We start from the raw sequence: 57,384 nt of genomic DNA, 5'->3' as shown, positions 1-57,384 counted from the left end.
ATAAGGTTTAGAAAAGGTGATTATCTCATAAAAACCAATCAACCTTCGTTTAGGTATATTATTGAAACCCTAGAGCCACAAGCACCAGATTCGTTTTTTAGTTGGAATTTTTTCGACACCATTTTACAACAAAAAGAAGGTTTTTCGCCCTATGTTTGGGAAGACAAAGCGCAAGAATTATTAAGTAATAATGAACCATTAAAAATGGCTTTTGAAACTAAAAAACAAAACGACAAAGCCTTTGCAAATAATTGGTACGCCCAATTGGATTGGTTGCACAAACAAAGCGAAAACTACGAAAAAGCACATTTGCAGTATCCGGTTTATCGAATAAATTGATTACCTTAATCATAACATTTTAATAATGAAGTTTAAGAATTACATAAACGTTCTGGTGTTAATTTTTGTTTTGATTGGTTGCAAACAAAAAGAAAAAAACCATGCGGTAGCAAACAAAGACTGTATTGAAAAAATTATTAAAACCGATGATTCTTTAGGGACAATACGCAACTATGAATGCGAAAAGATTTCACTGAGCCAAACTATTTCCAATTATGCGAATTCATTAAACAATCTCGATTTTACGGGTTGTCCCGAGCAATTTAAAACAGCATTTAAAAATCACGAACAAGCGTGGCGAAACATGATGGTATTAACTAATAATTATCCTGAACTTCGGGGTGAAATGCACGATTTATTCGATACGATAAAAACAGGCAAAGACTCTGCTGCTTTTAATCCTTTACTAAAAAACATTTGGGATACTTGGGCTATTATTGAAAAAGAAATTAAATAATTAAACCAACAACTTAATATTGGCATAGCTATTCTCCAACGCTTCCTTGGTTTGCGTTTTGTTAAGCCATTCTACTTTGGTAATCCCTTCATTTTCCTGAGGGTAAAGATTCCCGGAAAAACTGGTTTTCATTTCAAACCAATACGTAATTTTAATTTTATACCGTCCGTTGCGCTTAAAAATATGGTAGGTGGTTTCTAAAGGTTTTGTAATTTCAAGTCCGTTTACACCGGTTTCTTCGGTAACTTCTCTAATGGCAGTTTTCTCTATGGTTTCCTTTCCTTCGGTTTTTCCTTTAGGCAAATCCCATTTATCATTTCTATAAATAAACAAAATTTCACCGTTATCATTGTACACCTTTCCGCCGCCGGCAATTACATTGGGTAACTTTTTAAGAAATTTTTTAAGTAGGTTTTTTTCTTTTTTCCCTATAAGCCTGACCTCTTTAAGTTTCGTTCTGTTAAGCTTTCTAATAACCTTACCCATATTTACCGTTTTAAGCAAATAATTTTTAAAGCCGTCTTCTTTTTCAACTTTAGTTGTTAAAACTATAGGTTTATCGTTAACAAAAATTTTGTGCATACAGGTTGTGCTTGATTTCGTTTTGGTAAAAATATCATTTTTAAGGCCATTTTAACAAATGTTAAAAAAAATAATTTTATTCATCAATGTTCGGCCAAATAAAAATAAATTTATGTGTAATTTTGCCTTTATGATTTTTAACAAGAACACCGCCAAAAAAACCGCCGAAGTTTTATTACAAGTCAATGCGATAAAACTTAGCCCGCAAGAACCGTTTACTTGGGCTTCTGGGTGGAAATCGCCAATTTATTGCGACAACAGAATTATTTTGTCTTTCCCTCCAATTCGCAACTACATTCGCGAAATAATGGGCAAACAAATTGAAAAGCATTACGGCAAACCCGACGTTATTGCTGGCGTTGCAACAGGCGCCATTGGCATTGGGGTTTTGGTTGCAGAGTATTTGGGCTTACCTTTTATTTACGTGAGGCCAGACGCCAAGGGCCACGGACGTAAAAACCAAATTGAAGGTTTTGTGGAAAGCGGTCAGAATGTGGTGGTGGTTGAAGATTTAATTAGCACAGGCAAAAGCAGCTTAAATGCCGTAAAAGCTTTAAAGGAAGCCAATATTAACGTAAAAGGTATGGTTGCCATTTTTACTTATGGCTTTGATGTGGCGGTCGAAAACTTTAAAAAAGAAAATATAAACCTGCACACCTTAAGTAATTACGAAAGTTTACTTGAACAGGCTTTGGAAACCAATTACATATCTCAAAAAGAATTGGAAACCTTGTCTGAATGGAACAGCAACCCGAGCGAATGGAACGCTAATTGATATACCAACGTCAGTTGTTTGGGTCGTTAAGGCATTTAGTCGAAAAAACGATTTCAATCAGCTTAACAACTTAACGACAAACAAATTACAACAAAATGAATTTAGAATCACCAAAAATTAGCGTTAGCAAATCACCTCAGGAAGTTTTTGATTTTTTATCGGATGTTAAAAATTTTGAAGCTTTAATGCCAGAAAACATAAGCAAATTTGAAGTTTTGGATAACGACAAGTTCCTTTTTGCATTAAAAGGTATGCCCGAAATAATACTTAAAAAGAAAGAAGCCATAGCGCCAAACAAAATTGTTTTGGGCGCCGCGGGCGGTAAATTGGATTTTTCGCTAATTGGCAATATTGTTGAAACAGGACATGACATGAGCAACGTACAATTGCAATTTACCGGCGATTTTAACCCCATGATGGCGATGATGATTAAAGGCCCAATAAGCAAATTTATTGAAACCTTGGCAACCAGCATTCCTAAAGCCATTTAGTACATTAAAGTAATTTCTTTTAAATCGAACTTTTTAACAATTTCGTCTTCTAAAAGCACTTGTAGCTTACCGTATTTGGTAACGCCTATTATAAAACCCGAAAACAAATCACCTTTAGCGTTTTTAAATGTTGAAGGTTTGTTTTTTCTAAACAAATTGGCTTCATATTCATTTTTAACTGCATTGTATTTACCATCTTGCAAAAGTTTGGAATAGGCTTTGGTATGTTTTACAATGCGATGCAAAATTTCATCTAAATTATAATGCACGCCAGTAATGTTTTTTAACGACGAGGCCTGGGGAAGATTGTCAAACTCGGTTTGGTTTACATTAATCCCAATTCCGATGATGGTGGAGTTGAGCTTGTTTTTTATGACATTTTCGATTAAAATCCCACATATTTTCTTATCTGCTGACAAAATGTCGTTAGGCCATTTAATACTCACTTGGGGTATATTTAAGGCTTTTAAAGCTTTTAAAATAGCCAACGAAACAGCCATACTAATATAAAAAGGGAACTCGACCACATGGATGCTTAAGTCCTTAAACATACTAAACATAAGGTTCTTGCCCCTTTCAGAATCCCAAGTTGTACCCATTTGCCCGCGCCCGTTGGTTTGGTGTTCGGTAACCACAATAGTATAATCGGCAATGGCTTCAGTATAAATCATTTCCTTTAAAAATGAATTTGTCGAGTCGATGGCATCAAGTTTGATTATACGCATTTACAAGTTGTTTTAAACCTTTAAAATCTTATGATTATTTTAAAGTATAAAGAACTAAAAAAATAATAACTTTGCATAAATTAAATAAAATTAATGGCGAAAGAAAATATAAGCCCAGATCAGTTAATATCTGTAATAATAAGTGGCATTGAAGATGTTAAAGGTAAAGAGATAAACATTTTAGATTTAAGAGCTATTGAAAATACGGTTTGCGACTACTTTATAATTTGTGAAGGTTCTTCAAACACACAAGTAAACGCCATAGTCAATTCAATACAAAAAAAGGTAAGTAAAGAACTTAAAGATAACCCTTGGCATACTGAAGGTTTAGATAATGCCGAATGGGTGTTAATAGACTATGTTAATATTGTTGTACACGTGTTTCAAAAACATATTCGAGAATATTATGATATTGAGAGTCTTTGGGGAGATGCAAAAACAACAGTAATAGAAACTAGTTACTAAACACACACATGGCAAACGATAAAAAAAACATAAAAGAGAAAAAACCTAAGTTTAGCCCGTATTGGATTTACGGCATTGTACTAGCGATTTTTTTAGGATTTCAATTATTTAGTAGTGGCAGTTATCAAGATGGTAATTCAACCACACCATCAGAGTTTTTTAAGTACTTGGAAGATGGTGATGTTGAAAAAGTAGACATTATAAAAAACACCCGGGTTGCCAAAGTGTATTTAACAGCCGAGGCAATGGCTAAAGAAGTTCATAAAAACTCGAAACCCCAAACGTTTATCCCTTCGGCAACAAAATTGCCAAACTATAAATTTGAATTTGGCGATCTTCAGAATTTTGAAAACAGGTTAAATGATATCACTCAAGATTTACCAAACAAGCCGGTTATTAAGTTTGATACCGAAACCAGTAATTTAAGCGATTTTTTAATAGGCATCCTACCATTTGTTTTACTAATTGGTGTTTGGATATTTATTATGCGCCGGATGTCTGGCGGTGCTGGCGGTGGTGCTGGCGGACAGATTTTTAACATCGGAAAGTCGAAAGCAAAACTATTCGATCAAAACACCGAGGTTAAAACCAGCTTTAAAGATGTAGCGGGATTAGAAGGTGCCAAAGAAGAAGTACAGGAAATAGTAGACTTCCTTAAATTCCCTGAAAAATATACCACCTTAGGAGGTAAAATACCCAAAGGCGCATTACTTGTTGGCCCTCCAGGTACAGGAAAAACCCTTTTGGCAAAAGCCGTGGCCGGTGAGGCTAAGGTGCCATTCTTCTCATTATCGGGTTCAGATTTTGTGGAGATGTTTGTTGGTGTTGGTGCATCGCGTGTGCGCGATTTGTTTAAACAAGCCAAGGAAAAATCACCTTCCATTATATTTATTGACGAAATTGATGCCATTGGTCGAGCTAGAGGTAAAAACGCCATGTCGGGCAGTAACGACGAGCGCGAAAACACCTTAAACCAATTACTAACCGAAATGGATGGTTTTGGCACAAACACAAACGTTATTGTGCTAGCCGCTACCAACAGAGCTGATATTTTAGATAAAGCCCTTATGCGTGCCGGACGATTTGATAGACAGATTTTTGTCGATTTACCAGATGTTCGCGAACGCAAGGAAATTTTCGAGGTGCATTTACGTCCGCTTAAAAAAGCCAAAGATTTAGATATCGATTTTTTATCAAAACAAACACCTGGTTTTTCAGGGGCCGATATTGCCAACGTTTGTAATGAAGCTGCATTAATTGCTGCCAGAAACGGTAAAAAAGCAGTTGACAAACAAGATTTCTTAGATGCTGTCGACAGAATTATTGGCGGTTTGGAAAAGAAAAATAAAATCATTACCCCTAGCGAGAAAAAAGCCGTGGCATACCACGAAGCTGGTCACGCTGTGGTAAGCTGGATGCTTGAGCACGCGTCGCCTTTGGTTAAAGTAACCATTGTGCCTCGTGGTCGTTCATTAGGCGCCGCATGGTATTTACCCGAAGAGCGCTTAATTGTTCACCCAGAGCAAATGCTAGACGAAATGTGTGCTGCCCTTGGTGGTCGTGCTGCAGAAAAAGTTATTTTCAATAAAATTTCTACGGGCGCATTAAGCGATTTGGAAAAAGTGACCAAACAAGCCAGAGCCATGGTAACCGTTTACGGGCTTAGCGAAAAAGTTGGCAATTTAACATATTATGATTCCTCGGGGCAAAACGAGTACGGTTTTACAAAACCTTACAGTGAACAAACCGCTGAATTAATTGACCAAGAAATCTCTGCAATTATTGAAGAACAGTACCAAAGAGCTGTAAAATTGCTTGAAGAAAACAAAGATAAATTAACAGAACTTGCAGAAGTACTTTTAGAAAAAGAAGTTATTTTTAAAGACAATTTAGAGAAAATATTCGGTAAGCGTCCTTTTGAAAAAGAAAGCCCAATTGAAGCTAAAAAAGAAGAAACCATGGAAGATAAAGAATAATTTTGTAACAAATTATGTTAAGCTTTTAGTAAAAATCTTAAATTAAGCCTATGGTTAATTTAAGATTTTTTATATTTGATAAACCCCTGAAAAATGGAGTTAATAGCAACAGCCTAAATGAGTCTTTTTAGAAAAATTTTTGGTTCAAAATCTGACAGTTCACCAGAAGAGCTAAAATCCAATGATAGAGGCAAATATATGCCCGAAGTAAAACTACCAATAGACGAAAGGTTTACCATAAACTTTAAAGCTAATGGTGGCAAGTTTTTGTATTGTGAAGATTTAAATGAAGTCTTTCAAAACTTAGAAAGCATCATTGATGAAAACGAGTGGAACACAAAAAAAACACTTGTGTTAGACAAAAACCTAAAAGACAAGTTCAAAAATTGCAATTTACAAACCACGGCATTAATTAGCGACGCTACCTTTTTTCTAACCACTTGCGAAAACCTAATAGCAAACGATGGGTCTTTATTGATTTCTTCAAAACAGATTTTCGAAAAAAAACTGCCCGAACTCCCTATCAACTTTGTTGTTTTTGCAACCACAAGCCAAATTGTTGAAAATATAGGCGAAGGTTTGCGCGGGATAAAATCTAAAAACCGACAAAAAATTCCAACAAACATCACCACCATAAAGCATTTTAAATCGAACGACGACAAAGATTTTTTAAGTTATGGTAGCAGTGCTAAAAACCTATATCTACTCCTTTTAGAAGATTTATAAACAGATGAAAGAAACTTTAATACGAGCCTTATCCGGTTTGATTTACGTTTTATTGTTAATAGGCTGTTTATTTAATGAGCATGCGTTAATTATTCTCTTTTTTGTTTTTGGTTTAATATGTATGGGTGAGTTTAAAAAACTTATTCAGCTAAAAAGCATCGTTCCTTACTTTATATTTACAGCGCTTTATCTGGTTTTTGGCTATTGGCAACTCGTTTTAAACACCAATACAGGTTTAGACGAGGCCACTCAAATATTAATGGTAATTACCATTTTTGTACAATTGTTTTTAATAAAGGATTTGTTTTCCGAAAAAACTATTCCGTTGTTTAGTTCCAAACGATATCTTCTTACCACGTTTTATATTTCAAGTGCTTTTGTGTTCTTGATTTTAATTGCAAATTACCATCACACGTACAATCCCAACATATTACTAGGGGCTTTTATTTTAGTTTGGGTTAACGACTCGTTTGCCTATCTGGTTGGTAAAAATTTTGGAAAACAAAAGCTATTCGAAAAAATTTCACCCAAAAAAACCGTTGAAGGCTTCATGGGCGGTTTGTTTTTTTCCTGTATTGCAAGCTATTTTATTGCTACCTTTACAGAAACGTTAAACTTTACACATTGGCTAATTTTAAGTATTATTATTAGTGTTTTTGGAACTTTAGGCGATTTAATTGAATCGAAGTTTAAACGACAAGCCAACGTTAAAGATAGTGGCATTATTATGCCCGGACATGGCGGATTGCTAGATAGATTGGATAGTATTATTTTTGCAGCACCTTTTATATATTTATTTTTAAGAATTTTACAATATGTTTCATAAAGAAGGACATAAAATTATATTTGTAACACTTGTTATTATTGTTGCAGCGTTTTTATTAATTGATAGCTTAATTACGATAACATGGTTACGTACACTTGTTTTAATTATACTGCTGGCTTTCTTTATTTTGATTCTACAGTTTTTTAGAAACCCTAAACGGCATACCGGTATTAACGATAATCAGGTGGTCTCCCCCGTTGATGGCAAAGTGGTGGTTATTGAAGAAGTTTTTGAAAACGAATACTTTAAAGAAAAGCGTTTACAAGTTAGTGTCTTTATGTCGCCAATAAATGTTCACGTAACGCGTTATCCTATTGGTGGGCATGTTATTTTTAGCAAATACCACAAAGGCAAATATTTAGTGGCATGGCACCCAAAAGCGAGCGAAGAGAACGAACGCACAACGGTTGTACTAGAAAACGAAACTTACGGAAAAGTGCTTTACAGACAAATTGCCGGTGCTTTGGCAAAACGTATTGTTAATTATGCAAAACAAAACGATAAGGTTATTCAAGGTGCGGATTCTGGATTTATAAAATTTGGATCTAGGGTTGATTTATTTTTACCTTTAAATACCAATATAAAAGTACAGCTCAACCAAAAAGTACGCGGTGGCGAAAGTATTATTGCAGAAGTTAATGAGTAATGATGAATTAGACATAGAATTTAAAGACGCGGTTAAACGAGTAAATGCGCATGCAGAACCTTTTCCTGCCGATACGCTTTTGAAGCTATATGCTTACTACAAAAGAGCGACTAACGACTATGGTAAGCCTCGAAGCAAAAAACCGATAATTAATGCTTTTAAGACCAATGCGTTGTTTCAGACGGAAAACATTTCGGAAGACGAAGCGAAACAGGAATATATAAATTTGGTTAACAATTACTTTTTGTATCGCAAATAGTTTTTGCACGCTATCCCCAAAATAAAAAACAACACACTTCACAACGAAATATAATGCATTAAAAACTACAATGCCCTTCTGTTGATGAACCTCTCCAAAAAATAAACTAACGTTTGATTTATTAAACCCAATCCCGCAAGTATGTGCGTTAGGGATTGATGCCCTTCGACAAGCTCAGGATAAACTCATCCTTTTTTGGAAACAAGAAAACCCTCTTTGATTTAGAGTTAAAATTTAACAGATTGCCAAACTTCGACTATGCTCAGCACAGGCTAGCTCACTCCTCGCAATGACGCAAAAAAAGATATAGCGGAAAGCCCGACCACTTGACTTGGGCGCAGTAGAAGGGTTGTGGTAACGCCCAAAACCATAAATTATAAAACAAAAAAAATCCAGCTAAAAAACTGGATTTTTTTTATAAATAACCTTGCAGGTTTTAAAAAATTATGCGTTTTGCTTCTTAATCAAATTAAGTGCCGAACCGTGATTGTACCACTCGATTTGAGCATCGTTATAAGTGTGGTTCAATTTGATGCTATCTTTAGAACCATCGGCATGAACGGCTTCCAATGTTAATTGTTTTCCCGGAGCAAATTCGTTTAAATCGGTGAAGTTGAATGTATCATCTTCTTTAATTAAATCGTAATCGCCTTCGTTGGCAAAAGTTAAGCCCAACATACCTTGTTTTTTAAGGTTTGTTTCGTGTATACGGGCAAACGATTTTACAATTACGGCAGCAACGCCTAAATGTCTTGGTTGCATGGCAGCGTGCTCTCTGGACGATCCTTCGCCATAGTTATGGTCGCCAACTACAATGGTTTTGATACCTGCTTTTTTGTACTCGCGCTGTACATCTGGTACGCCACCATAATCGCCCGTTAATTGGTTTTTAACAAAGTTTGTTTTTTTGTTGAAAGCATTTACGGCTCCTATTAATGTGTTGTTTGCAATATTATCTAAATGCCCTCTGAAACGCAACCATGGTCCTGCCATAGAAATGTGGTCGGTGGTACATTTACCAAAGGCTTTAATTAATAATTTGGCACCTGTGATGGTGTTTCCGATAGGCTCAAAAGGCGTTAACAATTGTAAGCGCTCTGAGTCGTCCTTAACCGATACCTGTACGTGGCTTCCGTCTGCTTCTGGAGCTAAATAGCCATTGTCTTTTACATCGAAACCTTTTGGTGGTAATTCCCATCCTGTTGGCTCTTCGAACATAACTTCTTCGCCATTTTCGTTAATCAACTTGTCGGTTAGCGGATTAAAATCCAATCGACCCGCAATAGCGATAGCAGCTGTAATCTCAGGTGAAGCTACAAAAGCATGGGTGTTTGGATTCCCATCGGCACGTTTTGCGAAGTTTCTATTAAACGAATGCACGATACTGTTTTTTGGTGCGTTTTTAGGGTCTGAGTATCTTGCCCATTGCCCAATACATGGCCCGCATGCATTGGTGAAAATTTTAGCGTCGAGATTTTCGAACACCGCCAAAATACCGTCGCGTTCTGCAGTGTAACGTACTTGCTCGGAACCTGGGTTGATTCCCAATTCCGATTTCATTTTCAAGCCTTTGTCCAAAGCTTGTTGCGCAATGGATGAGGCTCGCGATAAATCTTCGTATGACGAGTTGGTACAAGACCCAATCAATCCCCATTCAACAGCAATTGGCCAATCGTTGGCTTTCGCCTTTTCGGTCATTTCACTGCCTACGGTTGTTGATAAATCCGGCGTAAAAGGACCGTTCAATAAAGGCCCCAATTCAGATAAATTAATATCGATAACTTGATCAAAATAGTTTTCTGGGTTTGCATATACTTCAGCATCGGCCGTTAAATGCTCTCTTACAGCGTTTGCAGCATCGGCAACATCGGCTCTATCGGTGGCACGCAAATAACGCTCCATCGAATCGTCGTATCCAAATGTAGACGTAGTTGCGCCTATTTCAGCACCCATGTTACAAATGGTGCCTTTTCCTGTACATGACATTGCAGTAGCTCCGGGTCCGAAGTATTCAACAATAGCGCCAGTTCCTCCTTTTACGGTAAGAATTTCTGCTACTTTTAAAATCACATCTTTTGGCGCCGTCCAACCAGATAATTTTCCGGTTAATCTTACACCTATCAGTTTCGGGAATTTAAGTTCCCAAGCCATACCAGCCATAACATCCACAGCATCTGCCCCACCAACACCAATGGCTACCATTCCCAATCCACCGGCATTTACGGTGTGCGAATCGGTACCAATCATCATACCTCCTGGGAATGCGTAGTTTTCCAATACTACTTGGTGAATAATTCCAGCACCAGGTTTCCAGAAACCAATGCCGTATTTATTTGAAACGGATTCCAAAAAATTAAAAACCTCGCTACTTACGTTATTGGCATGTTTTAAATCGGGTGCAGCGCCTTCCTTGGCCTGAATTAAATGGTCGCAATGCACCGTTGTAGGTACAGCCACCTTGGTTTTTCCAGCTTGCATAAACTGCAAAAGCGCCATTTGAGCCGTTGCATCTTGACATGCGATTCTATCTGGTGCAAAATCCACATAATCCTTTCCTCTTGTAAACGCTTTTGTAGGGTTTCCGTCCCACAAATGAGAATACAATATCTTTTCAGAAAGCGTTAATGGTTTACCCACAACCTCGCGAGCTTTATTCACACGTTCTGCCATTTTGGTGTATACACCTTTTATCATGTCGATGTCAAATGCCATATTTTATATGTTTTAAATTTGTTCTGTTTTGAAAGTCTTGCAAAAATACAAATAATAGGATGTTTTAAAAAATTCTAACCAAATCTATTATAATTTTGAATAATTCTTAATAACTATAGATAATCCGACTTATAATATAATGAATCTGTAAAATATATACTTTATAATTTTCAAATTAACAATAAATCAAGATTTTAATCCTCGTATTCCCACATTGAAAAAAACAATATCGGAATAATAACAGTCTATTTATATACTTAATAATCTTAAGTTTGTAACAAACAACAACGGCATGCTTCTCATTTTTTTAAGTTGGATTTACATTTTTATTACCGCTAAAAACCTTGGCATCCTATTTACAAAAATTCTTAAAATTAATCGCTGTAACCCTGTTATTCTTCAGGTTTTAGGGCTGTTTTTCTATGCGGTAATTTCGAGTTTCTTTGCTTTTTTTATTAGAATACATATTGAATATTACGTCTTCATTTTATGCTTGAATATTTTGCTTACCTATAGTTACAGAGAAACGATTAAAACTTATTGGTACATCGTTTTACACGCCTTTAAACACTTAAAAATTCCCTATAAAATTCTTTATTTGTTTTTATTTGTTATCATTTTAGCACAAAGCAGCACCATGCCCTATTTAATTGATAATGAGACTTATTACATTCAAACCATAAAATGGATTAACGAGTTTGGCTATGTAAAAGGATTGGCAAATGTGCATATGTTTTTGGGTCAGAATTCGTCGTGGCACATGCTGCAAGCTGGATTTAATTTTCCTTTTTTATCCGATTTTTATAATGATTTGAATGGTTTTTTGTTTGTCATCTTTAGCTTTTTGGCCATTGAAAAATTGAGCCATTACAGCAACCGGGAAAACATTCAAGATTTTGGTTTGGGATTGATACTCTTGTTTTCGCTATTTTTCATGCAGTTTATCAATGCGCCGTCACCCGATTTAATTGTCTTTTTAATAACGCCCTATATATTTTATCTGTTCATTACAAAGTATAAAAACATCAGCGCAAACGATTTTAAAATCATTTTAAGTTTAATGCTTTTTTTGTGTTTAGTTAAAGTGACTATGGTGCTTTTATCGGTTTTAGTTTTAATACTTTTTATAAAGAATTATACCATTTTAAAAAAAGATATGTGGCCATATTCGTTTTTGAGCATAACTGTTTTAGGACTATTCATTGCTAAAAACACTATTATTTCCGGTTATGTATTGTACCCGATTTCGCAAATAGATATGGTTGATTTTGATTGGAAAGCCCCCAAAGAACTGTTAGAATTTTACAAACTTGGCACTTACTTAGAAGGCATGAGCAATATGGATGTGTCGCAATTGGATTTTTTTGAAAAAGTAAAGGTTTGGCTAACCTTACCAAAATTAGACGGTTTGTTTAACAAGGTCTTTGTAGTTTTATTAATTATTTTTCCTTGGATCGCCTATAAAAACAAAGATAAATCGAGCTTATTTATCATCTATATTTTGGCCATTTTACAACTGGTTTTATTGTGGTTTACTTCGCCTCAATATCGATTCTTTTTCGTATTTGTTGCCTTTTTAGCCATTCAAGTGATTGTAACGTTTATAAAAAACAAAAAAGTAGGATTGTATTTGGTGTCTATGGCAATCGTTTTAAGTGCCATTCCAGTTTTTATAACGATTAATTTGAATGCTTTTACAAACAACAATTTCGCTATGGCATTAAATACATTTCAATTGAAAAACATCATTATTCCAGAAAAAAACACAAAAACAGAAACCACATATACCAAACATATTATTGATGATTTTGAGTTTTATTCACCAAGCGAAGATGCATTTTTTTGGGTGACCGGGAATGGTGATTTGCCTTGTGTAAACAAAAAACAGATAGATTATATAAAGTATTATTACAATTTTGTTCCGCAAAAGCGAACGGATGACTTAAAAGATGGTTTTAAATCTATTTTGGTTGAAAAAATACCTTAGATGAAAATGAGATTTCGACAGCGCTCAGTGTGACACGCTCAACCTGACAATAGAACTCAAAAAATCAGAGATTGAAGAAAACTAAAACAAACTTTTAATAACCTCATCTTCAGTGATACCTTCAGCTTCGGCCTTGTAGTTTTTAATAATACGGTGTCTTAGAATACTATGGGCTACGGCTTGAACATTCTCAATATCGGGAGAAAACTTGCCGAGAATCGCGGCATGCGTTTTAGCGGCCAAAATTAAATTTTGAGACGCTCGTGGGCCCGCGCCCCAATCGATGTAATTTTTAACCAAATCGTTTGCAACATCGGTATTTGGTCTTGTTTTTCCAACCATGGTTACGGCGTACTCAACAACGTTATCGGCTACCGGCATACGGCGAATAAGCTGTTGAAAATCGATAATTTCCTGTGCCGAAAACAAAGCGTTTACCTGTATTTGCTTATCAGTTGTGGTTGCTTTTACAATCTCAACTTCTTCTTTAAAAGATGGGTAGTCCAAATTAATTGCAAACATAAAACGGTCTAATTGCGCTTCCGGTAACGGATAGGTGCCTTCTTGTTCAATAGGGTTTTGGGTGGCCAATACAAAATAGGGTAAACTTAATTTATAATGATGCCCCGCAACGGTAACAGCGCGTTCTTGCATGGCTTCTAATAAAGCGGCTTGGGTTTTTGGTGGTGTACGGTTAATCTCGTCGGCTAAAATAATATTGGCGAAAATGGGCCCTTTTATGAATTTAAAATGACGGTCTTCGTCCAAAATTTCACTGCCTAAAATATCACTGGGCATTAAATCCGGTGTGAATTGAATGCGTTTAAAATCCAGCCCCAAAGCTTGTGCAATGGTATTTACCATTAAGGTTTTTGCTAAACCCGGAACCCCGATAAGCAAAGAGTGACCACCAGAAAATATTGAAATTAAAATTTGATTTACTACCTCATCTTGTCCAACAATGACTTTGGCTATTTCGGTTTTTAAATCTTTATATCGCTTTACAAATTGTTCTACGGCAGCTACATCCGACATATTTTATTGTTTTAACCAGTTACTAGAAAATTCGCAATCTCTATGTTTTCCGCTAATTTTAATATACGTATCCAATATTTTTTCCTGTTGCCACTTTTCAATCGCAATAACTCGCTTTTCGTTTAAAGCTTGCTCCTTTATTTTTAGATAATCGCGTGCATAATCTGCTTCGTGCTCATCTATTCTATCCGTAACGGTTAAAATTTTAAATTTAATTTTGCCTCTTCTGTCCTCTTCTCTTAACACCAAACTAATCTCATTATCCTTTAAGTTTTGTATTTGAGCGTATAATTCAGGGTCCATTCTGGTCAATTCGAAATTGTAGTCTTGTGTTTGCGGATTAATCAATTGGCCACCATCAAATTTGGTTTCTTTTTCGTCACTCGATTCCCGTGCTGCATCGGCAAAAGTAATATCGCCAGCAACAATTTTTTCCCTTACTTTTTCCAAACGTTCTTTGGCTTCTTTAATCGCGTCATTGGAAACTTTAGGAATTAATAAAATATGGCTTATATCGTATTGCTGCCCTCTGATTTTTTCAAGTTTAATAATATGGAAACCAAATTCTGTTTCAAAAGGATCTGAAACTTCACCCTCTTGTAATGAAAAGGCAACATCTCTAAACTCTTTAACCATTCTGGGTTTTTTTCTATCTAAGGTATAAATGTAGCCCGATTCTTTCATCCCTGGGTCTTGACCGTAAAGCACCACTTTAGACCTGAAACTAGCACCGTTTTCTACAACATCGGCTTTAAATCCTTTTAATTGGTTGATTATCTTTTGTTTTTCGTCTTCAGATACTTTTGGTTCTGCAACAATTTGCGCCACTTTTAATTCCGTACCGAAAATGGGTCTTTCGTCTTTTGGGATATTGTTGAAAAATATACGAACCTCATCGGGTGTAATATCAACATCTTCAACAATTTTAGCTTGCATTCTTGCTGCTAATTGGTTGTTTTTAATAATCTCGAATATTTCATCTCTATAGCTTTTTTCATCTTCTTTTTTATGAATTTCCAAAAGCTTTTCCATAGAGCCACCGGTTTGTTGCAAAAACTGTTGTATGGTGTAATCTACCTGTTGGCGAATTTCGGCATCGGACACCTGAACACTGTCTTGAACGGCGTGGTGCGCATACAATTTATTCTCTAAAAGCTTTCCGAACAATTCGCAAGGTTTTATAACTTTTATATCGACACCCTGGGCTTCCAGCTGCTTGTATTCTTTATCTAAATCAGATTCCAAAACAATATAATCGCCCACAACGGCTGCAACACCATCAACCTTTAGCGCTTTAAAATTGCTTTTTACCGTATCTGTTTCTTTGGCGGTTTCCTTAACTTCATCTTCAATAATCTCTTGGGCAGCCATAACATTTACAGCAAGTAAGGTTATGCTTAAAATAAATATATGCTTCAAATTAATTGTAAATTTCAAATTGTTTATTTTTAATAGCATCTTTTGTAATATCTTTTTTTAATTCTCTAATAAGTTCCAACTTCCTTTTATTAATAACTATTTGCTTGATGGTTGGCTTAACATATTCCAGCGGCGCTGTATCGTTACGCAGCAAAACGTCATTAATTTGCATCAAATATACTCCTAATGAATCTTTGAGTTGTAATAAATTAGATTTTTTTAACAGTTCATTTTTATTTTCCGGGTTTATAACAGCAATTTTACCCACAACCTGATTGACTCTTACCCAAATGGAATCGTTTAGCGAAAAAGATTTAAATTGAATAGACATGGAATCCAGCGCTTTTTTATCTTCTAAATTAAAGCGTTCAAATCTTTCCTTAATGGTTTTAAAGTTGATTATATTCTCGTCTACATGCACATAACGCAGCTTTATCAACTCTTCGTTTAATTTAAAAGCCTCTTTGTTTTTTTCGTAATACGTTTCGGCCGCATCGTTGTTAAGTGTGGTGTCCAGATTCTTTTTTACCAAACCTTCAATATAGGCTTTTGTGTATAAATCGTTTTTATATTGCTCTACTAATTTATTGTATGTTTTTTGTTGTTCCTCGCTTAAATTAAGCATGGCGCCATCAATAAACAATTGCTGGGTTGCCCATCGATTGATAAAGTTCTGAACCATTAATGTGCTGTCTTCTTTTGTCGTGGCATCGGTGGTTAAATCTTTAATGTTGTCGTAATACAAATAGCTTTCGTTAACTCTGGCAACGGGATCGCCTTCTTCGGTTTTTTTGAAAAAATCGCAAGACGTAGCCAATAATACCGCTGTTATAAATATGAGGGTTTTGAATTTCAAGGATTAATTTTTAATTTGATTTCTTACTTTATCTAGGGCGTTTTGATTAACCACCACTTTATATTTTGCTTTGAGGTCGTTTACCCAATTCTCTTCTTTATAAGCCTGATAATCGCTGATAATTAACCCCTTTGCCTCTTCGAAAGTTTTTAACTGTTTTGGCAAAACGGCGTTTACCTTGGCCACTATATAAGCTTGGTTGTGTTTGTAGATTTTGGAAATGCCTTTTGAAAATTCAAAACCATCCGGAAGCGCTTGATGGTTGGCATCCATAATCCCAGATGTAAAAACCACATGTACTTCGCCGTTATTATTTACAAGGTTTTTTATCACCTCTAAATCCATATTTTGCTTTAATAACTTCGCTACCTTTTTTAAGACTCTTTGTTTGGCGGATGAAGCCACAATAGCATCAACGCGTTTTGGAAACACGTATTTTTCTTTATTGGCGTTGTAGTAATTTTGGGTTTCCAATGAATCGGAATTTGCGGTATTCCAAATGGTGCTTTCCATTAAATCGAATAGCAACAAACCATCACGGTACTCGTTAACGATATGTGCAAATTCCTCGTTTTCTTCTTCCAAATGGTTTTCTTGATAGAGCACCAATCGGGTATTTAAAAAGGCATCGTATTTTTCCGAAACAATAGTTTTAATTAATGATTTCGGATTGGTTCCGCGTTGTGTTTTTTCTAAATAATCGCCAAAATCCTTATAAGTGAATTGCTGATCACCTATGTTTACCAAAAGTGAATCGCCTTTAAAATCCGATGGAAGTTCCCAGGTGTTTTTAAAATAATCATCAGTTACAATCGAAACAAAATAAGCTAAAGCAGGCTGCTCATCATCAATATGGTACTTTGTTTTTAACTTGGCGTATAAAGCATCATCAATTAATTTAGACCGCTCGTCGCGCTTTACCTTGGCTTCCAACTCCGACTTCATCTCTTCAAACGGTGGTGTTAATTTTTTAGCGTGCAGTTTAACAATATGCCAGCCGTATTTTGTTTTAAATGGTTCAGACACATCGCCAACTTCATTCAAATTAAAAGCGACATCTTCAAATTCTGGAGAACTTAATTGTCCGCTTGAAAAAGCCGCTAACAAGCCCCCTTTTGCTGCCGAGTTTTTATCCTCAGAAAACTGTTTTGCCAAAGCTTCAAAATCTTCACCTTGATTTAACTTTTTATAAATATCCCGTATTCTGCTTTCCGGGTTTTCGCTTAAAGTATCGTTTGGCTTAATACCAACCATAATGTGCGCTACGGTACGCTCACCTCTGGATTTGCGCTTATCCAGAACCTTTACAATATGATATCCAAAACGGGTTCTAAAAGGTTGCGAAATATCGTCAATCTCGGTATTAAACGCCGCATTTTCAAATTTATAAACCATTCTAAATCCAGTGAAATAACCCAATTCCTCACCAAAAACAGATGTACCATTGTGCACTTCTTTTCTAACGGTTTCAAAACCTTCGCTTAAAGCCCTGTCCCTTAATTTACCTATGGCATTAAACGCTACCAAAGTATCTTGAGGATTTGCGTTTTCGGGTATTTTAATTAAAATATGATTGGCTTTTACTTCGTAAGATATTCTGTCGTAAGCTTCTTCAACCAAGGCATCGGTTACTTTATTATCGTAAATAAAATTTTTAGCCAATTGTTTTTTATAGGTGTTTAGCTCTCTTAAATACGATGGCTTTTCATGGAGCTCTAAGGTTTTGGCTTCTTTTAACTTGAGTTTATAATTGGTGAACAGTGCTAAATATTCGTCGACATCTTTTTGAGATTCATCTTGCACCAAATCGAGGTTTTTATTATACACCCTTAAAAATTCCGACACATAAACAGGGTCGTCATCAACAGTAAAAAGCACCTCTTCCGCATCAGCTTGTGCATTTAGGTTTAACGCCATTGCCGTTAACAGTAAAGTAAAAAAAAGTTTTAATTTCATGGACAAAAAAATAATTCAAGTGGTTACAAAAATACTAATATAAACCTATAATACAAGTTGCTTTAACAAACGTTTAAAAAGTTGAAATATTACGCTTTTTCATTATATAACCTTACTTTTAACATCTGTTTTTTAATTTTTACAAATGATGCGTAAACTAAAACTTATTTGGGATTTTCGTGGTCCGGATGCTTTAAAAATTGCCGAACATCACGAAGTTCATTTAAAAGAGTATATTAAATTGGAAAAACTGAATTTAAACATCACTGGTTTTGAGACCATTTCAGATGTGCACGCCATAGCTTTTATGGTTGTTGCAGAAGACCAAATGAAACCTATTAGAGATGCTTTAAAACCGCATCGTGGACAGGTTTATACCGAATAACATGCGAGCCAAATATGATGACATTAGCACACATTACAACGCCACAAGAAAAGCGGACGATTATCTTGTGGAGCGTTTGTGGCATCATTTAAACCCGAAACCAAACGGTTTGTATTTAGATATTGGTTGCGGCACCGGTAACTACACAAATATATTACAGCAAAAAGGTTACCGTTTTATTGGCATCGATCCGTCAAAAGAAATGCTTGAAAAAGCGAAACTACAAAACCCAAATGTTGAATGGAAACTTGGGCAAGCCGAAACTTTAAGCCTTGATTCCAAAAGTATCGATGGTATTATTGGCAGTTTAACCATTCACCATTGGGCCGATTTAGAAAAAGGATTTACCCAACTGCACCGCGTGTTAAAAACAACTGGTAATTTGGTGATTTTCACCTCAACACCAAAACAAATGGCCGGCTATTGGTTAAATCATTATTTCCCTAAAATGATGAAGGATTCCATGTTGCAAATGCCTGCATTGGAAACCGTTAAAGGCATTATGACGCAGGTAGGATTTGCTACAATTAAGACTGAATTGTACAGCATAAAACCAGACTTAAAGGATTTGTTTTTATACAGCGGTAAACACCACCCCAAACTGTATTTAAACCCACATGTAAGACAGGGTATTTCGTCTTTTTCATCACTTGCCCATGCGGAAGAAGTTGAAATGGGTTTACAACAATTAAAAGTCGATATTAAAACCCAGAAAATTGACGATATCATAAAATCCTATGAAAACGATTTGGGCGATTACCTCTTTATTATTGGCAGCAATTCGCAATAAAAAATATATATTGAGCACTAATTAAATCATCTTTTATCCATGGAAAACTCAAAAAGCAGAAGGGATTTCATCAAAAAAAGCACTGCTGCCGGAATAGCCATTCCGTTATTGGCTTCAAACTTGTTGGCATGCAATTCGAATGTAAGTTCAAAAAAATTAAAAATATTAATATTGGGCGGCACCAGTTTTTTAGGGCCGCATCAAATTGCTTATGCTTTAAAACGCGGGCATTCGGTTTCTATTTTTACCAGAGGAAAAACAAAATCGACTGTTCATAAAGAATTGTTTAATCAAGTTGAACATTTAATTGGTGATAGAAATGATAATTTAAAAGCTTTGGAACAAGGTGCATGGGATTTAGTAATTGACAATTCCGGAAGACAGGTAAAATGGACAAAAGACACCGCAAACTTATTAAAAGACAGAGCCAAACTTTATTTATACACGTCATCAACCGGTGTTTATTATCCCTATTTGGGAGACCATATAACCGAGAACACCACAACACTTACCGAAGCACCTGAAACCTTTGGGCATAACTATGAAAAATTAGAGTACGATTATGGCGTAATGAAAACCAATTCGGAAAATGAAACCATTAAAGCTTTCGGAAAGGAACGCTCCGTTATTGTACGGCCGACTTATATGTTTGGACCTGGAGATAAAACCAATCGTTTTATACACTGGCCCATTCGTTTGGCAAAAGGTGGCGAAATTTTGGTTCCCGGAAAAAAAGAAGATCCCGTACAATATATAGATGTGCGAGATGTTGCAGAATTCATGATTCGCTTAGCAGAACAAAAACATACAGGAATTTACAATGCCGTTGGCCCAAAGGAAAAACAAACGATGGTTGAATTTGTAAACGAAGCCAAAGAAACCTTCCCTAAAACCGCTACTATTACCAATATTGACGATTACACCTTTCTTGAAGAAAACGGGATTAACTATTTAGTTCCTTGGATTCCATCAGTTGGGAAAAACTATGGTTCAGCAAGAATTTCCAACACAAAGTCACGGGCGACTGGTTTAACTTTTAGAAATTTAAAAACATCTATTAAAGACATGTACGATTGGTGGTATTCTGATGCTTTAACGAATGAGCAAAGAGCTGAATATGAAAAAAACCCTAAAACACTACTCAATACAGAGCAGGATATTTTAAAAGCATGGAACACTTTAAAAATGTAGCCTCATAAGGTATTAACATGATAATTGCATTGTCCGACACGTACAATAACTCATTGTTTTTTTTGTTATATTATTAATTGACCAATCCAAAATCCTTAAATGTATAAAGCTTTATATGTTTATTTTATCGGCTTCTTTTTTATTGTAATTTCTAGCTATTCACAGGCTCCAGAGCCCAATTCAACCCACGAAAAATGGGAATACGTTTTAGAAGGTTCCGGCGATGTTTTACAAATAGGATTGCCCGTTATAGCGGGCTTAACCACCATAATCAAAAAAGATTGGGAAGGCACAAAGCAGTTTGCCCTCTCCTACGGCACAGGTTTTATTGTGACCCATTCACTCAAAAAAATAATACGAAAAGAACGTCCCGAAGGGCGTAATTTATTTGATGCTTTTCCATCCGGACACACCACATCTGCCTTTTCTGGAGCCTCTTTTATCCAACGTCGCTATGGTTGGAAATACGGCAAATGGGCCTATTTGGGAGCCGCCATTGTTGGGGTTAGCCGTATGAAAGGGCCCGATGGCTGGCACGACAAATGGGATGTTTTGGCCGGAGCCGCCGTTGGTATTGGCAGCACCTATTTATTTACCTCGCCTTATATGCAAAAGCATGTAGACATTGCATTTTCAGCAAGTAACAAAAGTTATGTGTTTGGTTTTAAGTATAAATTTTGAGATTTGACTTTATCGGAAAAAATGTCGAAATTGGTTTTTCATTAGACATAAAATATTCAAACGATTATATAACAAGTCGAATAAACTAACCCTTTTGAAAATCAACTCAACAAACATAGCAAAACCAACAACCATTATTTGGAACGGTAAAAAAATCAAAACCGGTATTTACAAAACGCCAACCAATATACCCATTTATTTGGGAAAAGAAACTGTAAAAAATGATGAAGTTTCAGATAGAAAAGTACACGGTGGCATTTATAAAGCTTGCTATTTATTTTCGGAAAACCATTATGATTATTGGAAAAACCTATATCCGAATTTAGATTGGAACTATGGTATGTTTGGTGAAAATTTAACCGTAAAAAACCTAGACGAAACCAAGCTTTTTATTGGCGATGTTTTTGAAATTGGAGACGCTTTGGTACAAGTTACCCAACCCAGGGAACCCTGTTTTAAATTTGGCGTAAAGTTCGGCTCGCAACGGGTGATACAACAATTTATAAACTACGGTTTTCCCGGAACTTATGTTCGCGTTTTGCACGAAGGCTTGGTGCAAACAGGCAACAAACTTAAATGTATCGAGCACGATAAAAGCAGTATTAGTATTTGCGATTTTTTTCAACTGCTATATTCAAAAAACAAAAACCCGCAACATATAAACGCCGTATTAAACCATAAGGCCTTACCACAAAAGAAAAGAGCACTGCTTTTAGGGTTTGCTAAAAACCATAAACAACACGAATAAAAAACAATGGCTGCTTCGTTTTTTATTTTGGCCATTCAAAAAAAAGTTAAGTTTATAAAAACTTAATTATTCCGTTTTTTTGTATCTTTAAGCTATGCACAATTTGGTAAATAAATTAAAGCTCTATAAGTTTAAGGATGTTTATATTTTAAACAAACCCGAATCATTTGTCAATACTTTTAACGACATTAATTACTCCGAATCTATAGTCATTACATCTTATGTGGAATGCGCTTTGGTATTTACCCAAACAAAGGAACAGTTTATCAATGAAATGTTGACGCTGTTTCCAAGAATTTTGGACACTTCTATTATCTGGGTGTTTTACCCCAATGGCACTACCAAAAAAGAGATTTCAGAGTTGCATAAAGAATTTGATTGGGATTTTTTAGGCGATTACCGCTTAAAACCAACCAAATTAATTGCGGTAAATAGCGCGTGGAATGCCATGAAAATAAAAAAAGCCATCGCTTAAATTTCATCTATCTTTGCTGCAAATTATTATAAATGTCATTTAAAGATTTACAACTTAACAAACCACTTTTAAGAGCCATTGCCGAAGCCGGTTACGACAACCCAACCTTAGTACAAGAACGCACCATTCCGCTTGTTTTAGATAAAAAAGATGTGATTACTTCGGCACAAACCGGCACAGGAAAAACGGCCGCCTTTGCCCTACCCATTTTACAATTGTTGTTTGATAAACAAGATGCGCCCAAAAAAGGAAAAAAGATAAAAGCGCTTATTGTAAGTCCCACACGGGAATTGGCCATTCAAATTAATGAAAATTTTAAGGTTTATGGCAAAAACACCAATTTACGCTCTACCGTAATTTATGGCGGCACGTCTATCGAGCCTCAAAAAGATGTATTAAACAAAGGTGTTGACATTCTTATTGCCACACCTGGGCGATTGCTGGATTTGCACAAACAGGATACGATTAATTTAGATTATGTTGAAACCTTGGTTTTGGATGAAGCCGACTTAATGCTCGACATGGGTTTTATTGATGACGTTAAAAAGATTGAGCGTTTATGTCCGGAGGAGAAACAGATTCTTCTTTTCTCGGCAACAATGCCCTATAAAGTAGAACAGCTTGCCAATACCATTTTAAAATCGCCCGAGCGCGTTGAAGTGTCTCCAACATCATCGGCCGCTATAAATGTGAGTCAGGTATTGTATTACGTGCCAAAGCGCAATAAGATTGAGCTGTGTTTACATTTATTGCGAAACACCATAAAAGGCAATATTCTAATTTTTAGACGCACCAAATTTGGCGTTGATAAACTAGAGCAAACGCTTATAAAAAATGGGTATAAAGTTGAAACCATTCATGGCGATAAAGCGCAAAATTTAAGACAAGAGGCTTTAAAAAAATTCAAAAATGGGTATGTAAATATTTTAATAGCTACCGATGTCGCGGCACGCGGTATTGATATCAATGAATTGGATGCCGTGGTAAATTTTGATATGCCAAACGTACCGGAAACCTATGTGCACAGAATAGGGCGCACGGGTCGTGCCGGACAAACAGGTATGTCGTATTCGTTGTGTTCTGCCGATGAAAAAAGTTATGTGCAAAAAATTCAGCAGTTAATAAATGTTCAAATTCCTATTGAAGAAAATCATCCGTATCCGTTAGACCCAAAGGCGAAACCTATTATCCACAAATCAAAAAAAACAGGAAGTAAACACAAAAAAGGGCGCAAAAGTGAAGCTTCCAAAAAGAAAAAGAAACGTTGGTATTAAAAGTCTGGAGCTAGAAGACCGAAGTTGGAAGATTACATTTCCAATCGTTTATCAAAATGATTTTTAAGAAACGGGATTTGAATACAAAGCATTAATCCAAAAAGCGCAACTGCATACATTAAGGTTTTAGACATTGTAAAACCGGATAAAGCATGGGTAAATTTGTTGTTTGATAAAATGCTAAAATCTAACGTGCCAAACCAACCTTCTTGTTGTGTTTCCGATCCTAAAATTAAATACACACAAAGCGCCATAAAACTTAAAGCGATTAATGTCCAAACTTTTTTGGAGATTAAAGGCTTGTACGTTGTAACACCACCTTTATTTAACGCTGCAACTTGAGACATTATTTCTGAAGTAAAATGAATAGAAGGACGCTCTAAAGCAGCTTTTTCTACAATCTTTTTGGTAAAATTATCTAAATGTTTATCGTCGTTCTCTTTCATAATACTCAATTATTTCAGGTTCTAATTTTTGCTTTAAAATAGTCGCTAATTTTTTGCGGCTTCTAAAAATCTTCACTTTCACATGATTAGCCGTAATACCGACAATTTTAGAAATCTCTTCTAAAGAATGGGCTTCAAAATAATACAGTGTCAGTAAAAAGCCATCATCATTTGGCAATAAAGTTAAGCAATCTTGTATGGTTTTTTGATACTCTTTTTGTTCCATTTTATCTAAAGCATGATCTATGGTTTTTATTTGATGCTCGGTAAACTCATCAATGGCAACATCATTAAAATGCTTTTTGTTCTTCTTAATTCTATCTAAACTCGTATTATAAGCGACTTTATATATCCACGTTGAAAATTTAGAATCGCCTTTAAACTTATGCAACGATTTATAGGTTTTAATAAAGGTGTCTTGCGATACCTCTTCGGCTTCTTCCCTATTTTTTAGCATGCGCAACGCCAAAGTAAATACCAAGTCTTTGTAACGATCAACCAAAACAGAAAATGCATTAGCGTCGCCATTTATAATTTTGTTGATATAATCTTGGTCGTTGGTGGTCATTTTTAAGTAAGACGACTCTATTGTATTTTAGGTTACACATCCCTGAAAAAAAAAATTAGTAAAAACCGTAACCAAAATTAAAAACGTATCGTCATAAGCTATGAACACATTAAAATTAATCAATTAAAAACGAAACATTATGGGATCAGAATTAATTATCATACCAATTATATTTGGTGCAATCTTCGGAGTATTTTATTTATACTTTTCAACACGTAATAAAGAACGTTTAGCACTCATTGAAAAAGGTGCAGACGCCAGTATTTTTGTGAAAGGCAGAACCCAAACCGCTCCCATTTGGAAAGTGCTCATTTTAAATTTGGCATTGTTATTAATGGGTATTGGTATCGGCATATTTTTAGCTACAGCATTATATAACAATACGAACTTGGGGGAAGAAGTATATCCTGCAACAATTTTCTTAACAGCGGGGGCCTCATTATTTATAGGTTTTAATATGACCAAAAACTTGGATAAAGAATAAAACCAACAGCAATCAAATAGAGTTAAAGCGGTTTTCCTTTTAAGGGAACCGCTTTTCTATTCAATAGGAAAATCAAAAAAAGTTTTAGGAAACGGTTCGTGTCGCAAGGTAAAATGCCACCATTCTTTGGGGTAGTTTCTAAACCCGTGTTTTAGCATAACGGCTTGTAAAAGCTGCCGGTTTTCTTTTTGCTTTTTGGTAATGCCGGAATAATCAACCCAGGATTCTTTTCCGAAAAAATCGTACGGGCTTCCCATATCCAATGGCTTTCCCGTGTTGCCATCAACAATTGTTAAATCAACAGTACTACCTCTACTATGCCCCGATTTACTGGCGATGTATCCCTTTTTGAATAGATGTCTTTTTTTTACATTCGGATAAAAGCGTGATTTATTAATGGTGTCATTCAAAACTTTTGCCCAACGCACAAAATGATTTACAGCTCGTTGTGGCCTGTAGCCATCGTAAACCTTTAAGCATAAATTTTTATTCTGTAACTCCTCTTGAACCAACTTTAAAGCCTGCGCCGTTTGCTTGGTTAAAATAAGTTTGTTTGAATGATAACCATCAACAGGTTTACCCAAAAAATTATTCGATGTGTTATACCTTAACTCTACATCCAAATCGGTAATCACATCTTTTACATAAGTAAATCCATCGGGCAATTGTGCAAAAGAAAAAAAGCTAAACAGCAGTAAAAAGAGGCTTGAATAAAGTTTCATAAATAAGGATTATAAGCGAATTTATACAAAATAAACTTATACCTAAAATTGAAGCACAAAAAAACCGAGTTCCCTCAAACTCGGTTTCTTTTCAATTTGCTTTTTTAATTACGTAGTAGATTTAGGGTCTCTATCTCAACAACATAATGCAAATATTAATTAATTAATCCATTGAACTAAAAAGTATGTTATTTAGTACACACCAAATATATAATTAATAAACATACAACCACGATAAAAAACATAATAAATCGACGAAATACACTAAACTTTAACATTTAAAGATTAAAACATGTATTTCATCGATGAAATACATGTATGCGCATAAAAAAAGCATCTTAAATAAGATGCTTTTTTACTAACTAACCAACCAAAAATATGAATTACATTTTTTAAGTTTAAAGTAACCACTCAATAAACTTTTTATTAGAATGCAATCACATACCAATGAACAATATCCGTGCCAAACTTTTTTAAAGTTGCCTATATTAACATAATTTTAATACAGATAAAGTTTTATAATTTATGTGCTGCTGCTAGTATTTAATCTATAATTATTAAGATATTTGCTTTTTCTAAAAATTCAAAAATAAACTATGAAAAGACTGTCGCTTTTAACCTTACTTATTTTAACCGTTTCCTGTGCCAAACAACCTGAGTTAACAGTTAAAACTAATATTAAAGGTCTAAAAAAAGGAACTGTATATCTTAAAAAAGTAAAAGACACCGCACTTATAACTGTAGATTCTATACAAATTAATGGAAACGCCGAATTTGAATTGCACAGCGATTTAGAATCACCGGAAGTATTTTATCTGTTCCTAAACAAAAACACGAATGAAGATGACGCGATAGCTTTTTTCGCCGATAAAGGCATTACCGAAATTAACACCACGCTTAAAAATTTTGTTTTTGATGCCAAAATTAAAGGCTCTGTACAACAGGCTAAGTGGGAAGAATATCAAAAGATGATTTCTAAACTAAATAGTAGAAATTTAGATTTGATAAAAGAAAAATTTGAAGCTCAAATGGAAAGCGATACGTCAAAAATTAGCGCTATTGATAATGAATACAATGGGCTGTTAAAACGAAAGTACTTATTTACGGTTAATTTTGCTATAAACAATAAAGATAGTGAGGTATCTCCGTATCTTGCCTTAACTGAGATTTACAATGCGCGAATTAACTTTTTAGATACCATTAATAATTCCTTAACCCCGAAAGTGAAAGCTTCAAAATACGGCAAACAATTACAGGATTTTATTGACGAAATAAAGGAAGCCGATAAAAACAACTAAACACGATATTAAAAAACAAAAGCCTTTCGAAAAATCGAAAGGCTTTTGTTTTAAAGCTAACTTAACTGGAATTCATTTTCAAATTACAAATGAGCTGAACAGCATTTCGGCATTTTTAACAATCGCAGAAAACGTGTAATTCCATCGATAAAAATTATCCGAGTTTATTGATTTTTTCAATTAACGCACGACCTTTTTCTTCCAATTCCGTATTAATGGCCTTAAAGTGGGCTTTTGGACTTTCAACATCTTTAGCATTTACTTTAGCTATTAAAGCGTCAAACGTTTCAATTGCTTCATCAATAATTGCTTCGCTTTTTTTGGTGTCTTTATCTGTGTTTTCGTATTCCCAAACATAAACTGCTTCAATAATATCGCCTAAAACATAGTTTATATCTTTCTTTAGGTTTCTAACATTTGCCATAATTTCTAATTTTATTTAGGTGCAAAAATAAGCAAATTATTAAACAATAGCGTTCAATAATTCAGTATATATCAAAGGTGTATTACAATTCCAATACACCGTGAATTTTAAAAAACCGAGATTATAACATCGACTATTCCCCCGAGTAACTCACAAAATTACGTGGCGTTTCGTACAGGGTGATTTCTAAATCTAAATGAGATTCAATCTTTGGTTTTATTTTATTGTAAATAACCACTGCTATATTTTCTGCTGTTGGGTTTAGTGTTTTAAACTCCTTAACCTCTTCATTTAAATTTTTATGATCAAACTGCTCCTCAATTTCAGTTTCAATCAAATGTTTTAAAATTTTCATATCCATTACAAACCCCGTTTCCGGATGGATGTCGCCCTTCACCGAAACAATGAGCTCATAATTATGCCCGTGGTAATTAGGGTTGGCACATTTACCAAAAACGGTGGCGTTACGGGCATCAGTCCAATCGGCATTGTACAGCCTGTGCGCTGCGTTAAAATGTGCTTTTCTACTAACCGTTACCTTCATGATCAACTAAATTTATATGTTCGTAAAATTTACTGAAAATAATTTTAAACCAAGCGGTATAAAGTTCTGGATGTAAAGCTATATCTACTTTTACATCTTCCAATGCCATCCATTTCCACGAGGCCACTTCATCTGGGTTAATATGTGGTTCATCATTGTAATGCCCTACCATAATATGGTCCAATTCGTGTTCGGTCAACCCATTATCAAAGGGCGCTTTATAAATAAAAGACGTAGTTTCCTTAAGCTCTGTTACAAAGCCCATTTCTTCCATTAAACGGCGTTTACCAGCTTCAATATTACTTTCCCCATCACGTTGGTGACTACAGCAGGTGTTGGTCCAAAGTCCGGGTGTATGGTACTTATGTAAGGCACGTTGCTGTAGCATCAGTTCATTGTTGTCATTAAAAATAAACACCGAAAACGCACGGTGCAGCACCGCCTTTTCATGGGCTTCCATTTTAGGCATCAAACCAATTTGTTCGTCTTTTTCGTTAACGAGAATTACCTGTTCTTCTTTCATCTTCATTTGTTTATTTTTTATTTGGGTCAGATGTAATTTGCAATAAAAACATCGGTTAACACCAACAATTTGCTATCGCTCATTTCATTGTTTTACAAAAATACCAAGTAATTATTTAAAAGACATTAATCTTATCATAAAAATAAAAAGAGCCGTATTTCGATTATTTTTATTGTTACTATTAATAGAACTCATAGTATATTTGCACCCATTTATATATTCTATGAGTTTTTTAAAAGAAATACAGCGCAGACGCACCTTTGGAATTATTTCGCATCCTGATGCGGGTAAAACCACACTAACAGAAAAATTACTGCTTTTTGGTGGTGCCATTCAAGAAGCGGGTGCCGTAAAAAGCAACAAAATCAAAAAAGGCGCCACGAGTGATTTTATGGAGATTGAACGCCAACGTGGGATTTCTGTGGCTACATCGGTTTTAGCGTTTGAATATAATGGGATTAAAATCAATATTCTTGATACGCCTGGGCACAAGGATTTTGCCGAAGATACTTTTAGAACACTTACCGCCGTTGATAGTGTAATTGTGGTTATTGATGTGGCTAAGGGTGTTGAAGAGCAAACCGAAAAACTGGTTGAAGTCTGCCGCATGCGCAACATCCCCATGATTGTGTTTATCAACAAAATGGATAGAGAAGGAAAAGATGCGTTCGACCTTTTAGATGAAATTGAACAAAAACTGGGATTACGGGTAGTGCCTTTAAGTTTTCCAATTGGAATGGGATACGATTTTAAAGGCATATACAATATTTGGGAGAAAAACGTTAATTTGTTTAGCGGCGATAGCAGAAAAGATATTGAAGAAACGGTTGAGATTTCAGATTTGTCCTCTGCTGAATTAGATACTTTGGTAGGCCAAAAAGCCGCCAATACGTTACGTGAAGAAATTGAATTGGTTGAAGGCATTTACCCTGATTTTGATAAAGACGAATATTTACAAGGAAGCCTACAACCCGTATTTTTTGGTTCGGCTTTAAATAATTTTGGAGTACGCGAACTATTGGATTGTTTTGTTGAAATAGCGCCAAAACCAAGACCCAAACAAAGTGAAGAACGCTTAGTAAAACCTGACGAAAAGCAATTTTCTGGTTTTGTTTTTAAAATTCACGCCAACATGGATCCCAACCATCGCGACCGTTTGGCTTTTATTAAAATTGTATCGGGTAAATTTGAACGAAACAAACCTTATTTGCACGTTAGGAATAACAAAAAAATGAAGTTTTCCAGTCCGAATGCCTTTTTCGCAGAAAAAAAAGAAATTGTCGATGTCTCTTATCCCGGTGATATTGTTGGCTTGCACGACACAGGAAATTTTAAAATCGGAGACACTTTAACCGAAGGCGAAAGCATTAATTACAAAGGTGTTCCAAGTTTTTCACCAGAGCATTTTAGGTACATCAACAACGCCGACCCCTTAAAATCAAAACAGCTTTATAAAGGTATTGATCAATTAATGGACGAAGGTGTAGCGCAATTATTTACTTTGGAGCTTAACGGACGAAAGGTAATTGGTACCGTAGGCGCCCTGCAATACGAGGTGATACAATACAGATTAGAACACGAATACGGGGCAAAATGTACCTACGAAAACTTAAATGTTTTTAAAGCCTGTTGGGTAGATCCCAAAAATTCGAATAGCGACGAATACAAAGAATTTGTTCGTATAAAACAGCGTTTTTTGGCTAAAGACAAGCAAAATCAATTGGTGTTTTTAGCAGATTCGGCTTTTTCATTACAGATGACACAACAAAAATATCCAAATATAAAATTTCATTTTACCTCTGAATTTTAACAAATCAACGAATATTTTTTGATTTTATTCCTATATTGATAAAATTAGCGTATCCATTCCGAGAATTTAATATTTTAGCGATTCCCTCTTCAGAAAATAATTATTAGAAATTCATAACCCAAAACGTGAAAATCTATGGAATCTTACAAAAACGAATACAGTAATAATGACATTTTGGTAACCTACGAACCATGTGTTTGCATTCATGCCGAAAAATGTGCAAAAGGATTATCCGATGTGTTTAGAACTTCAGTTATCCCTTGGATTAATTTAGAAGGCTCAGAAACCGAACGAATCATAAACCAAATAAAGCGCTGTCCTTCTGGTGCTTTACAATTTCATTTAAAGAAAGAGGTGGCTTAAGGGTACCTGTTTCTTCGAATCCTTTTTTGCCATAAAACAAAGGTGGAAGTTCGGTTAACGTAAAAGCAAATTCAGAATTAAAAAAGGACGGTCTTTTATATCTCTTAAAGGCACGACTCTGTTTTTTTGGTTGGCTTTTAAGGATTAATGTGTGTAATTTATCTGTTTTACACACTTTTATTACACCACTTTTAATACCCAACGTTCTAAATTTTAGGTATTTACGTCTTGGGCTTTCAAGTTTTTTTATTACCTTTAATGGGCTAATCTTAAATTTCCTAACACATGAGCACGCCCAAAATACCCACCGATTATCATCACGTATTACACCCCGATCGCACTTTTGATGTTGATACCGAATTATCTGGCGGTATGGATGCCAAACATTCCGGAAAAATAGAAACGCAGCTTTCCGGAAGTGTTGAAAATAAAATCAGCGGAAGCTTAAACACCACAAACACCTTAAAACTTACCGGCGACAGCTCGGAACCCGTTGCTACCGACAATAAGGTTGAAATTCTCAACTTACCACGTTTTACCCTTCAAGATATTAAAGACCTTATGAAACATCGGGTGCGCATCCCAAACTATTCCAATATATGCTTTAAAATGCTTGGGGTCGAGTTTTTTAGTATTTGTACCAGTGGAGAAGGCCAGATTATTACGGAGCCTTATGTGCCTACATCTGCCGAATTGTGTGAGGATGATTGTTGCGAGCCCGACGTGCGCCCTTTTCCAAAACCAAGACAAGACTACACTGGGGATAACATAAAAACATAAAACATGGAAACTAAAGTGCCAAATTCCTTAATGGAAAAAATAGATTTTGGAGACGATACCATTGTTTTAAATGGCACTCCTAAAAGATTAAGTGGAACCGTGCGGTTACATAATCAAAATGAAACCAAGGCTCGGGTGCGGCATTTAAACCTAAAACCCGCAAAGGTTAAAAACACTAAAAACCTCAACACCATTCCGCTTCTTGTCAACACCAAACTACGGGCGGGAGAAAGCCGGTTGCAATCGTTGTCGCTTGCCCTTCCACCTGAAACACCACCGGGAACCTACCACCATTATATTGAAATAGGCAATAAAAAACGAAACATACAGCTGGTCGTACAGCCTTCGATAAACATATCCGTTCAACCTAGTGAATTTACCCTTCAAAACACTAGTCCGGGTACCAAACACAGTGTAAGTTTTACGGTAACCAATTTAGGTAATCTCGATTTTCAAATTCCCAATGCCAAACATGCGGCCGCTTTGGATATGGACATGCTATGTCGCGCTTTCGGAAAAGGATTTAGAGATGATAAAGTCAAGGGTTTTAATGATACAATGGACAAAGTTACCGAACACATAAAAGAGCAGTTACCCAATTGGGCGAATTCCAAAATTACCGAAGCAGGCGATATTATCAAACCCGGAAAACAGCGGCTCGTTAACTTTTCATTTGTTATGCCAAAAGAGACCAATGCTGAGAATGATTACGATTTAAACGTTAGGTTTTGGGATAAAGAGCTCTCTTTTGCTATTAAGTCGCATCAACAAACTAAAAATACTTAGAAAACATGGAAAACAAGAAACTCAACTCCAATGTGTTCAGCGATTCTGTTATGGAAAACATACAAACACTGTCCGATATGTCCATGCAATTTTATGGTACCATGTTGGAAAATGTGTTGGGCAACAACACACAAGTCAACAAGCAAATAGGGCAACTTGGGAAAAATGCCCTCGACCCCATCAAAGCTATTTTAAATTCTGACGATTGCTGTGCCCCAAAAGAAAAATGCCCGCCGCATTGTATTGCCTCTATTAACAGAAAAGCCATGGCTGGAGAGCGCATAATCATACCTTTTGTTGTAAAAAACAATTGCCAAAAGCCCAAAACCTATAAAATTGGGGCTCGCGAATTAAAAGATCAAGACGGTAAACTTGCAACAGCACAACCTCTGCTCAATAAAAATAGTGTGTCGCTGCAACCAAACACATCTGAACGCGTACTTATAAGTCTCGACCTAGTAAATTTTAAAGACGGTGTTTATACGGCAGAAATCGTACTTCGTGAAAAGGAGTACAATCAAAATATTTGTTTAACCGTTTCCGTTGGAGACCACAGCGCGCCTATTGTTACGCCATACGAAGAGAAAAAATTCAAATTAAAATGGCAGAGTTGGAAATCGCATTTCTACTGCGAACCAAAAGAACGCGCAACGACCCGAAGTTAAAATCTAAAAAGGCATGGCTGAAACAAATGACAAGCAACCTTTAGAGAAATTGTTCAAACATACTCTGGAGCTCAATAAAAAGTATATCGAACAAGGGTTTAAGGTATTTAACGAGTGGAGCAAACAACCAAACAAGCCCAATAATCTTTTTGTTTTTAAACCCGAGCAGTACAGCAAAGCTTTTAATGCATTTGCAAAACTAAATTTGGAATACTACAACAACGCCATGGCACTTGGATTTGGAATGTTGGACACGATGTTGAAAAAAACAGCACCCGAAACGACACCCGAAGCCGAACCTGCGTTTGTGCTCACGGCCAATGTTAATGCCGGTTCTAAAGCTGCGTTGGAGTTTATTTTAGAAAACACGAAAACCGAGGTGGCCAACTGCGAATTGGTAAACTCTAACTTCGTCGATGAAAATGACGCCGAATTCCCTTCGATAAAAACCACGTTCAAACCACAAAAATTTACCCAAGAGCCCGATGAGTCAAGCACGGTTAAAATTGGTGTTCAAGTTCCTAAAAACACGCCTCCCGATACCTATTTTAGTGATGTAACCGTAATAGGATTTGAACCTTCTTTTTTTAGAATCCAGCTTACAGTAGAACCTTTTTTAACAAAATCAGCCCATGCCAAAACAAAAAGACAATCCAAAAAATAAGCAAGGTTCCAGCAAAGGTAAAAATCGCGAAGGTGAACCTTGGATTGATTCTGACCGCGTGATGAACAAAGCACAAAGTATTGTGAATTCCGCAGTAAATGTTTTAGAAGAAGAAATAGCTGCGGGTATTTTAGCGGCTAAAAAAATTGAAAAAAAACTCATTGACGTAGATGAAATTAGGAGCGACCCTGATGCCTTAATGAATCGAATCCGTCGTGATTCGCATGAAGTGCTGGATTTGGTCATAGACGGATTTGCCGCCATTACCGCCCAAATGAATGAGGTTATTGAAACGCTTAAGAACGAAAAGGAAAATCAAAGCAAGAAAAAAACAAAACCAAAAGCAGCATCAAAAAAACCAAGTCCAGACGTTATCGTACTAGAACCTGAAAACCCGATGAAACCGGGAGAATCCGTTACCCTCAACCTAATTATGTATGAAGATACCGCTGGTAAACCCAAGACCATCGCGTTTAGAAAATCCGATTTTATTGGTAGCGGAAATCAAAAAATCAGTCTTCGTTCTATAATCATACAACCTAAAAAAACACAACTCAAACCCAAAGAGGAAAAGGATATAAGTATAACCATAAATCTTCCTAAAAATGCCGTTCCGGGCGATTACAATGCTTTTATTACCTGCATTAACAACCCGCAAATTCGTGTTCTTATTGCTTTAAAAGTCATCGAATGACGTATTAAAACAAAACCAACTAACCGCTAAAATATCACCGTATGGATGTGCCACAAATGAAATCAAAATTGAAATACTACGGCGCTGAAACGCTTCGTGGTATTCATGCATTTGTGCCCGAAAAAGAACCTAAACATTATTTATACGACCTTATTTTAGACTATCCCAACCGAGGAGGTAAAGGGTTCAGACCCGGGTTGTGCATTGCAAGCTGTAAGGCTCATGGTGGTCAATTACACCAAGCAAAATTTACAGCAGTGACTTTAGAAATGCTTCACAACGCTTTTCTTATCCATGACGATGTGGAAGATGAAAGTGCTTTCCGGCGCAATAAACCAACCATGCACAGCGCTCATAGTCGGGCAATAGCCATTAACGTTGGCGACATGATGAATGCGTTGAGCCTTTATCCGCTTTGGCGAAACAAAGAACTTTTGGGTGATAAACTTGCACAACGCATTTTTTTAGAGGTGTATCATCTCATTACCGAATCGGCTGAAGGCCAAGCCTTGGAACTCGGTTGGCGACAAGACAATCGCTGCGATCTCACCGAAAAGGATTATCTGCGTATGATACTTAAAAAAACTTGTTGGTACACTTGTATTCAACCCATTCGCATTGGTGCGCTAATTGGCAGTAACGGTGTAATAAACCCCGATTCCTTTAATAGATTGGGATATTTTATGGGTGCTGCATTTCAAATCCAAGACGATATTCTCAACTTGATCGGGGAAGAAAGCGCTTATGGTAAAGAAATTGGCGGGGATATTATTGAAGGAAAACGCACCTTGATGCTGATACATTTACTTTCGGAATGTACTTCCGAAGAACACCGTTTTATCAAAGGTTATTTGGGTACGCCTATGTTGGGCAGAGATCTGGCCGATGCTAAACAAATTCTTGATCTCATGCATCAATATAAATCCATTGACCATGCAAAAAAAACCAGTCAATATTTGGCAGGAGCGGCTTTAAAGGAGTTTTACACCCATTTTTCGCACTTAAAAGATACTGAAGACAAGGCTTTTATAGAAACCATCATCATGTATATGATTAATAGAAATTATTAAGGATGATACAGATTCGTCCAAAAATAGATTTTGATTGTGACGTGCTTATTGTAGGCGGTGGACCTGCTGGAAGTGCTTTAGCGCATCACTTATCAAAAATAAATATTAAAACCATTGTGGTTGAAGCTGAGCGTTTTCCAAGAGACAAGGTTTGTGGTGATGGTGTAAGCCCTATCGCGTTAAAAGAGCTTCATGATATTGGAATTACCCAAACCGAAGCTTTCAAAAAAGCCAATTCTATTGAAAAAGTTGGTCTCTTTTTGAATAAAGACCAAACCTTTATTCAGTTGGAAAAACCCGAAACATTGCCTTTTCATGCGCGTATTATCCCTCGAATTGAGCTGGATTATATGGTTTATAAAGCGGCAAAATCTGCTGGTGCCCAATTTATAGAAAACGCCCGTGTTATCGATTTCAAGGTTAGTGCCCACAAAGTGGTTACCACCTATAAAAAAGGAGCTTCTGAAAAGGAAATCACGTCAAAACTAATTGTTGGTGCCGATGGGAGTCGATCGTTAGTCGGACGAAAACTGCGAGGCAACATGCCAGACCCGGCTTATCAATTATTGGGGTTACGCTCGTATTTCAAAAATGTAAACGGCCCAAAAAACCGCGTAGACGTTTACTTTAGCAAAGTAAATTTCCCAGGGATTTATTGGCTTTTCCCAAAGGGAGAGAATGGCGCCAATGTTGGAATGGCCATGGTTTTTAAAACATGCCCGCAACAAGCTTCGGAAGTTCGAAAGTGTTTTTCAAACTTCATTGAAAGTAATCCAGATTTAAAAAAACGCTTAGGAAAAGGAAAAGCCATTGAAAAAATCCAGGGGTGGCCCATTACTTTTTATAACTCGCAAAACCCCATTATTTCAGATAGAGCGATGTTTATCGGTGAGGCTGCCGGATTAATTAATCCGCTTAGTGGTGATGGTATTCAATATGCGGTTTTAAGTGCTCGATGGGCCTCAGTAGAAATTAAAAAATGCTCAGAACAAAACGACTTTTCTTATGCTGCGTTGGCGGGTTATCAAACAAAAATTGAGAGTGAACTGGAATACGATTTTGCCTTGTCTAATTTACTGGTGCAATTTGGCAGAAACAAAACCTTGAGCCCTTTGTGGATGTCTTTTCTAAAAATTCTTATAGCACGGTGTAAAGAAGACCCTAAATTTGCGGGTACCATTGCCGGTATTTTTGAAGGCACCTACCCATCGTACAAAGCTTTACGTGCCGAATTTATATTAAAAATTGCCATGCAAGCTGGTATCGATGCCAATTCATACATTTTAAATAGGGCTAACCAGCCCGCACAGTTTGTTAAAGATGGAAGCCAATTTGCCGAAACATCGAAAGATATTTTAATAGAATTGAGCAAGGACCCCAAAGCCCATTTGGGCTGGTTGGCAGATGTTGCTGGAAAAACCTTTAAAGTGGCTAAGCATACCCTAAATGGTAAATGAAAGAAATCATTAAAGTTATATGCTATAAAAAAAGCCTTTAAACTCCATCAATGGAACAAAGGCTTTTTTTGTTTATGCTTGACCCGTAGGCCCAAAATTTAATGGTATGGGCGGTTGCTCATAATCTTTAATTTCGCCATGTGCATTTTCAAACCTAGAAACATTATCATTTAAAGCTTTTAACAGACGTTTGGCGTGCTGAGGCGTTAAAATAATTCTAGATTTCACCTTACTTTTAGGCACCCCGGGCATAATTTTTACAAAGTCTATTACAAACTCTGATACGGAGTGATTGATGATTGCCAAGTTGGAATAAATCCCTTCGGCAACCGTTTCATCCAATTCAATATTTATCTGCCCCTGTTTTTGTTTATCTTTTTCTTCTGCCATAATATTAGTATTTAGAATATAAAAAGCCTCCAAGTTTATTTACATGAAGGCTTTTTTTTTATTAGATGCTTCGACTAGGCTCAGCATAAATTCGACTTACGCCATACACAGCGCCTTTGGCTAGTATATGCCGAGTCTCATTTAGTTATAATTTAACTCTTTTTTTACTTGCATCATTTCATCAAATTCTTCTTTAGAACCTACAATAATATCCGTATAGTTACGCATACCTGTACCTGCTGGAATTCTATGTCCAACAATTACATTTTCTTTAAGTCCTTCTAAAGTATCAACTTTACCTGCTACGGCTGCTTCGTTAAGAACCTTAGTGGTTTCTTGGAAGGATGCCGCAGAAATAAATGATTTTGTTTGAAGCGATGCTCTTGTAATACCTTGCAATATTGGTGTAGCCGTTGCTGGCTGCGCATCTCTTGCAACTACAAGATTTTTATCTTCTCGACGTAAAATGGAGTTTTCATCTCTTAATTCGCGAGGTGAAATAATTTGTCCCGCTTTTAAGTTTGTTGAATCACCTGCGTCTTCAATCACTTTCATTCCGAAAATTTCATCGTTTTCTTGAATGAAATCTGCTTTATGAGCCAATTGATCTTCTAAGAAAATAGTATCTCCAGAATCAATAATACGTACTTTACGCATCATTTGACGAACAACAACCTCGAAGTGCTTATCGTTAATTTTCACACCTTGCAAACGATATACTTCCTGTACTTCGTTTACTAAGTATTGTTGTACGGCCGATGGTCCTTTGATATTTAAAATATCGTTTGGTGTAATAGAACCATCAGATAAAGGCATACCCGCTTTTACATAATCGTTTTCCTGTACAAGGATTTGATTAGATAATTTTACTAAGTATTTCTTAATATCGCCCGATTTCGATTCTACAATAATCTCACGATTACCACGCTTAATTTTTCCGAAAGATACCACACCATCAATAGCACTAACTACTGCTGGATTTGAAGGGTTACGTGCTTCGAACAACTCGGTTACACGTGGTAAACCTCCTGTAATATCACCCGCTTTTGCAGATTTACGAGGAATTTTAACCAATACCTTACCGATAATAATCTTTTCTCCGTCGTCAATCATTAAATGCGCTCCAACAGGTAAGTTATAAGAACGAATAATTTCACCTTTACCATCTTCAATATGAAGCGTTGGTATTAGTTTTTTGTTTCTAGATTCTGAAATTACTTTTTCTTGGAAACCGGTTTGTTCATCAATTTCTACCTGATAGGTTACCCCTTGCTCGATGTTTTCATATTTTACTTTACCAGCAAATTCTGAAATAATAACACCGTTGTATGGATCCCATTGACAAACCACATCGCCTTTACTTAGCTCTTGACCATTTTTAACATAAATGGTAGAACCATAAGGGATATTGTTGGTACTTAAAACAATACCCGTTTTCTTATCTGTTAATTTAAGTTCGGATGTACGCGAGATTACAATATCTACATCATTACCTTCGCTATCTTTACCTTTTACGGTTTTTAAATCTTCTATTTCGGCAATACCGTTAAACTTAACAGCCAATTTATTATCCTCTGAAATGTTACCGGCAATACCACCTACGTGGAACGTACGCAATGTTAACTGGGTTCCAGGTTCTCCAATAGATTGTGCAGCAACAACACCAACAGCTTCGCCACGTTGTACCATTTTACCTGTCGCTAAATTACGACCGTAACATTTGGCACAAATACCTTTTAAGGCTTCACAGCTTAATGCCGAACGTACTTCGACAGCATCAATTGGTGAGGCTTCAATAGCTTTTGCTATATCGTCATCAATAAGTTCGCCGGCTGCAACCAACAACTCATCTGTTAAAGGATTATAAACATCGTTTAAAGATACACGGCCAACTATTCTTTCTTCTAAAGTTTCAACAACCTCATCATTCTTCTTTAATGGCTCAACTTCAACACCTCTTAACGTACCACAATCTTCAGTATTGATAATCACATCTTGTGAAACATCTACCAAACGACGTGTTAAGTATCCAGCATCGGCCGTTTTAAGAGCCGTATCTGCAAGACCTTTACGTGCACCGTGGGTTGAGATAAAGTATTCTAAAATTGAAAGTCCTTCTTTAAAGTTAGAAAGAATCGGGTTTTCGATAATTTCACCTCCACCAGCATTCGATTTTTTAGGTTTCGCCATTAATCCACGCATACCGGTAAGCTGACGAATCTGTTCTTTAGATCCACGAGCTCCAGAATCAAGCATCATAAATACCGAGTTAAACCCTTGTTGGTCTTCTCGGATACGCTTCATCGACAACTCGGTCAATTCCGCATTTGTTGACGTCCAAATATCAATAACTTGGTTGTAACGTTCGTTATTGGTAATAAGCCCCATGTTATAGTTACCCGTAATACCATCAACTAAACCATTGGCTTTATCAATCATACCTTGCTTTTCCGGCGGAATGATAATATCACCTAAACTGAATGATAATCCACCTTGGAATGCAAATTTGAATCCTAAAGTTCTAATTGCATCTAAGAAATCAGCCGTTTCAGGAACCGAGGTTACTTTAAGAATTTTTCCAATTATATCCCTTAACGATTTTTTAGTCAATACCTGATTGATGTATCCAGCCGCTTGTGGTACGTGTTGATTAAACAACACACGACCCACCGTGGTTTCAACAATCATTTTATCAAGTTTGCCGTCTTCATTAAGATCGATTGTTCTTACTTTAATACCTGCATTTAAATCCACTCTTTTCTCGTTAAAAGCTATTACCACTTCTTCTGGAGAATAAAAAGTCAATCCTTCACCTTTTACTGGCATTTCTGGCGTAGACTCACGCAACTTGGTCATATAATAAAGACCAAGTACCATATCTTGAGAAGGTACCGTTACTGGCGAACCATTTGCTGGGTTTAAGATATTGTGAGATGCCAACATTAATAACTGGCACTCTAAAATAGCTTCTGGCCCAAGTGGTAAATGCACCGCCATCTGGTCACCATCAAAATCGGCATTAAACGCCGTACACACTAATGGGTGTAACTGAATCGCTTTACCTTCAATAAGCTTAGGTTGAAATGCTTGTATACCAAGTCTGTGTAAGGTAGGAGCACGATTTAAAAGTACTGGATGTCCTTTTAAAACATTCTCTAAAATATCCCAAACCACAGGCTCTCTTTTATCTATAATTTTCTTTGCAGATTTTACGGTTTTTACAATACCTCTTTCAATTAATTTTCTAATTACGAAAGGTTTGTATAATTCGGCTGCCATATTTTTTGGAATACCACATTCGAACAACCTCAATTCCGGTCCAACAACAATTACCGAACGCGCCGAATAATCAACACGCTTACCAAGTAAGTTTTGACGGAAACGCCCTTGCTTACCTTTAAGTGAATCGGATAACGATTTTAATGGTCTGTTGGAATCTGTTTTTACTGCAGACGATTTACGTGTGTTATCAAACAATGAATCGACAGATTCTTGTAACATACGTTTTTCGTTACGTAAAATCACCTCTGGTGCTTTTATCTCAACCAATCTTTTAAGACGGTTGTTACGGATAATCACACGACGGTATAAATCATTTAAATCGGACGTTGCGAAACGACCACCATCTAACGGCACTAAAGGACGTAATTCTGGCGGTATGATTGGCACAACCTTCATAATCATCCACTCCGGACGATTTTCCCTGTTATTGTTAGATTCACGTAAGGCTTCAACCACTTGTAAACGTTTTAAAGCTTCAGTTTTACGTTGTTTAGACGTTTCTGTATTGGCTTTATGACGCAATTCGTAAGACAGCGCTTGTAAATCGATTCTTGCTAATAATTCAATTAAACACTCCGCTCCCATTTTAGCCAAAAACTTATTTGGGTCGTCGTCATCTAAATATTGATTATCTTGAGGAAGTGTTTCTAAAATGTTTAGGTATTCTTCTTCAGTAAGGAAATCCAATTTTTGCAATGGCTCACCTTCTTCATTTTTGGCATTACCCGGTTGAATTACTACATAACGTTCGTAGTAAATAATCATATCTAATTTCTTAGACGGCAAACCAAGTAAGTAACCTATTTTGTTTGGTAACGAACGGAAGTACCAGATATGGGCAACAGGCACAACAAGGTTGATGTGTCCTACGCGATCTCTACGCACTTTCTTTTCTGTAACTTCTACACCACAACGGTCGCAAACAATACCTTTATAACGAATTCTTTTATATTTACCACAAGCACATTCGTAATCCTTTACAGGGCCAAAAATACGCTCACAGAACAAACCATCACGTTCTGGTTTGTGAGTTCGATAATTGATAGTTTCTGGTTTTAAAACCTCACCTCTAGATTCTGCTAAAATAGATTCTGGTGATGCTAAACCAATGGAGATTTTGTTAAATCTCTTTACTGTATGTTTATCTTGTTTTCTTGCCATAATATATGGTTGAAATGATTTTAATTAATTAACTACTCCTCTAATCTGATATCCAAACCTAGACCTTTCAGTTCATGCATAAGCACGTTGAATGATTCCGGCAACCCTGGATCTGGCATGGGTTCGCCTTTTACAATAGCTTCGTAAGTTTTGGCTCTTCCAATCACATCATCAGATTTTACAGTTAAAATTTCACGTAAGGTACTTGATGCGCCATAAGCTTCAAGTGCCCAAACTTCCATCTCACCAAAACGCTGACCACCAAATTGTGCTTTACCACCAAGCGGCTGTTGCGTAATTAATGAGTAAGGCCCGATAGAACGCGCGTGCATTTTATCGTCAACCATATGGCCAAGTTTCAACATATAAATCACACCAACCGTTGCTGGTTGATCGAAACGTTGTCCTGTTCCACCATCGTATAAATAGGTATGCCCGTATCTTGGAATTCCAGCTTCATCTGTGAATTCGTTAATTTGATCTATAGTTGCTCCATCAAAAATTGGTGTTGCGAAAGTACGCCCTAGTTTTTGGCCAGCCCATCCGAGAACGGTTTCATAAATCTGACCGATATTCATACGAGACGGTACACCAAGTGGATTTAATACAATATCAACCGGCGTTCCATCTTCTAAGAATGGCATATCTTCCTGACGAACGATACGAGCAACGATACCTTTGTTACCGTGACGTCCCGCCATTTTATCACCTACTTTAAGCTTACGCTTTTTGGCAATATAAACCTTAGCAAGTTTAATGATTCCCGCAGGTAACTCATCACCAACTGAAATTGTAAACTTCTCGCGGCGTAATGCACCTTGTAAATCGTTTTCCTTTATTTTGTAATTATGGATTAAATCTGCTACAAGTTTGTTTGTATGCTCATCTGTGGTCCATTTACCTGACACTAAATGCGCATAATCATCAACAGCATTTAACATTTTAAGTGTGAATTTTTTACCTTTTGGCAATACCTCTTCACCTAAATCGTTAAAAATACCTTGAGCCGTTTTACCATTTACAATAGAGAAAAGCTTTTCGACCAATACATCTTTTAAAGCATCGAATTTCGCATCGTAAATACCTTCCAATTGTAAGATATCATCTTTATCCTGCGCTCTTTTACGCTTATCTTTTACGGCTCTTGCAAACAATTTCTTTTCAATAACAACACCGTTTAATGATGGTGAAGCTTTTAAAGAAGCATCTTTAACATCGCCGGCTTTATCTCCAAAAATGGCACGTAATAATTTTTCTTCAGGTGTTGGGTCTGATTCTCCTTTTGGTGTAATTTTACCAATAAGGATATCGCCTGGTTTAACCTCGGCACCAACGCGAATCATTCCGTGTTCATCCAAATCTTTTGTCGCTTCTTCCGAAACGTTAGGAATATCGTTAGTCAATTCTTCGTTACCTAATTTGGTATCTCTAACCTCTAATGAATACTCATCGATATGAATAGATGTGAAAATATCTTCACGAACCACTTTTTCAGAAATTACAATCGCATCCTCAAAGTTGTATCCTTTCCATGGCATAAAGGCCACTTTCATATTTCTACCTAAAGCTAATTCTCCTTTTTGAGTTGCATAACCTTCACATAAAACCTGACCTTTGGTAACTTTATCACCCTTAACCACGATTGGTTTTAAGTTGATAGACGTTCCTTGGTTTGTTTTTCTGAATTTTACCAATTCGTAGGTTTTAATATCGCTATCAAAACTTACTTTAGCCTCATCTTCGGTACGCTCGTACTGAATTTTAATCTCGTTGGCATCAACATAAAGTACTACGCCATTGCCTTCTGCATTAATTAATACACGAGAATCTGAAGCAACTTGACGCTCTAAACCGGTACCTACAATTGGTGCATCTACTCGTAAAAGTGGCACTGCTTGACGCATCATGTTTGATCCCATCAAAGCTCTGTTCGCATCATCATGCTCTAAGAACGGAATCAAAGACGCCGAAATAGACGATATTTGATTTGGAGCTACATCGGTATAATGTAAAGCTGCCGGATCAATTACTGGGAAATCGCCTTCCATTCTGGCAATAACCTTCTCGTGTAAAATTTTACCGTTATCATCAACTTCAACAGTTGCCTGAGCGATTAATTTTTCTTCTTCTTCTTCAGCACTTAAATACGTTGGCTCGTTTTTGATATCTACAACACCATCTGTAACTTTTCTGTAAGGCGTTTCAATGAACCCCATAGAATTCACTTTAGCATACACTGAAAGTGAAGAGATTAAACCAATGTTTGGTCCCTCTGGTGTTTCAATGGGACAAAGTCTTCCGTAGTGTGTATAGTGTACATCACGAACCTCGAATCCTGCTCTTTCACGAGATAAACCTCCAGGTCCTAAGGCAGATAAACGACGCTTATGCGTAATTTCTGCAAGAGGATTGGTTTGGTCCATGAATTGCGAAAGCTGATTGGTACCAAAGAAAGAGTTAATTACAGACGATAAAGTCTTGGCATTAATCAAATCTATTGGTGTAAACACCTCGTTATCACGAACGTTCATTCGCTCACGAATAGTACGTGCCATACGTGCTAAACCAACACCAAATTGTTGAGATAATTGCTCACCAACCGTACGTACACGACGGTTTGATAAGTGATCAATATCATCAATCTCTGCTTTAGAGTTGATAAGCTCGATTAAATATTTTATAATGGTGATGATATCTTCTTTGGTAAGCACTTGCTTATCCATGCCAATATCAAGACCTAATTTTTTGTTCATTCTGTAACGGCCAACCTCACCTAAAGAGTAACGTTGGTCTGAGAAGAATAATTTATCAATAATGCCTCTTGCGGTTTCCTCATCTGGCGGCTCCGCATTACGCAATTGTCTATAGATATGCTCAACAGCCTCCTTCTCAGAGTTTGTTGGATCTTTTTGAAGCGTGTTATGAATAATGGCATAATCACCTTGCTCTGAAGTTTCTTTGTGTAAAAGAATCGTTTTTACTTCAGCTTCAAGAATTTCTTCAATATTTTCTTTATCAAGTACCGTATCACGATCTAGCACAATTTCGTTACGCTCGATAGATACTACTTCTCCTGTGTCTTCATCAACAAAATCTTCATGCCATGTGTTAAGAACACGTGCCGCAAGCTTTCGTCCTAAATATTTTTTTAATCCGGATTTTGATACTTTAACTTCTTCAGCAAGATCGAAAATCTCTAAAATGTCTTTATCGCGCTCAAAGCCAATAGCTCTAAAAAGCGTTGTTACCGGTAATTTTTTCTTTCTATCAATGTAAGCGTACATCACTTGATTGATATCTGTAGCAAATTCTATCCAAGAGCCTTTAAAAGGAATAACCCTTGCAGAATATAATTTTGTTCCATTGGCATGGAATGATTGTCCAAAGAATACCCCCGGAGATCTATGCAGTTGAGATACTACCACGCGTTCGGCACCATTAATACAAAACGTACCAGAAGGTGTCATGTAAGGTATGGTTCCTAAATAAACATCTTGAACAATGGTCTCGAAATCCTCATGTTCAGGATCTGTACAATATAATTTTAACCTTGCCTTTAGTGGAACGCTGTATGTAAGACCTCTTTCAATACACTCTTCTATAGCATATCTTGGTGGATCTACAAAGTAATCTAAAAACTCTAAAACAAATTGATTACGTGAATCTGTGATTGGAAAGTTTTCCATAAAGGTGTTGTAAAGACCTTCATCACCTCTTTCTTCTGATTTAGTTTCTAATTGGAAAAAATCCTGGAAGGATTTTATCTGAATATCCAAGAAATCTGGGTATTCTGTTCTATTTACAATAGACGAGAAATTTAATCTTTCAGCTTGTGTTGATAACATCAATGGACGGAATTATGATTAAAAATAAATAGTGAAAGCGTGTTAAAACGCTGATTAAACAACAATATACAATTCGATTATGTGTATGTTGTTTTGAGTTTTATTTGGTATAATGCCATTATACGCAAAATGGTCTAGGTCTGATAGCGTATGCTTCAGACCTAAACCTTTGTGTTGTTGGGATGGTAGGCTTACTTAAGCTCAACCTCAGCTCCTGCTTCTTCTAACTGTGCTTTTAATGCTTCAGCTTCGTCTTTGGTAACTGCCTCTTTAATTGGAGATGGAGCATCGTCAACTAAACCTTTAGCTTCTTTTAATCCTAAACCAGTTAATTCTTTAACTAATTTTACAACTGCTAATTTAGAACCACCAGCGGCTTTAAGGATTACATCAAATTCAGTTTGAGCTTCTTCAGCTTCACCACCTGCAGCAGGACCGGCAACAGCAACTGCAGCAGCAGCAGCAGCAGGCTCGATACCATACTCATCTTTTAATATAGTTGCTAACTCGTTTACTTCTTTTACAGTAAGGTTAACTAATTGTTCTGCGAATTCTTTTAAATCTGCCATTTTTCTATCGTTTTAATAATTTTGTGATAATAATATATTTGTAATAAGTGCGTACTTGTTAATACTATCCTTCTTTTTCAGATAGTGTTTTAATAATACCAGCAATGGTTCCTCCACCCGATTTAAGTGCAGAAATAACATTTTTAGCAGGAGATTGTAATAAACCTACAATTTCTCCAATTAATTCTTCTTTAGATTTAATATCAACCAACATATCCAGTTGATCGTCACCCAAATAAACTGCTTCTTCAATAAATGCGCCTTTTAATAAAGGTTTTTCTGATTTTTTACGGAAGTTTTTAATTAACTTAGCTGGTGCATTACCTGTTTCAGAATACATCACCGATGTATTTCCTTTTAAAACCGTTGCAAGGTCTCCAAAGTCTTTTTCTGAAGCTTGCATTGCTTTTTCAAGTAATGTATTTTTAACAACTGCCATTTGCACGTTTGCCTTATAAGCAGCACGACGCAAATTTGAGGTAGCCCCAGCATTTAATCCTGAAATATCTGTTAAATAGATATTTGTATTGTTAGCTAATTCTGCAGTTAATTCCTCAATTACTTGTGATTTTTCTTCTCTTGTCATAATTTAAAGTTTTAACTTAATTAACCAATTTTAGGATCAATCGCTAAACTTGGGCTCATTGTAGAAGACATAAATATGCTTTTTACGTAAATGCCTTTAGCGGTTGTCGGTTTTAGTTTTATTAATGTTGTTAATAATTCATTTGCGTTACCCGCAATTTTATCAGCACTAAATGATGCTTTGCCAATAGCGGCGTGTACAATACCGGTTTTATCAACTTTAAAGTCAATTTTACCAGCTTTTACTTCGCTAACTGCTTTTGCAACATCCATGGTTACTGTACCTGTTTTTGGGTTGGGCATTAAACCACGAGGACCTAATACACGTCCTAAAGGACCCAATTTACCCATAACACTTGGCATAGTTATAATAACATCAACGTCTGTCCAACCGCTCTTGATTTTATCAAGATACTCGTCTAAACCTACGTAATCTGCTCCAGCTTCTTTAGCTTCGGCTTCTTTGTCTGGTGTTACTAATGCTAATACTTTCATGTCTTTACCAGTACCGTGCGGTAATGAAACCACACCACGAACCATTTGGTTGGCTTTACGAGGATCTACTCCTAAACGTACTGCCAAATCAACTGATGCGTCAAATTTTGTATTGGTAATATCTTTAATCAATGCTGATGCTTCATCAACAGAATAAAGTTTTCCTTTTTCAATTTTTGCTAAAGCCTCTTTTTGCTTTTTTGTTAATCTTGCCATTTTCTAATGTCTTTAATAGATTAAGAAGGAAATTTTCCTGTTACGGTTATTCCCATCGATCTTGCTGTTCCAGCAACCATTTTCATAGCCGACTCTGTTGTAAATGCGTTTAAATCTACCATTTTGTCTTCTGCGATGGTTTTAACCTGATCCCAAGATACTTTAGCTACTTTTTTTCGGTTTGGCTCTCCAGACCCCTTCTTCACCTTTGCCGCTTCCATTAACTGGACAGCTGCTGGTGGAGTTTTAATTACAAAGTCGAATGATTTGTCTTTGTAAACAGATATAACCACCGGTAATACTTTACCTGGCTTATCTTGGGTTCTGGCATTGAATTGCTTACAGAACTCCATGATGTTAACACCTGCAGCTCCTAAAGCGGGTCCAACCGGTGGCGATGGATTCGCAGCACCTCCCCGAACTTGTAACTTAACTACTTTACCTAATTCTTTTGCCATTTTTAATAATTTAATTTTGATGTTATCTCTCTTTTGGAAGCGAAAGACCCATCTATCTTAATGTAACACTAATTATACTTTTTCAACTTGCATATAACTTAATTCCAATGGTGTTTTTCTTCCGAAAATTTTAACCATAACTTCAAGTTTGCGCTTTTCTTCATTTATTTTCTCAATCGTTCCATCAAATCCATTGAAAGGTCCGTCGATAACTTTAACCGTTTCACCTTTTGTAAAAGGTATGGCTACATTGGCGCTTTCTTCTACGGCCAATTCATCAACTCTACCCAACATCCTGTTTACTTCAGATTGTCTTAACGGCACAGGGTCCCCTCCTTTGGTTTCACCTAAAAAACCAATTACGTTAGTAACCGATCTAATTATATGTGGTACTTCTCCCGTTAAATTTGCTTGAATCATAATATATCCTGGAAAAAAAACTTTTTCTTTATGAATTTTCTTTCCGTTCCGTATTTGAACAACTCTTTCGGTAGGCACCAATACTTGATCCACATAATCTTGTAACCCCAATCGAGCAATTTCGTTTTCGATATAGGTTTTGATTTTGTTTTCCTGACCACTTACAGCCCTAACAACGTACCATTTTTTCTCACTTACTTCAGACATAAATTTTTCTTTTAACGTTACGTTATTTAATCCAATCAAAGTAAAATGTTATGACTTTGCTGAAAACTGTATCAACCCCCCATATTGCAAGAGAGAATATAATTGAAAATACAGCAACCAAAACGGTTAAACTCTGTGCTTCTGCCCAAGTAGGCCATGTCACATTGTTTTTTAGCTCTCCAAATGATTCCTTTATATAATTTACAATTCCAGCCATTTATTTTTATTCTTTATTTGCACGGGTTGAGAGACTTCCTTCGCCTGTGCTCAGGATAAACTTCTCGTCTCATGTCTTGTTTACTTTTGCACGGGTTGAGAGACTCGAACTCCCGACACCTGGTTTTGGAGACCAGTGCTCTACCAACTGAGCTAAACCCGTAAATATAAGTCAAAAGGCATCACGCTAACGCGTGATACCTTGACTCTATATTTATTAAACTTTAATTTAGTCTAAAATTTCAGTTACTTGACCTGCTCCTACTGTTCTACCACCTTCACGGATTGCGAAACGCAAACCTACGTTCATTGCGATAGGCTGAATTAATTCAACAGTAATAGTTAAGTTGTCTCCAGGCATAACCATTTCAACACCATCAGGAAGCGCAATGTTTCCTGTTACGTCAGTTGTACGTACGTAGAACTGTGGACGGTAGTTGTTGTGGAATGGTGTGTGACGTCCACCCTCTTCTTTTTTAAGGATATAAACCTCAGCTTTAAATTTAGCGTGAGGAGTTACCGAACCAGGTTTAGTAATTACCATACCTCTTGAGATTTGAGTTTTCTCAATACCTCTTAATAAGATACCAGCGTTATCTCCTGCTTCACCTCTATCTAATATTTGACGGAACATTTCGATACCTGTAATGGTAGAAGTTAATTTCTCAGCACCCATACCAATAATCTCTACTGGATCTCCTGTATTAGCTACACCAGTCTCAATACGACCTGTTGCAACAGTACCACGACCTGTAATTGAGAATACATCTTCAATAGGCATTAAGAAAGGCTTGTCCATATCACGTACAGGCTCTTCAATCCACTCATCACAAGCTTTCATTAATTCCAATACCGTATCTACCCATTTTTGCTCACCGTTAAGTGCACCTAAAGCAGAACCAGAAATTACCGGACCATTATCTCCATCGTACTCATAGAAAGATAATAAGTCTCTGATTTCCATATCTACCAATTCAAGTAATTCTTCGTCATCAACCATATCCACTTTGTTCATGAATACAACAATACGAGGAATTCCTACCTGACGGCCCAATAAGATATGCTCACGAGTTTGTGGCATAGGTCCATCAGTAGCAGCAACTACTAAAATAGCGCCATCCATTTGTGCAGCACCAGTTACCATGTTTTTTACGTAATCCGCGTGACCTGGACAGTCAACGTGTGCATAGTGACGATTTGCTGTTTGATATTCTACGTGTGAAGTATTAATTGTAATACCTCTTTCTTTTTCTTCTGGTGCGTTATCAATTTGGTCAAATGATCTCGCTTCTGAGAAACCTGCATCAGCTAATACTTTAGTAATAGCAGCAGTTAAAGTTGTTTTACCGTGATCTACGTGTCCAATTGTACCAATATTTAAGTGTGGTTTTGAACGATCGAAAGTTGCCTTTGCCATGTTTTAATAATTTAATCTTAGTTATATAATAATATTAGTGTATTCTGTTTTTATACTCTTTAAAATATAGAGCCAATGACGAGATTTGAACTCGTGACCTCTTCCTTACCAAGGAAACGCTCTACCCCTGAGCTACACCGGCGTAAAGTTTTTAATTTCCTATTCTCTCAAAAACAATCTTTTTTTGATTGTATTATAATGAAAGAAGAGATTCCTGCCTTCGCAGGAATTTTTGAGCGGGAGACCAGGTTCGAACTGGCGACATTCAGCTTGGAAGGCTGACGCTCTACCAACTGAGCTACTCCCGCATTTTTTTGAATGAGTTCCAATAAAAAAAATCAAATTACAACCCCCGGAAGAAGCCGAAATTGATTGAAGAATTCAGTCAACTGGTGTTCAATACCTATATGAACGATTCCAAAGCTTGAAACAAAACTTTTTTTTGAAGTTTGTTTTTTGCTATTGGAATTTTCAATTTCTGCCGAAGCAAAAATTTTTGTGGGGAGAGCAGGATTCGAACCTGCGAAGACGTAGTCAGCAGATTTACAGTCTGCCCTCGTTGGCCGCTTGAGTATCTCCCCAAACTATTCGAAATCCGGACTTTAAAACCTTGAATTTCAAACGTTTTCAATATTTCAATTTTAGAGCCGATGGAGGGACTCGAACCCACGACCTGCTGATTACAAATCAGCTGCTCTAGCCAGCTGAGCTACATCGGCTTTTTTACACTTTTTTAGCATAAAAAAAGCCCGCTATTTCTAACGGACTGCAAATGTAGAGATTTATTTTTTTATTCAAAACATTTTTTAAGAAATTTTATTATAAATGTGCTCTTAATTTTTCTTTTCGCTTTTTTAGTTGCCTTTCTAACGACGAAACAGCCATATCTGCGCCCTCTTCAAAACTTTTACACTGTTTTTTTACAACAAAGCTATCTCCCGGAACACTTACCCTAGCCTCAAAGACTTTATTTTCCTTATCGCTAGTGTTTTCTACTTTTAAATAAACATCAGATTTTATTACTTTATCATAAAACATATCCAATTTATCCATGCGTTTTTGAATAAAATCTATTAACTTTTGATCTGCGTTAAAATTAACTGATTGTGTGTTTACTTTCATCGGTTATTCTTTTTTAGGTTATTAAATTGATCAAATGTAATTTGCCCATAATCATGTTAAATAGCATTTACCTATTATTATGGCTCGTTACATGTTCTTTTTATTAGGTTAGACAAACAAACTTTTATTTTTCACTCCTAGGGTGTGCTTTTACGTGCACTTTTTTAAGTTCAGCTATACTATTGTGCGTATAAACTTGTGTTGCCGCCAAACTGGTGTGCCCCAAAAGCTCTTTTACCGCATTTAAATCGGCACCTTGATTAAGTAAATGAGTTGCAAATGAATGCCTTAATATATGTGGACTCTTTTTTACTTTGGATGATGCCAAACTAAAATAATCATTTATTATTCTGTAAACAAGTGTTTCGTATATTTTAACTCCTTTTTTCGTTAAAAACAGCATATCGGCATCTGCAATACGTTCTAATTTACTTCTTGAAATTAAATATTGTTTTATTGTTTTGGTAACTGAATTTAATAACGGAACGATGCGTTCTTTATTTCTCTTTCCCAACACTTTTAACGTTTTATTATCTAAATTAAGACTGGTTAGCTGGAGCTCAATCAGTTCTATGCGTCTTATGCCGGTGGTGTAAAACAATTCGATGATTAGTTTGTTGCGAATGCCCTCAAAATCATCATCAAAATGCATATCATTCAAAACCTTCATTATTTCGTCTTCTGAAAAAGGGACTTGAATTTTTTTACTCGTTTTTAAGGCCTTGTGTTTGGAAAGTGGATTGGTTTCAATTTCGCCAATTTTTAAAAGAAATTTATAATAGGTGCTTAAGGCTGATATTTTCCGGTTAACACTTCGGTTTGCTAGTCCGCTTTCCACCAAGGAAACTATCCAATGTCTTATTTGCGGATAATTGACCTTATTAATGGTATGGGTTTCGAATTCGGTTTTTATGAATGCTGAAAAATTTTCCAAATCGTTTTGATAGGCATTTACTGTTAATGCCGAATAGTTTTTTTCTAACAATAGATAATCTGTGAAGGATTTGAATGTCATGTTCAAGGTTCAGAGTTCAGAGTTCAAGATTCAGAGTTCAGAGTTCAGAGTTCAAGATACAATGTTTTATTGAATCTTGGTTTAATTGGTTTCTTTTTGGCAGGTCTCGATAATTATCCCGATCGCCGATTTTAACGGATTGCATTTTGGTTGATTCACGGAGATGCGGCGTATGTGCTTTTTAGCTTTTAATCGCAACTATTTAGGTTTCCGGTTTTTTTAAAATATGGTGTTGTAATTTATAAAATTTTAAACAAAAAAATCCCGCAAATTGCGGGATTTTTATATTATAAGTGGCAGATATTATACTTCTTCTGCATCTCTTAAACGTTGAATGTACTGTGCTTTTTGAACTTGAGCTCTACGTACAACTGAAGGTTTGTTAAACTGCTTGCGTTCTTGCAACTGGTTTTTTACCGTTGTTCTTACAAACTTACGCTTGTAACGCTTTAACGCTCTATCTATATTTTCTCCTTCTTTTACTGGTATTATTAACATAGTGTCTTAACCTCCTCTCTTTTAGAATTTTCAGGATGCAAATATAAAAAGTAATTTTAAATCCACAATTATAAAAGTTATTATTTTTTTAAAGTGGTTTTTTAATGAAAAACGGCACTTGATTTTGTCAGAAAAAAATGATAACTTCGTTTAACGGCTGATAAAAAAACGTTAAAACGATTTCATATCAGTAAAGCATTGGCAATAATTAAAACCAAATGAGAAACCTACTGATTTTATTAATGTTTTTTACTTTCAACAAACTGATTTCGCAAGAAATAATCGGAATGAAAGAAGTCTACATTGAGAATAATTTGGTTTATAAAGTCATTGACGACGAACTCTTTACAGGAATTGCTCAAGTCAAACGTAAAAATGAACATTTAGTTTATGAAGAGGAATTTGAAAATGGTATTATTTTATACAGCTATTTATATTTCAACGGTAAAGAAAAAAGACTTTCGACAAAAACTATTTACAATCCAAATAAGCCCAATGTTCTTTCTAAAAAAATCATGTACAACCTTCAGAAAGAAATTTTTGAAATTCATACCTATAACGATGACGGAATAAAAATACTTCGAGAACAATTTACAAATGGAAAAGTATCTTATAGTTGTCAATATTTAGGAAAGAAAAAACACGGAATTGAATTGGGTTATAGAGATGGTGGAGAAAAAATGACTTTTCGTTGTGAGTATATTAATGGAAAGAAAAACGGAACAGAATATTGTCTAAAAGAAGATGGAACGGAAACTAAAAAACAATATAAACTCGGAAAAAGAATAAAATAACTATTGCCAACATTGTATAAAAATAATGCGTAAGTTTATTCCTCAATCTATAAGTCCGTGCTGATTTGCTTGCGTCCGATTTTCCTTCGGAAAATCTGCCTCTCTCAAATCCGCTACTATTCTTATACTAGACCGTTAAACTAACCTTTCCAAAAAAACCTAACTTTAAATTAAAAAAACAGGATAGCAAATAAGCGCGTTAGGGATTGCAACGGCATCCTTTTTTTGAAAGACATAAAACACCCTTTAATTTAGAACTAAAATTTGGCAAATAGCCACGTCGCTGACTCCTCGCTATGACGTAAAAAAAAGATACAGTGGAAAGCCCGACCCCGCTTCGGGAGCCTTAGCGACCAAACGGGGTAACGCCCAAAACATTTAAGTTGCCGGTTTGTACTCCTTTTTATCAATGATGATTTTTGCCAATATTTCCCTTAAAATCTCGGAAGTACCACCGCCTATTGGCCCTAAGCGGCTGTCGCGCAGCAGTCTTGCCATGGGGTAATCTTCCATATAACCGTAACCGCCCAAAAACTGTAGGCACTGGTAAATAACCTCGTCGGCCATTTTGGTGGATTTAAGCTTAGACATCGACGCTTCTTTTACCACGTATTCGCCTTTGTTTAATCTGTAAGCCACCGCGTAGTTAAAGGTTTTGCAAATTTCCATATCGGCATAAAGTTCGGCTGCGGTGTGGCGTAGCGCCTGAAATTTATCGATGGACGTTCCGAAAGCCATACGTTCAGACATATATTTTAGCGCATATTCCAAAGCGTATTCTGCTCTGGCGTGTGCGTTTACGCCCATAATTAAACGCTCTAACGAGAAATGCTGCATGATGTACGGAAAGCCTTTATTTTCTTCGCCCAACAAATTGGTTGCCGGCACCTTTACATTATCGAAGGCTATTTCTCCGGTATCGGAAGCGCGCCAACCCAACTTATCTAATTTGGTGGCAGATACACCAGCGGTTCCCCTATCGATAACAAAAATACTAATGCCTTTGTTACCCAATTCCGGATTTGTTTTGGCTGCCACAACTAAATAGTCGCTAACCACTCCATTGGTAATAAAAGTTTTCGATCCGTTTATAATATAATGGTCGCCATGTTTAACGGCTGTGGTACGCATGCCTGCCACATCGCTACCGCCAAAAGGTTCGGTAATGCACAAACACCCTATTTTATCGCCAGCAATACTCGGTGCCAAATAGCGTTCTTTTATATCGTGGTTGCCCTCGGCATTAAGATGCGTCATGGCCAAATAGCAGTGCGCCCAAATGGCCGCGGCAAAACCACCGGAGTTTATTTTTTGAAGTTCTTCAAGAAGAATAACGGTGTAGAAAAGGTCTAGATTCAGTCCGCCATAAGCCTCAGGGTAATTGATGCCAAAAAAGCCCATATCGCCCATTTTTTTCCAAATGAAGTGTTCGATATTTCCGGTGCTTTCCCATTTGTCAATATGCGGAACGACTTCTTTGGTTAAAAAATCCTGCAAACTTTTTCTAAAAAGTTGATGCTCTTCGGTGAAGTACATTGTATCCATTAGCGTTTTTTTTCTTTCTATTCAATAGCCTTATTCAATCGACAAATATAATTTAATTATCTCGAATTTATTTACAGGAAAGCCGTTTACTTTTTTTAGTTCATCCAAGGATTTGTATCCGTCTCTTAATTGGCGTTGCTCAACAATATCGTGTGCCAAATCGTAATCGATGTGCTGAATGGTAACAAGGTCTTCAATCGCAGCCTCGTTTATATTGATTTTTTTGACAGTCCTTGGGGTTTTAACGGTAAACTGTTCCGTAATTTTTTCGATGACTTCGGGAGTTAATCCGTAAACATCCTGTAGCTGAACATCGGCGATAAATCCACCGGAAAATGTATTTCTGAATTTTACAATACGCTCTGAATAATAGGCGCCCACCCCATTTACTTTTTGAAGTTGTTTTGCCGTTGCCGTGTTTAAATCTTGTTTTTGAGCGAAGGTTTTTGGCGTATTATTGTAAACCATTACATTGGCTTTTGGCTTAGGATTTGTAACCCAATCGGGGAATTTAAAATAGGGCGATATGGCATTTAAAAGCGAATCGGATATTTTGGTTACCTGTTGAAATTCCTCAGTACTATTCACCCATTTATCCTGTTTCCTAAAAGCGTGCAATCGGTCTATTTCTTCGTTTGACATACCCAGGGAAGCGCCTTTATAATCGGTGATATAGTTGGGATTGAAAGGATATATTTTTGGTTGCCTCGCTTCAAGTTCAACCTGTTTAAGGGAGTCAATTTCTTTTTGGAATTTTTTGAGTTCTTCTCGATTTACCGAGAGTTCTTTTACATCGTTCCCTGCGGTTAACGGGACCACAAAAAAATAAACACCCTGTAATATTATGATTAAAAGTATTAATAAAAAAATCCCATTTCGCTGCTCTTTAGAAAACGTGAAATGGGATTTCATCTGTATAAATTTATTTTTAATTAGTCCGATGTAACATCCATATTATAATTATCGTTACTTGACAAAAATTCAGTTATGGCTGTTTCATTTTATATAATTACTTCTCCTCTTTGCTCGCTTTTATAGCGCCCAAATATTTACTCATTTCTTCTTTTACTTTAGGAAACAAGAAGAAAAGCCCAATCATGTTAGGGAAAACCAATGCTAAAATCATGGCATCAGAGAATTTTATAACCGCATCAAGCGTGGTTGAAGCCCCAATAACTACAAACAATAAAAACAATACTTTATAGGCTAAATCCGCTCCCTTTCCTCTACCGAATAAAAATTTCCAAGACTGCAATCCGTAATACGACCAAGATATCATGGTTGAAAAAGCAAACAAAATAATGGCAACCGTTAACACATAAGAAAAATGAGGAATTACCGCATCAAAAGCCCTTGAGGTAAGTTCTACACCGCCAACAGCCCTACCTGTTTCGTTTAAAATAACATTTCCCGCACCGTCTCCTCCATAAGTGAATGCCGCTTGAACCGTTGATGCATCATCCATATTAAAAAAGATAATTACCAAGGCTGTCATGGTACAAATAACCACAGTATCGATAAAAGGCTCCAACAGCGCCACAACACCTTCTGAAGCTGGATACTTTGTTTTTACGGCAGAATGCGCTATGGCTGCAGAACCTGCTCCCGCCTCGTTGGAGAAAGCCGCACGTTGAAAACCTACAATAAGCACTCCAACTATACCGCCTAATCCCGCCATGGGCGTAAAGGCTCCTTCTAAAATTAAGGAAAAGGCATCATCGATAAATCTATAATTAGCTCCAATAATAATTAAGGCTGCCAACACATAAATACCTGCCATAAAAGGCACTATTTTTTCGGTTACATTGGCTATTCTTTTTATGCCTCCAATAATTACAACCGCAACAATTATGGCAATTACCAAGCCAATCCAAAATCCAGCGGTTTGAAAGTTCCATCCCACTAAATCGGATAATTGTTGAGCCGCTTGATTGGACTGAAATGCATTACCACCACCAAAGGAAGCGCCAACACAAAGTATGGCAAACAGTACCGCTAAAAATTTCCCTATACCTTTAAAACCGCGCTCTTGTAATCCTTTTGACAAGTAATACATGGGGCCGCCATAAACGGTT

General features: G+C 36.4%; 59 protein-coding genes and 5 tRNA genes (2 of these 64 cut by a window edge). 30 read left to right on the top strand and 34 right to left on the bottom strand.

The features are described from left to right. Together ACN5J7_RS05475 and ACN5J7_RS05470 are read left to right on the top strand one after the other, a co-directional pair. Positions 1-339, top strand: the 3' portion of a protein-coding gene (locus ACN5J7_RS05475) for a M14 family metallopeptidase (protein WP_418603118.1). 1,392 nt of this gene lie to the left of the window's left edge; 339 of the gene's 1,731 nt are visible here — the last part of the coding sequence; its start codon lies off the left edge, out of view; its stop codon occupies positions 337-339. 25 nt (positions 340-364) lie between these two features. After that, the gene (locus ACN5J7_RS05470) at positions 365-796 is read left to right on the top strand and encodes a hypothetical protein (RefSeq protein WP_418603117.1); all 432 of its coding nucleotides are present in this window, start codon (positions 365-367) and stop codon (positions 794-796) included. On the opposite strand, the gene ACN5J7_RS05465 is transcribed toward ACN5J7_RS05470, so the two are convergent. Next, positions 797-1,378 (bottom strand): NUDIX hydrolase, encoded by a 582-nt coding sequence (locus ACN5J7_RS05465; RefSeq protein WP_311941713.1) that lies wholly within the window; start codon positions 1,376-1,378, stop codon positions 797-799. It abuts the gene before it with no gap. A 130-nt stretch (positions 1,379-1,508) separates the two neighbouring features. Here ACN5J7_RS05465 and pyrE point away from each other — a divergent pair, with 130 nt between their 5' ends. Further along, complete coding sequence (gene pyrE / locus ACN5J7_RS05460; RefSeq protein ID WP_311941709.1) at positions 1,509-2,153, top strand: orotate phosphoribosyltransferase; 645 nt, start codon at positions 1,509-1,511, stop codon at positions 2,151-2,153. Positions 2,154-2,248: 95 nt separating this feature from the next. Continuing rightward, a complete protein-coding gene (locus ACN5J7_RS05455; protein ID WP_418603116.1) occupies positions 2,249-2,644 on the top strand; it encodes an SRPBCC family protein in 396 nt (131 codons plus the stop codon). On the opposite strand, the gene ACN5J7_RS05450 is transcribed toward ACN5J7_RS05455, so the two are convergent. Continuing rightward, a complete protein-coding gene (locus tag ACN5J7_RS05450) occupies positions 2,641-3,369 on the bottom strand; it encodes a biotin--[acetyl-CoA-carboxylase] ligase (RefSeq protein WP_418603114.1) in 729 nt (242 codons plus the stop codon). The genes ACN5J7_RS05455 and ACN5J7_RS05450 overlap by 4 nt on opposite strands. 93 nt (positions 3,370-3,462) lie before the next feature. Between ACN5J7_RS05450 and rsfS the strand changes: the two genes are divergently transcribed. The 6 genes from rsfS (at position 3,463) to ACN5J7_RS05420 (ending at position 8,267) form a co-directional block, all read left to right on the top strand. Further along, on the top strand, positions 3,463-3,834 hold the full coding sequence (gene rsfS / locus ACN5J7_RS05445; RefSeq protein ID WP_311941697.1) for a ribosome silencing factor: 372 nt from the start codon (positions 3,463-3,465) through the stop codon (positions 3,832-3,834). An 8-nt stretch (positions 3,835-3,842) separates the two neighbouring features. Further along, a complete protein-coding gene (gene ftsH, locus ACN5J7_RS05440) occupies positions 3,843-5,810 on the top strand; it encodes an ATP-dependent zinc metalloprotease FtsH (protein WP_311941694.1) in 1,968 nt (655 codons plus the stop codon). A 117-nt stretch (positions 5,811-5,927) separates the two neighbouring features. After that, on the top strand, positions 5,928-6,536 hold the full coding sequence (locus ACN5J7_RS05435; RefSeq protein WP_311941691.1) for an LUD domain-containing protein: 609 nt from the start codon (positions 5,928-5,930) through the stop codon (positions 6,534-6,536). 4 nt (positions 6,537-6,540) lie between these two features. Then, complete coding sequence (locus ACN5J7_RS05430; protein WP_418603113.1) at positions 6,541-7,362, top strand: phosphatidate cytidylyltransferase; 822 nt, start codon at positions 6,541-6,543, stop codon at positions 7,360-7,362. Further along, positions 7,352-8,008 carry a phosphatidylserine decarboxylase family protein gene (locus tag ACN5J7_RS05425; RefSeq protein WP_418603112.1) on the top strand — a complete coding sequence of 219 codons (657 nt, stop codon included), beginning with the start codon at positions 7,352-7,354 and terminating at the stop codon, positions 8,006-8,008. The genes ACN5J7_RS05430 and ACN5J7_RS05425 overlap by 11 nt, the downstream gene beginning before the upstream one ends. Continuing rightward, on the top strand, positions 8,001-8,267 hold the full coding sequence (locus ACN5J7_RS05420) for an acyl-CoA-binding protein (protein WP_311941683.1): 267 nt from the start codon (positions 8,001-8,003) through the stop codon (positions 8,265-8,267). The genes ACN5J7_RS05425 and ACN5J7_RS05420 overlap by 8 nt, the downstream gene beginning before the upstream one ends. 444 nt (positions 8,268-8,711) lie before the next feature. Here the strand turns inward: ACN5J7_RS05420 and ACN5J7_RS05415 are convergent, their stop codons facing one another. After that, the gene (locus tag ACN5J7_RS05415) at positions 8,712-10,979 is read right to left on the bottom strand and encodes an aconitate hydratase (protein WP_418603111.1); all 2,268 of its coding nucleotides are present in this window, start codon (positions 10,977-10,979) and stop codon (positions 8,712-8,714) included. Between the two features lie 292 nt (positions 10,980-11,271). Between ACN5J7_RS05415 and ACN5J7_RS05410 the strand changes: the two genes are divergently transcribed. Next, entirely contained in the window at positions 11,272-12,966 is a 1,695-nt protein-coding gene (locus ACN5J7_RS05410) for an LIC_10190 family membrane protein (protein ID WP_418603110.1), read from the top strand. Positions 12,967-13,047: 81 nt separating this feature from the next. On the opposite strand, the gene ACN5J7_RS05405 is transcribed toward ACN5J7_RS05410, so the two are convergent. From ACN5J7_RS05405 to ACN5J7_RS05390, 4 genes are read right to left on the bottom strand one after another with little or no spacing between them, the layout of a single operon-like run. Further along, positions 13,048-14,001 carry an AAA family ATPase gene (locus ACN5J7_RS05405; protein WP_418603109.1) on the bottom strand — a complete coding sequence of 318 codons (954 nt, stop codon included), beginning with the start codon at positions 13,999-14,001 and terminating at the stop codon, positions 13,048-13,050. A 3-nt stretch (positions 14,002-14,004) separates the two neighbouring features. Next, a complete protein-coding gene (locus ACN5J7_RS05400) occupies positions 14,005-15,459 on the bottom strand; it encodes a peptidylprolyl isomerase (RefSeq protein WP_418603108.1) in 1,455 nt (484 codons plus the stop codon). Further along, complete coding sequence (locus tag ACN5J7_RS05395; protein WP_418603107.1) at positions 15,422-16,276, bottom strand: peptidyl-prolyl cis-trans isomerase; 855 nt, start codon at positions 16,274-16,276, stop codon at positions 15,422-15,424. Before ACN5J7_RS05395 ends, ACN5J7_RS05400 begins: the two co-directional genes overlap by 38 nt. A gap of 3 nt (positions 16,277-16,279) precedes the next feature. Continuing rightward, positions 16,280-18,232 carry a peptidylprolyl isomerase gene (locus ACN5J7_RS05390; protein ID WP_418603106.1) on the bottom strand — a complete coding sequence of 651 codons (1,953 nt, stop codon included), beginning with the start codon at positions 18,230-18,232 and terminating at the stop codon, positions 16,280-16,282. Between the two features lie 145 nt (positions 18,233-18,377). Here ACN5J7_RS05390 and ACN5J7_RS05385 point away from each other — a divergent pair, with 145 nt between their 5' ends. The 7 genes from ACN5J7_RS05385 (at position 18,378) to ACN5J7_RS05355 (ending at position 23,776) form a co-directional block, all read left to right on the top strand. Continuing rightward, on the top strand, positions 18,378-18,617 hold the full coding sequence (locus tag ACN5J7_RS05385; protein WP_311941662.1) for a hypothetical protein: 240 nt from the start codon (positions 18,378-18,380) through the stop codon (positions 18,615-18,617). 1 nt (position 18,618) lies between these two features. Then, positions 18,619-19,407: a class I SAM-dependent methyltransferase gene (locus ACN5J7_RS05380; RefSeq protein WP_418603105.1), complete on the top strand. Its 789-nt coding sequence runs from the start codon at positions 18,619-18,621 to the stop codon at positions 19,405-19,407. Positions 19,408-19,446: 39 nt separating this feature from the next. Continuing rightward, positions 19,447-20,598 carry an NAD-dependent epimerase/dehydratase family protein gene (locus ACN5J7_RS05375; protein ID WP_418603104.1) on the top strand — a complete coding sequence of 384 codons (1,152 nt, stop codon included), beginning with the start codon at positions 19,447-19,449 and terminating at the stop codon, positions 20,596-20,598. Between the two features lie 99 nt (positions 20,599-20,697). Continuing rightward, the gene (locus ACN5J7_RS05370; RefSeq protein ID WP_418603103.1) at positions 20,698-21,279 is read left to right on the top strand and encodes a phosphatase PAP2 family protein; all 582 of its coding nucleotides are present in this window, start codon (positions 20,698-20,700) and stop codon (positions 21,277-21,279) included. Positions 21,280-21,373: 94 nt separating this feature from the next. Then, positions 21,374-22,027, top strand: a complete 654-nt coding sequence (locus tag ACN5J7_RS05365) for an MOSC domain-containing protein (protein WP_418603102.1) — start codon at positions 21,374-21,376, stop codon at positions 22,025-22,027. A 94-nt stretch (positions 22,028-22,121) separates the two neighbouring features. Continuing rightward, positions 22,122-22,502: a hypothetical protein gene (locus tag ACN5J7_RS05360; protein WP_311941647.1), complete on the top strand. Its 381-nt coding sequence runs from the start codon at positions 22,122-22,124 to the stop codon at positions 22,500-22,502. Between the two features lie 32 nt (positions 22,503-22,534). After that, positions 22,535-23,776, top strand: coding sequence for a DEAD/DEAH box helicase (locus ACN5J7_RS05355; RefSeq protein ID WP_311941644.1), 1,242 nt, complete (start codon positions 22,535-22,537; stop codon positions 23,774-23,776). A gap of 32 nt (positions 23,777-23,808) precedes the next feature. Here ACN5J7_RS05355 and ACN5J7_RS05350 read toward each other — a convergent pair whose 3' ends face one another. Both ACN5J7_RS05350 and ACN5J7_RS05345 read right to left on the bottom strand, forming a co-directional pair. Further along, a complete protein-coding gene (locus tag ACN5J7_RS05350; RefSeq protein ID WP_311941641.1) occupies positions 23,809-24,222 on the bottom strand; it encodes a hypothetical protein in 414 nt (137 codons plus the stop codon). Next, positions 24,203-24,790, bottom strand: a complete 588-nt coding sequence (locus ACN5J7_RS05345; RefSeq protein WP_311941639.1) for an RNA polymerase sigma factor — start codon at positions 24,788-24,790, stop codon at positions 24,203-24,205. Before ACN5J7_RS05345 ends, ACN5J7_RS05350 begins: the two co-directional genes overlap by 20 nt. 139 nt (positions 24,791-24,929) lie before the next feature. On the opposite strand from ACN5J7_RS05345, the gene ACN5J7_RS05340 reads away from it, so the two are divergent. Beyond that, a complete protein-coding gene (locus tag ACN5J7_RS05340) occupies positions 24,930-25,274 on the top strand; it encodes a DUF6249 domain-containing protein (RefSeq protein ID WP_311941636.1) in 345 nt (114 codons plus the stop codon). A gap of 56 nt (positions 25,275-25,330) precedes the next feature. Here the strand turns inward: ACN5J7_RS05340 and ACN5J7_RS05335 are convergent, their stop codons facing one another. Continuing rightward, complete coding sequence (locus ACN5J7_RS05335; protein ID WP_311941633.1) at positions 25,331-25,996, bottom strand: M15 family metallopeptidase; 666 nt, start codon at positions 25,994-25,996, stop codon at positions 25,331-25,333. A gap of 596 nt (positions 25,997-26,592) precedes the next feature. Here ACN5J7_RS05335 and ACN5J7_RS05330 point away from each other — a divergent pair. Further along, the gene (locus ACN5J7_RS05330) at positions 26,593-27,294 is read left to right on the top strand and encodes a DUF4369 domain-containing protein (protein WP_418603101.1); all 702 of its coding nucleotides are present in this window, start codon (positions 26,593-26,595) and stop codon (positions 27,292-27,294) included. 154 nt (positions 27,295-27,448) lie between these two features. On the opposite strand, the gene ACN5J7_RS05325 is transcribed toward ACN5J7_RS05330, so the two are convergent. From ACN5J7_RS05325 to idi, 3 genes are all read right to left on the bottom strand, one after another. Further along, positions 27,449-27,718, bottom strand: coding sequence for a hypothetical protein (locus tag ACN5J7_RS05325; RefSeq protein ID WP_311941627.1), 270 nt, complete (start codon positions 27,716-27,718; stop codon positions 27,449-27,451). 133 nt (positions 27,719-27,851) lie between these two features. Next, a complete protein-coding gene (locus ACN5J7_RS05320; RefSeq protein WP_311941624.1) occupies positions 27,852-28,262 on the bottom strand; it encodes a 6-carboxytetrahydropterin synthase in 411 nt (136 codons plus the stop codon). Further along, entirely contained in the window at positions 28,246-28,785 is a 540-nt protein-coding gene (gene idi, locus ACN5J7_RS05315; RefSeq protein WP_311941926.1) for an isopentenyl-diphosphate Delta-isomerase, read from the bottom strand. Before idi ends, ACN5J7_RS05320 begins: the two co-directional genes overlap by 17 nt. Positions 28,786-29,008: 223 nt before the next feature. Here idi and ACN5J7_RS05310 point away from each other — a divergent pair, with 223 nt between their 5' ends. The 9 genes from ACN5J7_RS05310 to ACN5J7_RS05270 all read left to right on the top strand — a co-directional run bounded on the left by ACN5J7_RS05310 (position 29,009) and on the right by ACN5J7_RS05270 (position 37,074). Continuing rightward, a complete protein-coding gene (locus ACN5J7_RS05310) occupies positions 29,009-30,595 on the top strand; it encodes a peptide chain release factor 3 (RefSeq protein ID WP_418603100.1) in 1,587 nt (528 codons plus the stop codon). 135 nt (positions 30,596-30,730) lie between these two features. Then, complete coding sequence (locus tag ACN5J7_RS05305; RefSeq protein WP_316982292.1) at positions 30,731-30,958, top strand: (4Fe-4S)-binding protein; 228 nt, start codon at positions 30,731-30,733, stop codon at positions 30,956-30,958. 285 nt (positions 30,959-31,243) lie between these two features. Beyond that, on the top strand, positions 31,244-31,738 hold the full coding sequence (locus ACN5J7_RS05300; protein WP_311941615.1) for a hypothetical protein: 495 nt from the start codon (positions 31,244-31,246) through the stop codon (positions 31,736-31,738). A 3-nt stretch (positions 31,739-31,741) separates the two neighbouring features. Beyond that, complete coding sequence (locus ACN5J7_RS05295; RefSeq protein WP_311941610.1) at positions 31,742-32,524, top strand: hypothetical protein; 783 nt, start codon at positions 31,742-31,744, stop codon at positions 32,522-32,524. Between the two features lie 5 nt (positions 32,525-32,529). Beyond that, positions 32,530-33,189: a hypothetical protein gene (locus ACN5J7_RS05290; protein ID WP_311941606.1), complete on the top strand. Its 660-nt coding sequence runs from the start codon at positions 32,530-32,532 to the stop codon at positions 33,187-33,189. Positions 33,190-33,202: 13 nt separating this feature from the next. After that, entirely contained in the window at positions 33,203-33,853 is a 651-nt protein-coding gene (locus ACN5J7_RS05285) for a hypothetical protein (RefSeq protein ID WP_418603099.1), read from the top strand. Next, complete coding sequence (locus ACN5J7_RS05280) at positions 33,822-34,547, top strand: hypothetical protein (protein WP_418603098.1); 726 nt, start codon at positions 33,822-33,824, stop codon at positions 34,545-34,547. Before ACN5J7_RS05285 ends, ACN5J7_RS05280 begins: the two co-directional genes overlap by 32 nt. Positions 34,548-34,588: 41 nt before the next feature. Beyond that, positions 34,589-35,617: a polyprenyl synthetase family protein gene (locus ACN5J7_RS05275; RefSeq protein ID WP_418603097.1), complete on the top strand. Its 1,029-nt coding sequence runs from the start codon at positions 34,589-34,591 to the stop codon at positions 35,615-35,617. A 2-nt stretch (positions 35,618-35,619) separates the two neighbouring features. Continuing rightward, complete coding sequence (locus tag ACN5J7_RS05270; RefSeq protein ID WP_418603096.1) at positions 35,620-37,074, top strand: geranylgeranyl reductase family protein; 1,455 nt, start codon at positions 35,620-35,622, stop codon at positions 37,072-37,074. A 72-nt stretch (positions 37,075-37,146) separates the two neighbouring features. On the opposite strand, the gene ACN5J7_RS05265 is transcribed toward ACN5J7_RS05270, so the two are convergent. The 18 genes from ACN5J7_RS05265 to rpsU all read right to left on the bottom strand — a co-directional run bounded on the left by ACN5J7_RS05265 (position 37,147) and on the right by rpsU (position 52,970). Next, a complete protein-coding gene (locus ACN5J7_RS05265; RefSeq protein WP_311941588.1) occupies positions 37,147-37,464 on the bottom strand; it encodes a DUF3467 domain-containing protein in 318 nt (105 codons plus the stop codon). Between the two features lie 141 nt (positions 37,465-37,605). Then, positions 37,606-41,907, bottom strand: a complete 4,302-nt coding sequence (rpoC, locus tag ACN5J7_RS05260; protein ID WP_311941585.1) for a DNA-directed RNA polymerase subunit beta' — start codon at positions 41,905-41,907, stop codon at positions 37,606-37,608. A gap of 32 nt (positions 41,908-41,939) precedes the next feature. Continuing rightward, entirely contained in the window at positions 41,940-45,752 is a 3,813-nt protein-coding gene (gene rpoB, locus ACN5J7_RS05255) for a DNA-directed RNA polymerase subunit beta (protein WP_418603095.1), read from the bottom strand. Between the two features lie 191 nt (positions 45,753-45,943). Next, positions 45,944-46,321, bottom strand: a complete 378-nt coding sequence (gene rplL, locus ACN5J7_RS05250) for a 50S ribosomal protein L7/L12 (RefSeq protein WP_418603094.1) — start codon at positions 46,319-46,321, stop codon at positions 45,944-45,946. Positions 46,322-46,385: 64 nt separating this feature from the next. Beyond that, positions 46,386-46,907 carry a 50S ribosomal protein L10 gene (gene rplJ, locus ACN5J7_RS05245; RefSeq protein WP_311941573.1) on the bottom strand — a complete coding sequence of 174 codons (522 nt, stop codon included), beginning with the start codon at positions 46,905-46,907 and terminating at the stop codon, positions 46,386-46,388. A gap of 20 nt (positions 46,908-46,927) precedes the next feature. Next, a complete protein-coding gene (gene rplA / locus ACN5J7_RS05240) occupies positions 46,928-47,617 on the bottom strand; it encodes a 50S ribosomal protein L1 (protein WP_418603093.1) in 690 nt (229 codons plus the stop codon). 20 nt (positions 47,618-47,637) lie between these two features. After that, positions 47,638-48,075, bottom strand: a complete 438-nt coding sequence (rplK, locus tag ACN5J7_RS05235; RefSeq protein WP_034040671.1) for a 50S ribosomal protein L11 — start codon at positions 48,073-48,075, stop codon at positions 47,638-47,640. 72 nt (positions 48,076-48,147) lie between these two features. After that, entirely contained in the window at positions 48,148-48,702 is a 555-nt protein-coding gene (nusG, locus tag ACN5J7_RS05230; RefSeq protein ID WP_311941566.1) for a transcription termination/antitermination protein NusG, read from the bottom strand. Between the two features lie 22 nt (positions 48,703-48,724). After that, entirely contained in the window at positions 48,725-48,919 is a 195-nt protein-coding gene (secE, locus tag ACN5J7_RS05225) for a preprotein translocase subunit SecE (RefSeq protein WP_311941562.1), read from the bottom strand. A gap of 89 nt (positions 48,920-49,008) precedes the next feature. Further along, a tRNA-Trp gene (locus ACN5J7_RS05220) sits at positions 49,009-49,081 on the bottom strand. A 66-nt stretch (positions 49,082-49,147) separates the two neighbouring features. Beyond that, positions 49,148-50,335, bottom strand: a complete 1,188-nt coding sequence (gene tuf / locus ACN5J7_RS05215) for an elongation factor Tu (RefSeq protein ID WP_311941558.1) — start codon at positions 50,333-50,335, stop codon at positions 49,148-49,150. Positions 50,336-50,405: 70 nt separating this feature from the next. Then, positions 50,406-50,477: transfer RNA gene (locus tag ACN5J7_RS05210), tRNA-Thr, on the bottom strand. Between the two features lie 93 nt (positions 50,478-50,570). Beyond that, positions 50,571-50,643: transfer RNA gene (locus ACN5J7_RS05205), tRNA-Gly, on the bottom strand. A 191-nt stretch (positions 50,644-50,834) separates the two neighbouring features. After that, positions 50,835-50,916: transfer RNA gene (locus ACN5J7_RS05200), tRNA-Tyr, on the bottom strand. Between the two features lie 64 nt (positions 50,917-50,980). Beyond that, positions 50,981-51,054: transfer RNA gene (locus ACN5J7_RS05195), tRNA-Thr, on the bottom strand. A 100-nt stretch (positions 51,055-51,154) separates the two neighbouring features. After that, positions 51,155-51,457 (bottom strand): ribosome hibernation-promoting factor, HPF/YfiA family, encoded by a 303-nt coding sequence (hpf, locus tag ACN5J7_RS05190; protein WP_311941556.1) that lies wholly within the window; start codon positions 51,455-51,457, stop codon positions 51,155-51,157. 124 nt (positions 51,458-51,581) lie between these two features. After that, positions 51,582-52,472, bottom strand: coding sequence for a tyrosine-type recombinase/integrase (locus ACN5J7_RS05185; RefSeq protein WP_311941554.1), 891 nt, complete (start codon positions 52,470-52,472; stop codon positions 51,582-51,584). Positions 52,473-52,775: 303 nt separating this feature from the next. Beyond that, on the bottom strand, positions 52,776-52,970 hold the full coding sequence (rpsU, locus tag ACN5J7_RS05180) for a 30S ribosomal protein S21 (protein ID WP_311941551.1): 195 nt from the start codon (positions 52,968-52,970) through the stop codon (positions 52,776-52,778). 287 nt (positions 52,971-53,257) lie between these two features. Here rpsU and ACN5J7_RS05175 point away from each other — a divergent pair, with 287 nt between their 5' ends. Continuing rightward, the gene (locus ACN5J7_RS05175) at positions 53,258-53,764 is read left to right on the top strand and encodes a hypothetical protein (protein WP_418603092.1); all 507 of its coding nucleotides are present in this window, start codon (positions 53,258-53,260) and stop codon (positions 53,762-53,764) included. A gap of 378 nt (positions 53,765-54,142) precedes the next feature. On the opposite strand, the gene ACN5J7_RS05170 is transcribed toward ACN5J7_RS05175, so the two are convergent. The 3 genes from ACN5J7_RS05170 to ACN5J7_RS05160 all read right to left on the bottom strand — a co-directional run. Continuing rightward, positions 54,143-55,309, bottom strand: coding sequence for an acyl-CoA dehydrogenase family protein (locus tag ACN5J7_RS05170; RefSeq protein ID WP_311941544.1), 1,167 nt, complete (start codon positions 55,307-55,309; stop codon positions 54,143-54,145). A 30-nt stretch (positions 55,310-55,339) separates the two neighbouring features. Then, on the bottom strand, positions 55,340-56,221 hold the full coding sequence (locus ACN5J7_RS05165; protein ID WP_418603091.1) for a ComEA family DNA-binding protein: 882 nt from the start codon (positions 56,219-56,221) through the stop codon (positions 55,340-55,342). A 97-nt stretch (positions 56,222-56,318) separates the two neighbouring features. Further along, positions 56,319-57,384, bottom strand: partial view of an alanine/glycine:cation symporter family protein gene (locus ACN5J7_RS05160; RefSeq protein WP_418603090.1) — the 3' portion only. Its footprint extends 581 nt past the window's final position; 1,066 of the gene's 1,647 nt are visible here — the last part of the coding sequence; its start codon lies off the right edge, out of view; it ends in the stop codon at positions 56,319-56,321.

The sequence above is a fragment of the Hwangdonia sp. genome, assembly GCF_048381975.1.
Lineage (GTDB): Bacteria > Bacteroidota > Bacteroidia > Flavobacteriales > Flavobacteriaceae > Hwangdonia > Hwangdonia seohaensis.
This window is presented reverse-complemented; position numbering and strand designations above follow the sequence as displayed.

What these genes read in the sequence shown, in the direction of transcription:
- ACN5J7_RS05330 (WP_418603101.1), top strand. Translation starts at nt 26,593, where the DNA reads ATGAAAAGACTGTCGCTTTTAACCTTACTTATTTTAACCGTTTCCTGT.
- ACN5J7_RS05270 (WP_418603096.1), top strand. Translation starts at nt 35,620, where the DNA reads ATGATACAGATTCGTCCAAAAATAGATTTTGATTGTGACGTGCTTATT.
- rpoB (WP_418603095.1), bottom strand. Translation starts at nt 45,752, where the DNA reads ATGTTATCAACACAAGCTGAAAGATTAAATTTCTCGTCTATTGTAAAT.
- ACN5J7_RS05430 (WP_418603113.1), top strand. Translation starts at nt 6,541, where the DNA reads ATGAAAGAAACTTTAATACGAGCCTTATCCGGTTTGATTTACGTTTTA.
- ACN5J7_RS05435 (WP_311941691.1), top strand. Translation starts at nt 5,928, where the DNA reads ATGAGTCTTTTTAGAAAAATTTTTGGTTCAAAATCTGACAGTTCACCA.
- ACN5J7_RS05165 (WP_418603091.1), bottom strand. Translation starts at nt 56,221, where the DNA reads ATGAAATCCCATTTCACGTTTTCTAAAGAGCAGCGAAATGGGATTTTT.
- ACN5J7_RS05410 (WP_418603110.1), top strand. Translation starts at nt 11,272, where the DNA reads ATGCTTCTCATTTTTTTAAGTTGGATTTACATTTTTATTACCGCTAAA.
- ACN5J7_RS05185 (WP_311941554.1), bottom strand. Translation starts at nt 52,472, where the DNA reads ATGACATTCAAATCCTTCACAGATTATCTATTGTTAGAAAAAAACTAT.
- ACN5J7_RS05375 (WP_418603104.1), top strand. Translation starts at nt 19,447, where the DNA reads ATGGAAAACTCAAAAAGCAGAAGGGATTTCATCAAAAAAAGCACTGCT.
- ACN5J7_RS05275 (WP_418603097.1), top strand. Translation starts at nt 34,589, where the DNA reads ATGGATGTGCCACAAATGAAATCAAAATTGAAATACTACGGCGCTGAA.
- ACN5J7_RS05405 (WP_418603109.1), bottom strand. Translation starts at nt 14,001, where the DNA reads ATGTCGGATGTAGCTGCCGTAGAACAATTTGTAAAGCGATATAAAGAT.
- ACN5J7_RS05390 (WP_418603106.1), bottom strand. Translation starts at nt 18,232, where the DNA reads ATGAAATTAAAACTTTTTTTTACTTTACTGTTAACGGCAATGGCGTTA.
- ACN5J7_RS05455 (WP_418603116.1), top strand. Translation starts at nt 2,249, where the DNA reads ATGAATTTAGAATCACCAAAAATTAGCGTTAGCAAATCACCTCAGGAA.
- ACN5J7_RS05305 (WP_316982292.1), top strand. Translation starts at nt 30,731, where the DNA reads ATGGAATCTTACAAAAACGAATACAGTAATAATGACATTTTGGTAACC.
- rpsU (WP_311941551.1), bottom strand. Translation starts at nt 52,970, where the DNA reads ATGTTAATAATACCAGTAAAAGAAGGAGAAAATATAGATAGAGCGTTA.
- idi (WP_311941926.1), bottom strand. Translation starts at nt 28,785, where the DNA reads ATGAAAGAAGAACAGGTAATTCTCGTTAACGAAAAAGACGAACAAATT.
- ACN5J7_RS05340 (WP_311941636.1), top strand. Translation starts at nt 24,930, where the DNA reads ATGGGATCAGAATTAATTATCATACCAATTATATTTGGTGCAATCTTC.
- rplK (WP_034040671.1), bottom strand. Translation starts at nt 48,075, where the DNA reads ATGGCAAAAGAATTAGGTAAAGTAGTTAAGTTACAAGTTCGGGGAGGT.
- ftsH (WP_311941694.1), top strand. Translation starts at nt 3,843, where the DNA reads ATGGCAAACGATAAAAAAAACATAAAAGAGAAAAAACCTAAGTTTAGC.
- rplJ (WP_311941573.1), bottom strand. Translation starts at nt 46,907, where the DNA reads ATGACAAGAGAAGAAAAATCACAAGTAATTGAGGAATTAACTGCAGAA.
- ACN5J7_RS05310 (WP_418603100.1), top strand. Translation starts at nt 29,009, where the DNA reads ATGAGTTTTTTAAAAGAAATACAGCGCAGACGCACCTTTGGAATTATT.
- ACN5J7_RS05415 (WP_418603111.1), bottom strand. Translation starts at nt 10,979, where the DNA reads ATGGCATTTGACATCGACATGATAAAAGGTGTATACACCAAAATGGCA.
- nusG (WP_311941566.1), bottom strand. Translation starts at nt 48,702, where the DNA reads ATGTCTGAAGTAAGTGAGAAAAAATGGTACGTTGTTAGGGCTGTAAGT.
- ACN5J7_RS05320 (WP_311941624.1), bottom strand. Translation starts at nt 28,262, where the DNA reads ATGAAGGTAACGGTTAGTAGAAAAGCACATTTTAACGCAGCGCACAGG.
- ACN5J7_RS05450 (WP_418603114.1), bottom strand. Translation starts at nt 3,369, where the DNA reads ATGCGTATAATCAAACTTGATGCCATCGACTCGACAAATTCATTTTTA.
- ACN5J7_RS05280 (WP_418603098.1), top strand. Translation starts at nt 33,822, where the DNA reads ATGCCAAAACAAAAAGACAATCCAAAAAATAAGCAAGGTTCCAGCAAA.
- rsfS (WP_311941697.1), top strand. Translation starts at nt 3,463, where the DNA reads ATGGCGAAAGAAAATATAAGCCCAGATCAGTTAATATCTGTAATAATA.
- ACN5J7_RS05295 (WP_311941610.1), top strand. Translation starts at nt 31,742, where the DNA reads ATGGAAACTAAAGTGCCAAATTCCTTAATGGAAAAAATAGATTTTGGA.
- ACN5J7_RS05335 (WP_311941633.1), bottom strand. Translation starts at nt 25,996, where the DNA reads ATGAAACTTTATTCAAGCCTCTTTTTACTGCTGTTTAGCTTTTTTTCT.
- ACN5J7_RS05265 (WP_311941588.1), bottom strand. Translation starts at nt 37,464, where the DNA reads ATGGCAGAAGAAAAAGATAAACAAAAACAGGGGCAGATAAATATTGAA.
- ACN5J7_RS05400 (WP_418603108.1), bottom strand. Translation starts at nt 15,459, where the DNA reads ATGCTATTAAAAATAAACAATTTGAAATTTACAATTAATTTGAAGCAT.
- ACN5J7_RS05380 (WP_418603105.1), top strand. Translation starts at nt 18,619, where the DNA reads ATGCGAGCCAAATATGATGACATTAGCACACATTACAACGCCACAAGA.
- pyrE (WP_311941709.1), top strand. Translation starts at nt 1,509, where the DNA reads ATGATTTTTAACAAGAACACCGCCAAAAAAACCGCCGAAGTTTTATTA.
- rplL (WP_418603094.1), bottom strand. Translation starts at nt 46,321, where the DNA reads ATGGCAGATTTAAAAGAATTCGCAGAACAATTAGTTAACCTTACTGTA.
- ACN5J7_RS05350 (WP_311941641.1), bottom strand. Translation starts at nt 24,222, where the DNA reads ATGAAAGAGAACGACGATAAACATTTAGATAATTTTACCAAAAAGATT.
- rplA (WP_418603093.1), bottom strand. Translation starts at nt 47,617, where the DNA reads ATGGCAAGATTAACAAAAAAGCAAAAAGAGGCTTTAGCAAAAATTGAA.
- ACN5J7_RS05325 (WP_311941627.1), bottom strand. Translation starts at nt 27,718, where the DNA reads ATGGCAAATGTTAGAAACCTAAAGAAAGATATAAACTATGTTTTAGGC.
- ACN5J7_RS05465 (WP_311941713.1), bottom strand. Translation starts at nt 1,378, where the DNA reads ATGCACAAAATTTTTGTTAACGATAAACCTATAGTTTTAACAACTAAA.
- ACN5J7_RS05285 (WP_418603099.1), top strand. Translation starts at nt 33,203, where the DNA reads ATGGCTGAAACAAATGACAAGCAACCTTTAGAGAAATTGTTCAAACAT.
- ACN5J7_RS05290 (WP_311941606.1), top strand. Translation starts at nt 32,530, where the DNA reads ATGGAAAACAAGAAACTCAACTCCAATGTGTTCAGCGATTCTGTTATG.
- rpoC (WP_311941585.1), bottom strand. Translation starts at nt 41,907, where the DNA reads ATGGCAAGAAAACAAGATAAACATACAGTAAAGAGATTTAACAAAATC.
- ACN5J7_RS05370 (WP_418603103.1), top strand. Translation starts at nt 20,698, where the DNA reads ATGTATAAAGCTTTATATGTTTATTTTATCGGCTTCTTTTTTATTGTA.
- ACN5J7_RS05355 (WP_311941644.1), top strand. Translation starts at nt 22,535, where the DNA reads ATGTCATTTAAAGATTTACAACTTAACAAACCACTTTTAAGAGCCATT.
- ACN5J7_RS05345 (WP_311941639.1), bottom strand. Translation starts at nt 24,790, where the DNA reads ATGACCACCAACGACCAAGATTATATCAACAAAATTATAAATGGCGAC.
- ACN5J7_RS05385 (WP_311941662.1), top strand. Translation starts at nt 18,378, where the DNA reads ATGATGCGTAAACTAAAACTTATTTGGGATTTTCGTGGTCCGGATGCT.
- ACN5J7_RS05175 (WP_418603092.1), top strand. Translation starts at nt 53,258, where the DNA reads ATGAAAGAAGTCTACATTGAGAATAATTTGGTTTATAAAGTCATTGAC.
- hpf (WP_311941556.1), bottom strand. Translation starts at nt 51,457, where the DNA reads ATGAAAGTAAACACACAATCAGTTAATTTTAACGCAGATCAAAAGTTA.
- ACN5J7_RS05420 (WP_311941683.1), top strand. Translation starts at nt 8,001, where the DNA reads ATGAGTAATGATGAATTAGACATAGAATTTAAAGACGCGGTTAAACGA.
- secE (WP_311941562.1), bottom strand. Translation starts at nt 48,919, where the DNA reads ATGGCTGGAATTGTAAATTATATAAAGGAATCATTTGGAGAGCTAAAA.
- ACN5J7_RS05470 (WP_418603117.1), top strand. Translation starts at nt 365, where the DNA reads ATGAAGTTTAAGAATTACATAAACGTTCTGGTGTTAATTTTTGTTTTG.
- ACN5J7_RS05170 (WP_311941544.1), bottom strand. Translation starts at nt 55,309, where the DNA reads ATGGATACAATGTACTTCACCGAAGAGCATCAACTTTTTAGAAAAAGT.
- tuf (WP_311941558.1), bottom strand. Translation starts at nt 50,335, where the DNA reads ATGGCAAAGGCAACTTTCGATCGTTCAAAACCACACTTAAATATTGGT.
- ACN5J7_RS05360 (WP_311941647.1), top strand. Translation starts at nt 22,122, where the DNA reads ATGCACAATTTGGTAAATAAATTAAAGCTCTATAAGTTTAAGGATGTT.
- ACN5J7_RS05425 (WP_418603112.1), top strand. Translation starts at nt 7,352, where the DNA reads ATGTTTCATAAAGAAGGACATAAAATTATATTTGTAACACTTGTTATT.
- ACN5J7_RS05300 (WP_311941615.1), top strand. Translation starts at nt 31,244, where the DNA reads ATGAGCACGCCCAAAATACCCACCGATTATCATCACGTATTACACCCC.